Consider the following 53,759-nt stretch of genomic DNA (forward strand, 5'->3'; position numbering starts at 1 on the left):
ACAGTGGCCTGACCCGCCCCGACCCGGTCACCGTTCCCGACGACCATCACAGTCACCGCGCCCGCCGGCGCATCCCACCCCCGATCCGCACCCCCGGACAGGCCACGGACCTGCGCGTGGCAGACCCCGCACGCCCCGAAATGCCGCTCTGCCAAGCAGACCGGCTCTCATGACGAGATCGGAACCAACATGGATCACCGGAAATCACGCCGTGGATCCAGGCTGAGCACCTTGACGGACAGCCAACGCCTTCTCTGCGGGATGCTTCTCATTATTTCATCGCGGGACGCGAAACAGGCTATCTTAGGGTGGATCTTCCCGAACGTTTCCTTGAGCCTTGAGAGCCTGATTCCATTTGGAGGAAACAACATGGCAGTGACCTACGAGCAGGCACGCGAGATCGTCCGTAAGCATTTCGAGCCGGGATGGACCCATGGCACATTCTGCCTGGATGACCGCATGATCGTCGAAAACGACGAGTTCTATGTTTTCAACATTGGAGCACGCGAATTCATCCTGGACGGTGACGATTCGTACGCGATTTTGGGTGGGGTGTCCATCGTGTTCAAGGAAGACTGCAAGGTGGCATCGCGACCATCCTCTGTGATCGCCGTAGACCCCTCCATCCGGAGGAGGCCGAATCCGAACCCGACACTGAAACCGTGACCGCCGCGGAGGCGGGCGGTGGCGCGCATCTCGACCATGCGGCCGCGTCGCCCGTAGATGACGTACCTGACCTGAACAACGGCGGTCGAGCGGGACGGTGTGATCGCTGTGGAAGTCGGCCGGGTCATCGCATGCGCCGGATCCGCGCGTGTGTCTGGCCGCGGCACTGCGGCCTGGCACCGTGAACGAAGGTCCGCGAGCGAGGGGATATCGGCCAGGCGGGCTGGAGTGGTTCAAGGACGCTGGCGCCCTGGAGGGCGGCCGCCATGTACCCGGGCCAACGTGGGCGGAGCCATCGGTCAGGTGTCGCAGTCGCAGGCCAGGGGGCGCCGATACGCAGTTGGTCGTCAAGCTCGACTTTTCCCGGTTGGGCGCAGCATCCCCGGTCAGGGGAAAGGTTGCCACTGGTCGGCCGCACGCCGCCGGAACCGCCGCGGTGCATAAGATCCGACAATTGGGACATCTTCGTTTTCCTTGAATTGCGAGTTGTCAAACCGCTGCTCGTGCTGAATCAAGGGTCTCGATGAGACGAAGTCATGGTGTGACGGCCTCAGCGCGGACGAAGTCGTATGAACAGCGCCGCGTTCCTTGGGTGTGTACGTGCAAAGTTCGGACGTGCGCGATTTCATGGGGGCCGGTGTGGTCTTGGCGTCAGCCCCGCGCGTCAAGGCACACCCCGGCGAGCCGTCCGCACCCCACTGCCCTGATGGACGGTCCGCCTCCCCCGAGGAAAGGGACGCGGGCGTGGGCGTTGAAGATACCACCAAGACCGACACACGCACGGAGACGTCCGACAAGCCCACCTCGCAGGAGCGCCCCTCCGCCCCACCGCCCGACAACCCCGGCTCCCCCGGCCAGCCGTCCCGCCTGGAAAGCCTCCGCCGCGCCCGCGAGCAGCAAGAAGCCAGAGCGCAGCAGGCCCAGGAAAAGGACACCGGCAGCTCACCGCGCGAACAACGCGACGACGAAACCACCTCGGAACAGCCCGGCCGCGCCGCCGAGAATGCAGAGGCATCCGGTAGGCCCGGAGCCAAGGACAAGCAGCAGCGCCAGGACGAAGACCAGCGCGAGGACGACCCACGCATCCAAGACCAGGGCACCAGCGGCAGCCGCGAGACCGACACCGCTACACCCGGCGACCGCAACCGCGACCGGCCCCAAGCCCAACCCACCGAACCCCGAGCCGACACCCGCACCGACACCGCCGACAGGCCCGCCTCGCTTGAAGGACAGTGGACGCCGCCCCCTGACAGCCCCGGCTCCCCCGGCCAGCCATCCCGCCTGGAAAGCCTCGCCCGCGCACGCGAACAACAACAGGCCGCCGCCGCACAGTGGAATGGGCGCAGCGACACCGGCAGCCGTCCCACTGAGCAGCGCGTCAACGAGTCCGCCACACCGCAGCGCGAGAACGACGATGGGAAAGCGGAGCCGGCAGGCAACGCCGAAGGCGGCGGAGAGGGCCAGGACGCGGACGCACCGACAGACGATGCCAAGACCGAGGACGGACCCAAGCCCGACATCTCCGAGGCGCCACCCGTCCCTGACCACGCCCCCCAGCCGACGATTGAAACCACCGGCCAGCCCGCCGGCCCACAAGAAGCCCGTTCAGGCACAACGGGCGAGTTGGATCCCCAAAAGCGCACCACTGACCCACCGCGAACCGCTGAACAGGGCGCACAGATCACAGACGGGCTCGACAACGACGCTGCTCAACCCGGTCCCGAGCCAGCCGAGCAGCCCACCCCTCTCGCCGACGGCACCGACCAGGAGCGCGACGCAAGAGAACCTGGCCGCGGCGAGGAACGACGACCGGATCTGCATGATGAGCAGCCCGACACCCGCGACGGCGACATTCGAGACGGCGAACCAGGCAACCACCGGATCACCGACAACTTCCTGCCCTCACCGGAACCAACGGGAGAAGCCTACGGCGACAGCCCTGAAAGCACCGACCAGGCCACCGGCAGAACTGACGAAGAAACAGGGAGGGACGATGCCCGTGAGGGCGTAAGCGAGATCGCCTCTCAACGCGCTACCGGACGAGAACTCGCCGAAGCTGCCGAGAAGAAGATAAATATCGAAATCAACGAGACTTTGAATTTAGTAAACCCTAAATTCCAGCCAACCAAGTCCGCCTATTCCGAAAACTGTACCGGTGTCGTGCAGGCGAACGAGTTGCGGCGGCGAGGTTCCGAGGTGGAAGCCGGCCCATTGGAACGACCTCTACGAAAAGACGAAGGCGGTCCAGGAGGTCGACCTTTGCGCGATATCGAACAGGTCTGGGGTGGTAAGTTCACTCCTGGCACGAAGGACCAGATTGAGGATGCACTCAAAGAGCCAGGATCGCGCGGCATTGTGTACATTGCGTGGAACCACGGTGGCGCACATGTGTTCAACGCAGAGAACGTTGGGGGAAAAGTTCGTTTCGTCGACGGTCAACCGACACCTTCGGTGACCGATGCCGCTAACTATTTCACCTTGGGCCGGAACACGCACTATCTTAGGGTCGACAACCGTCCGACGCCGACCGACAGGGCGATTGAACGTTTCCTAGAGCCCTGATCAACCATATTTCCTTGGAGGAGACATGCCAGTAACTTACGAACAAGCCCGGGAGATCGTACGGCAGCACTTCGAGCCCGGATGGACAAATGGCACCTTCTGCCTGGACGATCGCATGATCGTAGAGAACGATGAGTTCTACGTTTTCAATATAGACGCTCGTGAATTCATCGTGGACGGCGATGTTTCATTCGCGACTGCGGGAGGGGTATCGATCGTCTTCAAGGAAGACGGCCGGGTAGAGTCCCGGCCGTCCGTCATGATTGCCACGGACCCGTCCATCCAGAGCAGGACTAATCCGAGCCCGACGCTGAAGTGACCTTGGCCTGTTCACATTTATGCCGACGCCCTGCCGTTCGAGGCCGCCGAGGTCCTTAAGGACGTCCACGCTCGGCCGCTCTGGTCGCTGCGTGATCAGCGAATGCCTAAATCCCCTGGCCGAGATTTACCTCACTTGACCGAGGAGGCACAACGGGCATGCACTTGACCTAGAACCGGGTCACCAATACTGACTTCTTGACACCGAGTCGCACTGCAACCCAGGCCCGGAGCAGCGTTACACCCTTGCGATAGTTCTCAACCTTCACCTCCGGCCCCACGATATCCCGATTTGCATGCTTGACCGAGTTGTAGGTGTCGGCAAAGTTTTGCACGAAGGTTGCGTGGTCGAAGTCGAGCGCGCCGGCAACCTCAAGAAGAAGATGATCGATGCGTTCCTTGACACTTTTCCTGTTTGCGTCTCTTTCTATCATTCCAGAGTCGATGAGCGCCTGATAGCCGATTGCTTCAATCGCTATTCCCAGCTGCGCAACATGGGCGTCGATTGTAGCCCCCTCAAGGTCCAGCAGTTGCACGAGAGGGTTGATGCCGCGACTGTACTTGTCGGCGAGATTCATCCAGCGCCCTGGCCCCCCGCATCGCCGTCGCGCACATCCCCGACCCGGCCCACCTGGCCGATTGATCTGAACCTCCCGGCTGCGGTGAGTTTGGCGCGGCGCCTCTCCTCGCGATCGGCCGTTGGCGCCTACCGGTCGTAACGACCAGCCTCCACCTCGGCGACGAAGGTGGTCCACGCCTCACGGGTGACAGCCAGGTGGCCTACCTCTGGGGCCTTGCTGTCCCTCACGCCAATGCCCGATCGAATGTCGGCGACCTCGACGCAGTTGCCGTTGCCGCCGCTCCGACTGCTCTTTCTCCACCTGGGCAACGCTGTGCCGTGCGCCATGCTCATCATGCTCCTTGCCTGGTTACAGAGCTTCCGCAGCCGCGGCGACCAGCGAGGCGGACGCCTTGGGGCTGAGCGCTCCGGCGCGAAGATGCGTACTTGCCACGTTATATCGGGCGACGTCCGCTTCCTCCTCCAGAAAAATATCCCCCGCGTGACTCTCGATGTACACGATGTCCGGACCGACCGCCTCACCGAAGTGCATGACGACAAAGGAACCGGTCATACCTGGATGGCCGCCCGCGTCGAAAGGGATCACTTGGAGATGCACGTTGGGAAGTTCAGTGATCTCCAGCAGGTGATTGAGCTGCTCTCGCATAACCTCACGTCCGCCCACGACACGACGGATCGCCGCCTCGTCCACGATCGCCCACAGCTTCAGCGGCTGCTCTTTGGTGAGCGCTGCCTGCCTCCGCATTCTCGTCTCGACACGGCTCTCGACGTCCTCTCGGGAGGACTCCGGAAGAGTGCTGGTGACCGCCGCTCGTGCGTAGCGTTCGGTTTGGAGGAGGCCAGGGATGAACAGGCACTCGTAGTTCAGCACCTCGCGGGCTTCGGACTCGAACTCGATGTAGGAGGCGTAGCGTTCTGGGAGGTCTGAGGCGATGGTGTGCAGCCAGCCGCGCGTCGCCGCCTGCTTGAGCAGGGTCCTCAGTTCGGAGCGCTTCGGCTCGGTCACCCGGTACGCGTCCAAGAGGCTCGTCAAGGTCCGTGCTTGGGGGCGGACGCGGGCGGTCTCGATCCGGTAGAGCGTGGCCACGTTGATGCCGGTCTGCTCGTTCACCTGCTCGCGGGTGAGTTCGGCGATCTTGCGTAGCTGGCGAAGCTCGGCCGCGAGGCGTCGAAGACGCACCGTCGGTGCCACTTCAACTCCCTTCCGTTGACGGCTTCGGGCGCAGCCGGTGCCCCTCAGCCACCCGGACGCGGCCCCGGGGCGGTGCTTGCACCACCGGCCCGGGGCCTTGACCCGACTGCAAAGGAGTCGGACCTATGTCGAACCTACCCAAGTGCTCGCCTCATGGTGGGCACCAGGAGTGGATGCCGGTGGCGCCGACGACGGCTCAGCGGCTGGAGTTGCTGGTCAGGCTGATGATGAGCCTGCGGAGCCTCAGGCGGGGGTCCGTGTTGTATCTGGACGGGCGGGCGGAGCCGGTTCTGGCGGTGCCGGTTCTGTCGCGGCGGCGGTCGTTGGCGGTGCTCGTCGTCCAGGACGGTGGCGGGTGGTCCTACCTGTGGGACGCCGTTCACCGGACACCGGCCGGGGCGGAGCGGGTCGCGGCCGAGCTGATCGCCGGGGTGGCGCGGTGATCGTCTGGGAAGCGGGACGCACCGAGCGCATGTGCTCGCCCGGTGTCCTCGACGTCCGGGAGGTTCGCGCGCGGGTCCGGAAGGCGCTGTGCGGATGCGCGGGCGGCTTCGACCTCGACGACGTGGACCTGATGGTCTGCGAGATCGCCACCAACGCCGTCCGGCACAGCGCCAGCGGCAGGCCCGGCGGCGGGGTGTGCGTCACCGTGCTGGTGGCGGCGGAACGACTCCGGGTGGAGATTCAGGACGACGGCGGCGCACGGGGCCGTCCGATGATCCCCGCGCAGGGCTCAGCCTGGGACGAATCCGGGCGCGGGCTCTTCCTAGTGCAGGAGTTGGCCGGACGCTGGGGCACCCTGTGCGGCGAGGACGGACGCCACACCGTGTGGTTCGAGGTCGTCCGATGACCGCTTTGCGTGCTCTGCGCGCTGCATGGGCGGCTCGACGGCATCGCGGGGCGGGCCGTCCAGCGGAGCATCCGGAGGCGGTGTTCCTCTTCGCCGCCGTCGGACCGGAGGCGCGCAGGGCGTTCGAGATGTTCCCCCGGCGAGGCGCGGGCGTGGCGGACGCTCGCGAAGATGGAGGCGGCGCGGTCGCGGGTCTGGCGGCGGCGCGGCCGGATATGGGACGCGGGCCTGTGCGCCGGGCGGGCCGAGGCGTACCGGGCGGCGGCCGTACAGCTCGAAGACGTGCTGATCGAGTCGCTCGGCCTGTGGGACGAGTACGAGCGCCAGGTCGGCTAGGGCGTCCGGAGTTCGTAGGTGCCGTTGTGGTGCTCGTAGAGGGCGTCTGTGGTGTTGCGGGCTTCGGCGCGTAGGGAGCGCTTAAGCACCTTGTTGGTGGGGGTGCGGGGCAACTCCTTCACTACGCGGATGTAGCGGGGCGTCCACTTGGTGCCCAGGTCTGGTTGGGCGGCCAGGAACGCGGTGAAGGACGCCGGGTCGAAGGCTTGGTCTGGGGCCAGGATCACGGCTGCCATTACCTGATCGCCTACGTGGTCGTCCGGGACGGCGTAGACCGCCACGTCCGAGAAGGGTTCGTAGCGGGCGAGGAGCCGTTCTACGGGGGCCGCGGCGATGTTCTCGCCGTCCACTCTCAGCCAGTCGTCGTCGCGGCCTGCGAAGTACCAGTAGCCGTCTGCGTCGCGGTAGGCGAGGTCGCCCGACCACGTCCAGCCGTTGCGGACGCGTTTCGCCGTGGCCTCGGGGTTGTTGTAGTAGCCCTCGAACTTGGCGGCGCCCATGGTGTCGACTATTTCGCCGATCGCTTCTTCCGCGTTGAGAAGTGCGCCGTGTTCGTCGAACTTGGCGGGTGGGCATTCGCGGAGGGTGGCCGGGTCGATGACCAGGGTGCCGGGTTCGGCGACGCCCAGGGAGCCCGGGGGTGTGCCCGGGACGCGGTTGAGGCGGATCTCGCCCTCGCTGGAGCCGTAGGAGTCGATGACGGTGCAGCCGAAACGGCGGGCGAACTCGTGGATGTCACGTTCGGCGGCCTCGTTGCCGAACGCGATGCGGAGCGGGTTGTCGGCGTCGTCCGGTTTCTCCGGGGTGGCCAGGATGTAGCTCAGCGGCTTGCCGACGTAGTTGAAGAACGTCACGCCGTGGCGGCGGACGTCCGGGAGGAAGCCGGAGGCGGAGAACCTGCCGCGCAGGACGATGCGGCCGCCCGTCGCGACGGCTGGGGCGATCCCGGCCATCAGGGCGTTCGAGTGGAACATCGGCATGACGACGTAGAACACGTCGTCGCAGGTCAGGGCGCGGCGGTCGCGTTGCTGGACGGCGATCCGGCCGAGCCTGCCCTGGGTGCAGATCACCGCCTTGGGGGCCGATGTCGTCCCCGAGGTGAAGACCAGAGAGAAGATCGTCCGGGGGCTGACCTGGGTAACGTCCGCCGGCCGGGTCGTTGCCAGGTGGTCGGTGTAGGCGGCGGTGTCGACCGTCAGCGCCGGGACGTCCACCAGGCCGTCGAGCTGCGATGCGCGGGACGCCTCGGTGACCAGGAGCGCGCAGTCGGTGTGGGTGATGTCGCGGGCCAGTTCGGCGCCGCGCCGGGTCGGGTTCAACTCGACGACCGGGACGCCGGTCAGCGCCGAGCCCAGCAGCCAGAACAGATGCTCGGGGCCGTTCTCCAGGAACAGGCCGACGTGGCCGTCCGCGGCGCGGGCCAGGGTCGCGCGGCGGCGGGCCTCGGTGACGACCTCGCGCCACGTCCAGGACGCGTCCTCGAAGTTCAGGGCCGTCCGGTCGTCGTCCGCGCGGGCCGCGACGAGTTCGGCGAACGTGACCTCGCGGGCGGGACGGTCGTCGTGCAGCGCGGGCATGGCACTCCCTAGGCGCGGTGGGGCCGGTTCATCCAGCCCTGGTCGAACCCGCAGGCCTCGGCGTGCTGGACGTACGCGCCGATCCACGCGGGATCGGCGGTGACGCCCGCCGCCACGGGGAGCAGGACGGCGTACTTCATGCAGAGCCCTTCTTGAGTGCGGCGGCGGCGCGTCCGGCGCGGCGGCCGAAGAACGTGCCGTCGCCGAGGGACGTCCCGCTGATGTAGCCCTCGCCGTGCATGCCGGCGGCGGCACGGCCGGCCGCGTACAGGCCGGGCACCGGGACACCCGAGTTGTTCAGGACCTCGCCGTCGGCGGTCGTGTGCAGCCCGCCGAGGGTGAACCCGCCCGCGCCGGTGCCCTTGCCGGTGCCGCCGGAGCCGAAGAACCCCGCGCCGGGGTCGATCGCCGCGAACGGGGACTTCAGCGGACGCAGCCACTTCGGGTCCTTGTGGAAGTAGGGGTCCTCGCCCTTCTCGGCGTGCCGGTTGTACGTCTCGACCGTGTTCTCCAGGGACCCGGCGGGCATGCCCAGCGACTCCTCCAGTTCGGCCAGCGTCTCGGTGGCGTACTTGGGGAGCACCCCCCACCGGTCGGCCTCGGGGACGGACTCGTACCCCTCCTCGTCGATGATCGTCCAGTAGGGGCCGGGCTGGTTCCGGATGGCGTGGACGCTGAAGTGGCCCGGGTAGACGTCCTCGTTGATGAAGCGGCGGCCCAGCCCGTCCACCAGCATCCCGCGGCACACCATCGCCGGCAGCGCGGTGAGCGCGATCTCGACCACGCCCATCCGGCGGGTGGCGGCGCCGATCGCGCTCGCCATCCGGATGCCGGAGCCGTCGTCGAGGCCGTCGCTGACCTTGTCGTGGCCGAGCAGCACCGGCGCGTGGTCGGCCAGCATCTCCTCGTTGTCGACGAACCCGCCGGTCGTGAGGACCACCGCCGTGCGGGCGCGGTAGGTGACCTGCCCGCCGTACTTGCGCGCCACCACGCCGGCGACGCGGCCGTCCTCGTCCAGGACGAGGTTCGCGGCGACGGTGTCGACGTGCGCGGCGGCTCCGGCCCCGGTCGCGGCGGCGGTCAGCTTGTCCATCAGGACCTTGCCGCCGAACCCGCTCGCCGCCGGACGGTGCCCGCGCGGGACGGGACGGGCCACGGTGTTGTACGGCCAGGAGTTCTCGCCCAGCCACATCAGCCCGTCCTCGGAGAACGGCATCCACACGGGCGCCGGGTAGAGGCTGGGGTTGAACGTGACGCCGCACTCGCGGAACCACTCGAAGTGCTCGACGCTTCCGTCGCAGTACAGCCGGAGCTTCCCGGTGTCGGCGTTGGGGCCGAGCGCCGCCTCCAGGTAGGCGTACATGTTGTCGGGGTCGTCGTCGAACCCGCACGCCTTCTGCACCTCGGTACCGCCGCCGAGGTACAGCTCACCGCCGGACTGCGCGGACGAGCCGCCGGGGCCGCTCGCCCGCTCCAGCACCAGGACGTCCGCCCCGGCGCGGGCGGCCTCGTACGCCGCCGCCGCGCCCGCGCAGCCGAAGCCGACGACGAGCACATCGCATTCGTGGTCGAACTCGCCGATGTCGCGCAGCGCGACCGGCTCCACCGGAGATCGCTGAGGCAAGGGATCACTTCCCGGGAGGGGTGAACGCGGCCAGCGGCTCGGAGCCCGACCAGTCGTGGCCCCAGTAGCTGTCCTTGGTGATCTCCTCGGCGGTGTAGTACGTCTCGTCGACGAGCAGGCCCTCGCAGCCGTACTCGACGTCCCAGCCGCCGGGCGCCCGGACGTAGAACGACACCATCTTGTCGTTGGTGTGCCGGCCGAGCGTCGAGGAGATCGAGAAGCCCTTCTCCTTGACGGTGTCCAGCGCGATGCCGACGGCGTCGAGGGAGTCGACCTCCAACATCAGGTGGACGAGGCCCGGGTCGCCGTCGTGCGGGGCCGGGCAGATCGCGAGACTGTGGTGGCGCTGGTTGACGCCCATGAACCGGATCCGCACCGCGCCGCCGCCGACCTTCATCGCGCCGCGCGGCAGGAACCCGAGGACCTCGTTGTAGAACGTGACGGTCTCGGCGAAGTTCGGGGTGGGCAGCACCACGTGCCCCATGCCCATCGCGCCGGTCACGAACTTCTGCGCGAACCCGGTGCGGACGGGGCTGTGGTCGAGCACCGGGCCGAAGAACACCTCGACGGGGGTGCCGCCGGGGTCGGTGAACGCGATGACCTCCTCGGCGTCGCGCTCCGCGGCCTCCTTGCGCGTCAGCGCCGCCACGGCCGTCCCGGACTTCTCGACGGCCTCGCGGACGGCGGCCAGCGCGAACTGGTCGCGGACCTCCCAGCCCACGGCCAGCACCCGGTCGGAGTCGCCGGGCAGCACCTGCAGCCGCGACCGGCGCTCGTCCATGCGCAGGTAGAGGCCGTCCGGGTCGGGGCCGCCGCCCTCGGCGAACCCGAGCCCGTCGAGGGCGAACTCGCGCCAGCGGTCGATGTGCCGGGTCTGGACCTTCAGATATCCCAGCCCTCGGATCTGCGTCACTGTCGTAGTCCCTTCGTATGCCGTCGAGCCGAGCTCGTCCTTCAGATCATGGAGCGCATCGGGCCCTGGGGGGGTTCGATGTCCAGGTCCGTCAGGGCGGAGACGTGGTAGACGGAGCCGGGGACGTGGATCGCGTGGGCCAGGCCGACGTGCGCGTCCCGCCAGAACCGCTGGATCGGGTTGTCGGTCCGCATCGCGTTCCCACCGGACCGGACGACGATCTCGTTCATCGCCTGCACCGCCCGCCAAGCGGCGCGGACCTGGGTGCGGCGGCCGGCGGCGCGCTCGGCGAACGTCGGGACCTGCCCGGCGGCGACCATGTCGTACATGCGGGAGCAGTTGTCCAGCAGCGCCGTGCGGGACGCCTTGATCTCCTCGGCCGCCTCGCTGATCGCGTACAGCACGTACGGGTCGTCCTTGATCTTCGTGCCGGTGATCTGGACGCGGTTGCGCTGGTAGGCCAGGTGGTGGTGCAGGGCGCCCTCGGCGATGCCGATCACCGCGGAGGTGATCCCGAGCGGGAACACGCAGGAGAACGGCATCAGGTAGGACGGGTTGGTCAGGCCGGCCTCGCGGGGCGCGGACCCGTCCACGACCTTCGAGTACTCCAGCGTCCGGTAGGCGGGGACGAACGCGTCCTTGACGATGATGTCCTTGCTGCCGGTGCCCTTCAGCCCGGCGACGTCCCAGGAGTCCTCGACGATCTGGTAGTCGGAGCGGGGCAGGATGAGGTGCAGCGACCGCGGCGGCAGCGCCATCTTGCCCTCCTCGTCGCCGAGCATCCCGCCGAGGAAGATCCAGTCGCAGTGGTCGGTGCCGGAGGAGAACTGCCAGCGGCCGTTGAAGACGTAGCCGCCGTCCACGGGGCGGGCGATGCCCATGGGCGCGTACGGGGACGCGATCCAGGTGTCGGGGTCCTCGCCCCAGATCTCCTCGCGGACCTTCGGGTCGGCGTAGGCCATCTCCCACGGGTGGACGCCGACGATGCCGGCGATCCAGCCGGTGGAGCCGTCGAGCGCGGCGATGCCCATCACCGTCTCGGCGAACTCCCGGGGGTGCACCTCCAGGCCGCCGTGCGCCTCCGGCTGCAGCAGCCGGATCACCCCGGCGTCGCGCAGTATCGTCGCGGCCTTGTCGTCGAGCCTGCCGAGGGCTTCGTTGGCGGGGCCGAGTTCGCGGATCTGGTCCGCCCGTTCCATGATCGTGTCAAGCACGCGGTTCGCCATCGCCTGTCTCCCGTGATGTCGTCAGCCGTCGTATGTGATCTTCAGCCGGTCGGTGACCGGCCTCGCCTGACAGGCGAGGATGAGTCCGTCGGCGAGATCCTGCTCGTCGAGGACCGTGTTGGCGTCCAGGGTGACCTCGCCCTCCAAGGCAATGCAGGCGCAGGCCGAGCAGTTGCCCTCCCGGCAGGAGAACGGGGCGTCGACGCCGGCGCGCAGCAGCGCGTCGAGAAGGCGTTCGGACTTCGGCCAGGGCACCGTCTGCGTCTCGCCGTCCATCTCGACCTCGATCTCGCCCGCCTCCCCGCCGTCGGCGATCTCCTCGGGCGCGTCGGGCTCCTCGAACGGGTCGCCGTCGAGTGAGAAGAAGCGCTCGACGTGGACCCGCATGCCGAGGCCGGTGAACGTGTCCGTGACGAGGTCCATGAAGACCTCCGGTCCGCACACGTACGCCTGCCGCCCGGCGTAGGGGGCGGCCAGGGACCGGAGGGCGGCGGGCGTCGGCAGGCCCTGCACCGACTCCAGCATGTGGACGACCGTGAGCCGGCCGGGGTGCCGTTCGGTGAGCTCCCGCAGCTCCTCCGCGAAGATCACCGATCGTTCGTCCCGGTTGGCGTACAGGAGGGTGACCGCCGCGTCCCCGCCCGCCAGGCACGACTTGAGGATCGACATGACCGGGGTGATGCCGCTGCCGCCGGCGACGAGCAGCAGGTCGTCGTCCAGCGAGGACGGCGTGAACGTGCCGGCGGGCCGCAGCACCTCCAGGACGTCGCCGGCCGTGACGTTGTCGCAGATCCAGTTGGACCCGAGACCGCCGCCGACCCGCTTGACCGTCACCTTCAGCCGGTCGTCGGTGACCGGCGAGCTGCACAGCGAGTAGCAGCGCGCCGCCCAGCCGTCCCCGGACGGGACCCGGACGGTGAGGAACTGCCCGGGCCGGTAGCCGAACCGGTCCCGGTCGCCGTCACCGGGTTCCAGGACGAGCGAGTGGGCGTCGGCCGTCTCGTGGACGACCTCCACCACCCGCACCTTGAGCCCCGTCATGACCGTCCCGCGGCCTTCCCGCCGGCGTTTCCGTCCGCGCTCGCGTCCGCGTCGGCGCTCGTTTCCGCGCTCGCGTCCGGGGCCGCCGCGGCGTGGCGGGCCGCGATGTAGCCGAACACCATGGACGGGCCGATCGTGGCGCCCGGCCCCGCGTACTCGTTGCCCATCACCGACGCCGACGAGTTGCCCGTCACGTACAGGCCCTCGATGACGGAGCCGTCCTCGCGCAGGACGCGGGCGTGCTCGTCGGACACGAGACCGCCCTTGGTGCCGAGGTCGCCGACCTCCAGCCGGAACGCGTAGTACGGCGCCGTGTCCAGCACGTCCATGTTCGGGTTCTTCAGGTTCGGGTCGCCGTAGTAGCGGTCGTAGGCGGAGTCGCCGCGGCCGAACTCGGGGTCCTTGCCGTCGCGGGCGTACCCGTTGAACGTCTCGACCGTCCCGGTGAGCGCGTCCGCCGGGACGCCGATCTTGCCGGCCAGTCCGGCGAGCGTGTCAGCCTTGAACACGATGCCCGCCTCGTAGAACCCCTTCGGGATCGGGGCGCCCGGCAGGATCTGCGCGAACGGATACCGGGCGCGGGCCTTGGCGTCCATCACGAACCACGCCGGGACGTGGCCGCCTTCGAGCTGGTCGTGGACGAAGTTGACGTACGGGGCCGCCTCGTTGGTGAACCGCGTCCCGTCCCCGGACACGATGACCTGCCGCGGGATGGCGCGCTCGGACACCAGCGGGATCGTCGCGCCGGCCGGGTGCCGGACGGCGGGCATCCACCAGGCGTCGTCCATCAGGTCGAGCGCCGCGCCGAGGCCCTCGCCGGCGCGGATGCCGTCGCCGGTGTTCTCGCGGGCGCCCATCGCGAAGTCCGCCTGCCCGCCCTCCGGCAGGTGCTTGTCGCGCATCTCCTGGTTGTGGTCGAAGCCGCCCGTCGCCAGGAGGACGCCCTTGCGGGCGCGGATCCGCATCGTCGTGCCGTCCCGCTGCGCGGCGACGATCCCGATGACGCGGCCGTCCTCGCCGGTGACGAGTTCGGTCATCGCGGTCTTCAGCCAGAGCGGGACTTCGGCGTCCTTCAGGGCCATCCGCAGCCGGGCGGCGAGCGCCCGCCCGCCCGTCGACATGTGGCGGCGGCGGATCACGTTGGACGACACGCGCCACGCCGCGACCAGCGACGCGCGCCGGCCGGTCCAGGTGCGCTTGGCCATCGCGAGGTCGTGGTAGTCCTTGGCCGTCACCCACAGGCCCAGCGGGCCCTTCATGTTGTTCGGCCGCTGGTACTTCTCGTCCTCGCCGAGCTTGCGGGTGTCGAACGGCTTGGCCTCGATGGACCGGCCGAGCGGACGGCCGCCCTCAAGTTCGGGGTGGTAGTCGGAGTAGCCCTTCGTCCAGAAGAACTTCATCCACTTGCTCTTGCCGATCAGCTCCATCGTGGCGGGGCCGTTGTCGACATAGGCGTCGAGGCGCTCCGCCGCGACGCGGCCCTGGGTGAGCAGGTCGAGGTAGCGGCGGATCGACTCGCGGCTGTCGTCATGGCCGCGCGCCTTGAGCGTCGGGTTGTTCGGGATCCAGATCCCGCCGCCGGACAGGCTGGTGGAACCGCCGAACTTCGAGCCCTTCTCGACGACGAGCGCGCTCATCCCCGCGTCGTGCGCGGCCAGCGCGGCGGTCATCCCGCCGCCGCCGCTGCCGACGATCACCAGGTCGTACTCGTGGTCCCACTCGGTGCCGCTCACGCGTCGTCCTTCCGGGTCAGGAACGCCAGCACGGCGCTCTCCCAGGCGGACTTCTGCTCGATCATCACCCAGTGCCCGCAGTTCGGGAAGATGTTCACCTGGACGTCGGGGATCGTGCGCATCGGCACGAGGACCATGTCGACGGGGCTGACCCGGTCGTCACGTCCCCAGGTGATGAGCGTCTCGGCCTTGAGCTTGTGCAGCATCGACCAGTACGGCGGCTCGTCAGACCGCGCCATCGCCTTCGCGCGGGCCGCCATCGCCTTCGACCCGTACATGCGGCGGGCGCTGGCGAGGGTGTCGGGGTCGGTGGCCTGCCGCCAGCGCTCCTCGATCATCTCCTCGGTGACCAGCCTCGGGTCGTAGACCATCGAGCGCAGCCACCGGATCAGGCCCTCGCGGGTCGGGTCGTCGGTGAACTCCATCAGCAGCTTGATGCCCTCGCCGGGCGACGGGCTGAAGATGCTCTGGCCGATCCCGCCGATGGTGACCAGGCGCCGGACGCGGTCCGGGTGCCTCAGGGCCGTCTGGGCGGCGATGATGCCGCCCATCGAGTTGCCGATCACGTCGACCCGGCCGAGGTCCAGCCCGTCCAGGAACCGGACGATCGCGCCGCCGGCCGCCATCATCGGGTGCTCGTCGGTCGGGTCGCTGACCCCGAATCCGGGGAACTCCAGGACCAGGCACCGGAAGTGCTCGGCGAACCGGGCGAGGTTGCCGCGGAAGTTCCGCCACCCGGTCACGCCGGGACCGGACCCGTGCAGCATCAGCAGGGGCGGCCCCTCGCCGGCCTCGTGATAGCGCAGGACGCCCTGGTCGGTGGCGAGTTCGCGCAGCGTCGACTCGTAGGTCAGCTCCGTGGGCATGATCTCCCAGTCCTTCGACGGTGGCTTGACGGGAACGTAATCCGCGCGGCGGCAAGGTCACCCGGTGGATCCCGATCAGCGGGACGCACGTCTCACCGCCCGCTCCGGGTGCCCGGTCGGGCGCCCGGTCGGGCGCCCGCTTCCACTCATCGGGATCGGCGCGCGCCGTCCCGTCCGGGCCATGCCTACGTTTCGGGCGGACCGGACCACTTGACCGGCGGTGGGTCCATGCCACTTAGTGGATTTTGTTCCTTGGACGTTTTGTTGAGTAAGACATTGATGACAGGGATTGTGTCCCGCACCGAGCCCCGAGGTGAACAGATGCCAGCCGAGCCAGCGCTCACCGCCGACACCGGACGCACGTCCGCCGACGCCGCCGCGCCCGACCCCGCGGACTTCCGCAAGGCGATGGCGGAGTTCGCCACGGGCGTCACCGTGGTCACCGCCCTCGACGGCGGCGAGCCGGTCGGCTTCGCGTGCCAGTCGTTCGCGTCGGTGTCGCTTGAGCCGCCGCTGATCCTGTTCTGCGCGGACAAACGGGGCCGGTCGTGGCCGCGGATCCGCGCGGCCGGCCGGTTCTGCGTGAACGTGCTCGGCGAGGAGCAGCGCGAGCTGTGCGAGCGCTTCGGGTCGAGCCGGGGCGCCAAGTTCGACGGCCTGGAGTGGGAGGCGTCCGAGTGGGGCACCCCGGCGCTGCCGGACGTCCTGCTGGCCGTCCACGCCGTCGTGCACGACATCCACGAGGCCGGCGACCACGAGATCGTGATCGGGCGGGTCCTCGCGGTCGACCGGCACGAGGCGCGCGACGGCGCCTGGCGGCGTCCGATGGTGTTCTTCCGCAGCCGGTTCGGCGTCGGCGAGCCCGACGCCCCGGTCGCCCCGGACCCGTGGGGCCTCGGCGACCGGTGGGGCTGGGGCTGATCCCATGCCGGGCGACCGGATCACATCCAGTCGCCGCGGCCGTCCACGGCGAGCAGCCGGTTCATCGTCTCCGGCGACCACGTCGTCTCCCGGCCCGCGCGGGCGGTGCCGCGCCGGGCACGTCCGCCGGTGCGCTCCCCGCGGGGGGACGAGCCGGGGAAGAGGATCTGCGACGTCTCGCGGGCGGCGGTGACCACCAGCGGCGCGACGTTCTCCAGCGGGGTGCGGATGTCACCGACGAGGGAGATCCCGGCGACCGGCCCCTCGGCGCCGCGGATCGCGACCGCCACGCAGGCGATGCCGGGGAACGACTCGCCGCGTTCGAACGCGAGGCCGCGGCGCTGCCGGACCCGGTGCAGCTCCTGGTGGAGGATGCCCAGCTCGCCGATGGTGCGGCTGGTGAACCGGCTGATGCCGGCGCCGAGCAGCGCGTCCACCTGCTCGGGCTCCAGCCACGCCAGCATCGCCTTGCCGAGCGCGGTGCAGTGCGCCGGGGCCCGTCCGCCGACCCGCGACGGGACGGACGCGGCGAGCCGCCCGCCGAGCTTGTCCAGGTAGAGGACCTCGGGGCCGTCCAGCACGGCCAGGTGCGCGACGAGCCCGGTGGTGACCTGCAGCTCGTGCAGCAGCGGCGCGGCGGCCTCGCGGATCTTGCCGTGCCCGCCGTCCTGCCCGCCGAGTCCGAGGGCGCGCCGGCCGAGCCCGTAGCCGAACGAGTGGTGCGCGAGCCAGCCCTGCCGGACGAGCTGGTCCAGGATGCGGTGCGCGGTGGACCGGGGCAGCCCGGTGCGGCGCGCGACGTCCTCCAGAGTCAGCCGGGCGGTCGGCCCGTTGAACGCGTCGAGGATCAGGGTCATCCGCTCGATCATCGACGGCGGCGAGTCGCCGCGGGCCGGAGCAGCCGCCTCCATCATCGCCTCGGTCATCGCGTCTCCCAGAACATGACTGAAATGAATTCTTGTTAAGAGAATCTAGCAACCGCTTGGTCAGATGGGAAGAGGGCAAGTTTTGCCAGGTCAGCACGGTCCAGCTCACCGGAACCGATGTCCTGGGCCTCCCGGGCAACGTGATAGAACGTTTTCCTGCCATAGAGGGGAGCAACGATGCGTGTCGGTCTGGTCACACCGGTGGTGGCGCAGCCGCCCGGCCATGCCGCCTGGGAGCCCGACGCGGGCATCGAGGACGTCGCCCGGGTCCCGCTGTGGATCGGCGGCCGGCGCCGCGCTGACCCGGCTGCGCGAGGCCGGCGCCACGATCGCGGGCGTCCGGCTGGCGTCCTCGTCGCCCGGCCACCACTGCGAGCAGCTCGCCGCGCTCCGCGACCTGGCGGGCGACTACGCGCTGACCTTCGAGGAGAAGCTGTGACCTCCGCCGAATCCCGCCTGGCCGCCATCGAGGAGCGCCTGCGCGCCCTGGAGGACGAGCGGGAGGTCACCCGCCTGATCCTGTCCTACGGGCCCCTGGTCGACAGCGGCTGCGCCGGCGACGTCGCCGCCCTCTGGGACGAGGACGGCGTCTACGACGTGGACGAGATCCCGATGACCGGCCGGGCCGAGATCGAGACCATGGTCCGCTCCGCGCACCACCAGCGCTGGATCACCGGCGGCTGCGCCCACTTCGCCGGCCCGCCCCACGTCACCGTCGACGGCGACGAGGCCACCGCCGCCGGCTACACCCTCATGATCGTCAACTCCCCGGACGGGTTCGTCCTGCGCCGCGCCACCGCCAACCGCTGGCGCCTGCGCCGCACGCCCGGCGGCTGGCGGGCCGTCAACCGGACGAGCCGCGTCCTGGACGGCCGCGAGGAGGCCCCCGACCTCCTCGCGGCCCACTTCCCGGACGCCGTCCGCCACCACTGACCACCCGGCGCGGAACCGCGCCGGGTGTCAGGTCAGCGGAAGCGGTCGATGTTGAGCAGGTCCCCGGCGCCGAGGCCGACGCCCCACAGGGAGCTGCTGCGGCCGATCTGCTCGAGGTCGTACATGTAGGGGTACCCGGGGGCGGGGGGACGCGGCACGCTGGTCCACGTGGCGCCGTCGTAGTGCCGGTAGTACGGGGACTGGCTGTCCTGCAGCCAGATGCCGCCCCGGCCGTCGGACGCGATGTCGCCGAGGAACCCGGCGTCGTCGGCGAACGTGCCCACCCGTTCGTACGGCGACGGCGTCTTGGTCGCGGTGAACGTGCTGCCGTCCCAGTGGACGAGTTGGGGCCCGGAGAACAGCGGGTCCATCGGAAGTGTGTAGAACCACACGTCGTCCGGGCCCACCGGGACGATCTGCAGAATCCAGTGGGGCCATTCACTCGGCAATGTCATGTGGTTCCACGACTCGCCGTCGTAGTGCCACAGGGCCGTCACGCCGTCCGACGAAGGCGTGCCGCCCACCCAGACGTCCTCCGGGGTGCGCGCGGCGATGGCGTCCAGCAGGGTGCCGCTGGGCACGGTCAACCCCTGGTCGGCCCACTCCCCGGCGCGATACCGGAACACCTTGGAGCCGTCGGCGCCGGATCCGGTGGACCAGGCGGAGCCCCAGCGGTCGATGGACACCGCCATGGGCGTGTCCGAGGGGTGGGGGACGGCCGTCCACGCGCGTCCGTTCCAGTGCAGGGACTTGGTCGTGGCGTCACCGCCGCCCTGCCCGACCGCCCACGCGTCGGCGAAGTGGCGGGCGTCGACGTCCACCAGTTCGGGTGCCGTTCCCTCGGGGACGGCCTGGGGCGTCCAGGCGCCGTCGTTCCAGCGCAGGACGAGCGGTTCACCGCCGGACGCCTGGCTGCCGACCGCCCAGGCGTTGCCGTGGCTCGGCGCGGTGACGCCGTACAGCGCGGGGCCCACCAGCCCGGTGACCGGGACGTGCCTCCATTCTCCGGGTGGCGCGTCGGCGAACGCGGGGACGGGACTCACCAGCACGGCGGCGACCGCAAGCGGTACGACACGCCGGACGAGCGTGGATTTCATGAGACGGACTCCTCCCAAGAGGAACGGGGTGACCGAACACTCCGCGCCAGTTTTGAGTGGCAAGGTCATTCTGTAAAGACGTCCGTCCCGTGTGGCCGGAAGCGGCTACGGGGTGATGGCCATGTTGGTGAGGACCCGGGTGGCGACGTCCTGGGCGCCGGCGGTGTCGACGGCGACGGCGTCGGGGGTGCAGCGGCCGGCGGTGAGGCGGACGTAGGTCTCCCAGCTCATGGCCAGCTCCGCGGTCGGCTTCCCGGGCTCGGCCCAGTGGCCGCGGCCGTCGTCGTCCACCCGGACGGCCACGTGGAAGTCGAGCGGGTCGGAGACCCTGAGCGCCACGGACCGGCCGGGCCCGGGCTTGGCCGTGCGGGCGACGATGCGGGGCAGCGCGGCGCTCATGAGGTCCCAGAAGCAGTGCGCGGCCGGCGCGTCGAGGTTCCCGGGGCGGCCGACCGCACGGCGGATGTCCTGTTCGTGGGTCCAGCAGTCCATCGCGCGGAACTTCATGAAGCGGGAGTAGGGGCCCTCCCTGCCGTCCGGGCACATGATGAGGCGGTCGGGGTCCATGCCGGGCAGTTCGGCCAGGCGGCGTTCGAGGGCGTCCGCCAGCTCGGCCGCCACCTGCGGGCCCGGGACGGCGCGGCGCACGTGGACGGCCTTCTCCAGCATCTGGCCGAAGTCGTTGCGGATGTGGTCGAACTCGGGGAGGTCGATGTCGGGCGAGGGGTCGCCCAGGAGGTCGAGCTCGACCCCGGCGAGATGGGCGAACTGGTCCTTGACCGTCCAGCCGGGACACTCGGTCGGCAGATGCCAGTCGGCCTCGCCGAGGGTTTCGGCGAGGCCGAGCGTGGAGCGGATCGTCTGTTCGTAGGCGGCGGTGGCGGCGCGCATCGGCTCGTTCATGGGAGGCCCCCTTCGTGGGCCTCAGAGCCTACGGTCCGTCAGGCGTTGAGGGCACTGTGGATGATGTTCGCGTAGGCGGCCTCACCGCGGGCGTTCGGGTGCAGGGGGGCGGCGAGGTTGACCGGGACGTAGCCCTCGATCCAGCGCTTGGACCCGGACTGGCACGCGTCGTGGCCCGCGCTGGGCGTGACGAGGTCGATGTAGGTGCCGCCGTGCGCGGTCGTCCGCTGCCGGATGACGCCGTTCATCGCGTTGACGGCGCCCTGGAGGAAGTTGGCGTCCGTGGGCAGGACGGGCTGGAGGGGCCAGCAGCCGTTCGGCTTGATGTAGAGGCCGTATCCGGTGACGACGATGTGGGCCTTGGGGGAACGGGCGCGGATGCCGTCCAGGACGGCCGACAGCCTCGGGCCGAGTTCGGCGGTGCGCTGGGCGACCTCGTCCTCGAACTCCCCCTTGCACGGGGTGGCCCACGGCTCGAGGTTGATGCAGTCCTCGGCGACGCCGACGAGGCCGACGTCGTTGCCGCCGATCGTGAGGGTGACCAGTGTCGTGGACGCGGTGAGCGCGTCGAGCTGGGGCGGGACCGTCCCGGTGTCGACGCCGCCCACACTGGTGCTCTGCGGCTCGGTCATGTGCTTGGTCTTCGCGGCGCTGCACGTGACGTCGCGGAGGTTCGCGCCGAGCTTGTCCGCCAGCTCGTGCGCGTAGTTGCCGGTGGACCGCCCGCATCCGATCGGGCCGGTGATGTCGGGGATGAGCGGCCCGGAGGCCATCGAGTCGCCGAGGGCGACGTACTCCACGGAGGCGGCCTGCGCCGGGGCCGCGGTGACACCCAGGGCCGCTCCCGCCAGAACGACCGCGCCGACCATGCCATTGAACAGACGCTTCATACCGAACTCCCGGCGTCATGGACGATGTCGCCGTGATCGTCCAGAATCTGCACAGACCGTTCAATTGGCCTGAAATCAGACTTTTTCGGGAGCCGTTGTGACGCGGGACAACACGGTTCAAAACGGCGGGCCGGCCCTGTGCGTCGCCGGCCGGCCCATCGCGCCCCGTCTGCGCGCGCGAGTCCCGCGGCTGACGCGCGGCGTCCTCGCGCGGCTGCTCGCCGAGCTGCCCGTCTACGCGGAGCTTCCGCAGGAGGAGATCGCCGGGGACATCGCCGGGATCGTCCAGCACAGCCTGCGGCAGTTCGCCGACGTGGTGGAGCGGCGCCGTCCCGCCCGTCCCGGGGAGTTCGGCCGGCAGCGCGATTCGGCGGCGCTGCGGGCCGAAGAGGGCGTCCCGCTGGACGCGATCCTCACCGCGTACAACATCGGCGCGGCCATGGCGTGGGACGAGCTGACCGCCGGCGCGGAGCCGTCCGACCTGGCGGCGGTCCAGGAGACGCTGGGGTACTTCCTCGACTTCCAGCGGCTGCTGATCTCGGCCGTCAGCTCCGCCTACCTGGAGGTCCGGCAGATCATCGACAGCCAGGAGCACGGCGGGCGGCACGCCCTGATGACCGCGCTCCTGGCCGGGGAGACCGTGGAGCACACGGGGCGGCGGCCGGCGCCGCGGTACGCCGTGCTGAGCCTGGCGTTCGGCGCGCACCCCGATGAGCGGGGCTCCGGCCAGCGCGCCAGGGTCGCCGCCCGCCGCAAGATCCGCCGGGTCCGCACCGTTCTGGACGACGTCGCCGACGAGCCCGCCCTCACCGCCCTGGACGCCACGGGCGGGACGGCCCTGCTGCCCTTCTCCGCCGGCTGGCACGTCCTGCGCGACATGGTCGCGAAGGCCGCCGAGGCCGCCGGCATCCGCATCACGGCGGCCGCGGAGATCACCGGCCCGGCGGGCGTTCGCGCCGCCGTGGCCCAGACCGCGGAGATCATGGATCTCGTCCGCCGCGCCGCCCGGCCGCCCGGCCTGTACCGGCTCGCCGACGTCCTGCTCGACTACCAGCTCAGCCGGCCGAGCGGCGCCCTCGCCGGGCTGGCGGGCCTGCTGGCGCCGCTCGACCGCAAACCCGAGCTGCTGCACACCCTGGAGCGCTACCTGGCGTTCGACCTGGACCGGCGGACGACGGGGGCGGCGCTGCACGTCCACCCGAACACGGTGGCCTACCGGGTCCGGCGCATCAGCGACCTGACCGGCCTGGACCCGGCGCGCCCCGGCGACCTGCAACTGCTGAACGCGGCCCTGGTGGCCCGCCGGTCACTCGGTTAGGGCCGGCGTGTGCCGTTCGCGCGCGCTTCACGCGAGCGTGATGGTTTGATGAACGACCGTGAGCTCCCCACCCATCTTCGTCGAGCCCGGTGCCCCCTCGCCCGGGGACGGCGGTCCCGTCATCGTCCTGGCGAGCGGGCGGCAGCGGGCCGCGGCCCGCCTGATCGACGTCGTGGCCGTGGCAATGGCGATGATGGCACCGCAGTCCCTGCTGATGGGCGGGATCATCGGGCTGGACGGCCATGAGATCCCGGCCGGGCTGATGATGGCCATGGCGCTGGCGGCCCTGCTCGTCATGATCTGGCTCTGTCTGTTCCTGAGGGTCTTCCGGCTGGTCCTGTGGGGCTGCACGGTCGGGCAGCGGATCGCCGGCCTCCGCGTGGTCAGGCTGGCCGACCTCCGGTTCCCCGGCTGGAAGGAGTCGTTCCGCCGCTGGCAGCCCACCTGGGGGTCCCACGTCTCCCCCGGTACCGGCCCGTGGAGCGACCTGCTCGCCTACCGCCGGGACGAGCGGACCCGCCGCTGCCTGCACGACCGGGCCGCCGGAACCGTGGTGATCCGCTTCGCCGGGGACGAGCCGGTGCGCCGGGCCCTTCTCGCCGCGACCCTCCCGGTCATGGGGCTGGCGATCGTGCCCGGCTTCCTCCTGATCGGCTGAGGTCCGCGGGGCCGGGTCGTCAGGTGCGGGGGCGGCAGTGGATCTGCAGGCCGGGGGTCGTGTTCCAGCCGATCAGCCTGAAGAGCCTGTCGATGTGCGACGACACCCCGTGCAGGACGAGCATGCGGTCCCGTGCGTCCAGGTCCCGGGCGGTGAGGGCGAGGGCGCGCAGGCCGGCGACGTCGATGAAGTCGACGCCGGCCAGGTCGGCGTGGACGTCGCCGGGCCCGCGGTCCTGGACGGTGTGGAGGACCCGCGTCACGTCGGGGGCGTTCGAGACGTCGATCTCCCCCGTCATCAGCAGCCGGGGCGCCGACGCCGCGGTGGCGACGCGCAGCAGCGCGGTGTCGTGTTCGACCATGTCGTAGCGGGGAGACGCCCGCTTCCCGGACTCGAGGCCGCCCTCACCGTCGGTGATCCGCCAGACCGTCATCCGCTCCTCGCCTCGGCCGGGGCGCCGCTACCGGTGGCGGCCCCGTATGTGCCAGGCTCTCATCTGTCGGCACCTTCTGAACCCCACCGGCCCGGAAAACCATCATCGGGAGCCAATTCATGGACGAAAAGGCGATCCTGGAACGGATCAACGAGTTCATCGAGGAGGAGCACGCGCTGCGGAGGGCCCACGAGCGCGCGGAGACCGGCGACGCCGACACGCGGCAGCGGCTGCGGCAGCTCGAAGTGGCGCTCGACCAGTGCTGGGACCTCCTCCGCCAGCGGCGGGCCCGGATCGATGCGGGACAGAACCCCGACGAGGCCCAGGTCCGTCCCGCCGCCGAGGTCGAGGGCTACCGGCAGTAGGCGGCCACCCGGCCGGCTCGGCCGAACCGGGCGTCCGGCCGCCGGTCAGAGGTCGGGGAGGAGCCTGGCCGGGGTGATGGGCAGTCCGCGGACGCGGATGCCGGTCGCGTGGTGGACGGCGTTGCCGACGGCCGCCGCGGCGCCGACGATGCCGATCTCGCCGATGCCCTTGGAGCCCATCGGGTTCAGGTGCGGGTCCGACTCCTCCACCCAAACGGCTTCGACGTCGCGGACGTCGGCGCAGACCGGGACGTGGTACTGGGCGAGGTCGCGGTTGAGGTGGTCCCCGAACTCCGCGTCCATGACGCTCTCCTCCAGCAGCGCCATCCCGATGCCCATCGTCATGCCGCCGATGAACTGGGAACGGGCCGTCGTCGGGTTGATGATCCGCCCGGCGGCGAACACGCCGAGCATGCGGCGGACGCGGACCTCGCCGGTGTCGGCGTCCACCTCCACCTCGGCGAACTGCGCGCCGAACGCGTGCCGGGCGTACTCCTCCCGGTCCTTGAGCTCCGCGGTGGTGTCGGCGGACGCTTCCAGGCCCTCCGGCGGCACGGCGCCGTTCACCGTGTGGGGGGACGACCCCCCACGCCCCCCGGGAACCGCTGTGTTCATCCTCTCGCGCAGCGCCTCGCATGCGCGGACCACGGCCGTCCCCCAGCTCGCGGTCCCGGACGAGCCGCCCGCGACGGTCGCCTTGGGGAACGAGCTGTCGCCGAGCTCGACGGTCACGTCGCCGAGGTCCGCCTTGAGCGTCTCGGCGGCGATCAGGGCGAGGGCGGTGCGGGCGCCCGTCCCGATGTCGGCGGCGGCGATCCGGACGGTGAACGTCCCGTCGGGCTCGGCGCGGGCCGTCGCCCTGTTCGGGGACATGTAGGCGGGGTAGGTGGACGCGGCGACGCCCATGCCGATGCGCTTGCGGCCCTCCCAGCGCGTGCCGGGCGAAGGGGCGCGTCCGGCCCAGCCGAACCGGTCGGCGCCCTCCCGGAGGCACGCGACGAGGTTGCGGGAGCTGAACGGCAGGCCGCTGTCCGGTTCGTGGTCGGTGTCGTTGCGGATGCGGAGCTCGATGGGATCGATGCCGGCGGCGACGGCGAGTTCGTCCATGGCGGATTCGAGCGCGTACATGCCCGGGGTCTCGCCCGGGGCGCGCATCCACGACGGTGTGGGGACGTCCAGGCGGACGAGGCGGTGGGACGTGCGCCGGTTCGGGGCCCGGTACATGACGCGGGTGGGCGTCGCGGTCTGCTCGGCGAACTCCTGGACGGTGGACGTCTGCTCGACCACGTCGTGGAGCACCGCGTTCAGCCGCCCGTCGACGTCCGCGCCGAGCTTGATGTGCTGGATCGTCGGCGTCCGGTAGCCGGTTGTCGCGAACATCTGCTGGCGGGGCACGGCGAACTTGACGGGACGTCCCACGGCGCGTGCGGCCATCGCCGCGAGGACGACGTTCGGCTTGGGGACCCCCTTGGAGCCGAACCCGCCGCCGACGTGCGGCGCCACGACCCGTACCCGCGTCCGGTCGAGGCCGAAGGTCCTGGCGATCGTGCTCTGGACGGTGGATGAGCCCTGGGTCGAGTCGTAGAGCGTGAGGGTTCCGTCCTCGCTCCAGTCGGCGAGGGTGGCGTGCGGCTCCATCGGATTGTTGTGTTCGGCGGGGGTCGTGTAGGTGACGTCCACGCGCACGGCCGAGCTGCGGAACGCCGCCTGCGGGTCGCCTTGCTCGGTGTCGGCGGGGAAGACGGGATTCACCTTGTCGGGCTTGTAGCGTCCGGGATGGTCGTCGCGCAGCCGCACATCCGGTGTCTCCGATGCGTAGTCCACCTGGACGAGGCGTGCCGCCTCCCGGGCGGTTTCGAGCGTCTCGGCCACCACGGCCGCGATGAACTGGCCTCGGTAGGAGACCGTCCGAGACTGGAACAGGGCCAGTTCGCCTTCCGGTTCGCCGTCGAGCCGGGGGGCGTCCTCGCAGGACAGGACGGTGAGCACACCGGGCAGCCTCAGCGCCGCCTCGGTGTCGACGGACCTGACCTCACCTCGTCCGATGCCCGCCTGGACGGCGGCCGCGTACGCGACGTCCTCGACGGGGTACTCGAAGGCGTAGAGCGCCTCCCCCGTGACCTTCTCGCGGCTCTCCAGCCGTTCGGTCATGACGCCCCCTCCCCCAGTTCCGTGAGCATCCGGACGATCAGGTTGCGCGCGAGCGGCACCTTGTAGGCGTTGTCGCGGAGCGGCTCGGCGGCCTCCAGTTCGGCCTCGGCGGCGCGCAGGAACGACTCCCGTGTCGCCGCCGCCCCCCGCAGGGCCTCTTCGGCGCGGCGGGCACGCCACGGCTTGTGCGCGACGCCGCCCAGCGCCAGCCGGACGTCCCGTACCTCGCCGCCGTCCACGTCCAGCGCCGCCGCTATCGACACCAGTGCGAACGCGAACGACGCGCGCTCCCTGACCTTGCGGTAGCGGGACGGCATGCCGATCGGCGGAACCTCGACCGCCGTGACAAGGTCGCCTGGTTCGAGGACGGTGTCGCGTTCTGGCTCGTTGCCGGGCAGGCGGTGGAACTCGTCCATGGGGATGGTCTTCTCGCCCGCGCGGCCCTGGACCCGGACGGATGCGTCCAGGGCCGTCAACGCCACCGCCATGTCGGACGGGTGGGTCGCCACGCACGCCTCCGAATGGCCGAGGATCGCCAGGTTGTGGTGCTCGCCCTCGCGTGCGGGGCATCCGCTGCCTGGACGCCGCTTGTTGCACGGCTTGGACGTGTCCTGGAAGTAGGAGCACCGTGTGCGTTGGAGGAGGTTGCCGCCGACGGTCGCCAGATTGCGGATCTGTCCGGACGCCCCTGACAGGACGGCCTGTGTCAGCACGGGATGCCCTTCACGCACCGTCCGGTCTGCGGCGAGGGCACTGTTGCTCACGGCCGCGCCGATACTGAGGCCGCCGTCCGGTTGCAGCTGGATCTGGTCATACGGAAGGTGCGCGACGTCGACGACCCTGGCCGGCTCTTCGACGCCGAGCCGCATCAGGTCGACGAGGTTGGTTCCGCCACCCAGGTAGAGGGTTTCGCCGTCGTGTCGCGCCAGGGCGTCTTCGGCGCTGGTGGCACGCTCATACGCGAAGGGCCTCATGCTTCCGCCGCCTCTCCGCGCCGTGCCCGCTCCTTCTCGGACGCCTCCCTCAGCGCGGCGACGATGCCGGTGTAGGCGCCGCACCGGCACAGGTTGCCGCTCATCCGTTCGCGTATCTCGTCGTCGTCCAGTACGGGGTCGGCGCCGAGGTCCTCGGTCACCGCGCTGGGCCAGCCTTGCCCGGCTTCGTCGAGCACACCCGTCGCAGAGCACAGCTGGCCGGGAGTGCAGTACCCGCACTGGAACGCGTCCTGCTCGATGAACGCCTCCTGGACTGGGCTGAGCCGTCCGTCCCGCGCGAGCCCTTCGACGGTGACGATCTCGGCTCCGTCGTGGGCGACGGCCAGCGCGAGGCATCCGTTGGCGCGGCGCCCGCCGATGAGGACGGTGCACGCGCCGCACTGCCCGTGGTCGCAGCCCTTCTTCGAGCCCGTCAGCCCGAGGTCCTCGCGCAGCACGTCCAGGAGGGACGCGCGGGTGTCGACGCTGAGCCGGTGCTCCGTCCCGTTCACGACCACGGCGATCTCGGCGTTCACCGGGGTGGCTTCGGTGTCCATGACCCGCCCCTACCCGGGATCTCAGGAGTGAGTCGGGCGCCGGGGGGCGCCGGTCAGAGGACCTCGACGGCCGCGTCCACGGCCGCGCGCACGTCGCCGCCCGGCGGGTACAGCAGCGACCGGCCCGCGACGAGGCCCCGCACGCCCCGCATGCGCATCGCCCGCCGCCAGCCGTCCAGCACCTCCCGCGAGTCGCCCGCGACGTCGCCGCCGAGCAGCAGCGCGGGCAGCGTCGTCGCCGCCATCACCCGCTCCATCTCCGGCACGACCGGGACCTTCAGCCACGTGTACGCCGACGTGACGCCCAGCCCGGACGCCACCGACACCGCCCGGATCATCGCCTCCGGCGTCAGGAGGTTCCGGACGCGGCCGTCGACCGGGTGCGAGACGAACGGCTCCACCAGCGCCATCAGCCGGTGCCGCGCGAGCCCCGACACCGCCCGCGCGCAGGACTCCAGCGTCCGGGCGGTCGCCGGGTCCGCGTCGTCGATCCGCAGCAGCATCTTGCCGCCGTCCAGCCGGGACGCGGCGATCGCGTCGGCGTCGTAGGCGGTGAACCGGTCGTCGATCTCGAACGCCGTCCCCGCCAGCCCGCCGCGGTTCATCGAGCCGATCGCGAGCCTGCCGTCCAGGACGCCGAGCAGCATCAGGTCTTCGAGGATGTCGGGGGTACCGAGCACGCCGTCCACTCCGGGACGCTCAAGCGCGACGCAGAGCCGGTCGAGCAGCTCGCCCCGGTCGGCCATCGCCACCGGGTCGCCGCCCACCGCGAGCGCGCCCCGCGCCGGATGGTCCGCCGCGATGATCATCAGTTTGCCGGACGCACCGGGCGGCGCGTCCCGGCGCGTCCGTCCCGCCGCCGCCTCCGCGACCGCCTCCGGCCGCTCGGCCCGCACGTCCGCCAGCTCGCTGATGCGCACGCCGCCGAGTCTGCTGATGATCACAGACGCGTGTCAATCAGCCGGCGTCGGAGTCGCCGGTGTCGGAGAGGATCTCCACGACCTGGCGTGCCGTGTCGGTGGGCAGCGGCGCCGGCAGCCCCTTCCACTTGCGGGACGCGGCCATCGCCGCCGCGCCGGCCCCGCTCCCGTACACGGCGGCGGCGACGAACGACGCGATCTCCGGCGGCAGCTTCTTCTCCAGCAGGAGCACGTTCATCCGGTAGGTGGCGGCCGTCGCGAGCATCCCGAAGGCGCCGGCGACGGCGCCCAGCCGCAGCGCCGGGATGCGCTGCCGCGCCTTGTCCAGCATCTCCTGTTGCGCCGCGTCGACCACCCGCCTTGCGAGCAGGAGGTTCTGCTCCAGCGGGCCGTCGACCTCCGCGGGTTCGCGCGACTCCGTCATGACCTCGCCTTACCCAAAGGAATACGAAGGAATCTTGACGAACCCGGAGCAGCCTCCCCCGGTCAGGCCGGTGACCGCTCCCCCTCCGGCGCGGGACGCGGGCCGGGGATCATGAGGGTGTGGCGCTCATCCCGGGTGAGCCGCCGGAACACGCGGCTCCTCGCCCGCTCGACGAGCGCCGCGCCGTCGGTCACGGGCTCCCAGATCCGTACGGTCTCGTCGTGGGAGGCGGTGGCCAGCTTCGTCCCGTCGGGTGACCAGGCGACGTCCCACACCTCGTCGGTGTGGACGGCCGCCACGCACAGTTCCCGTCCCGCCCGGGGATCCCAGAGCCGGACGGTCCGGTCGGCGGACGCGGTCGCGATCACCTCACCGTCGGGCGACCACGCGATCGACCACACCCAGCCGTCGTGCCCGGTCAGGACGGCGGTCTCGGTGCCCTGCGCGGCGTCCCAGACCTGCACTTCGCGATCCTTGGACAGCGCCGCGAGGTAGCCGCCCCGCCTCGTCCAGCTCACCGCCGGGCACCGGCCGCCGCGTCGGCCGCCCGTCGGTGAACCTGACGAACTTCAAGAGCGTCTGCAGGACGGGCGGCGGCTCCACGTCCTCCAGCTCCCGCATCAGCCGGTCGGCCCGCCGCGTCAGCGCGCCGTCGACCCCGCCCGTCCGGCGGTAGTCCTCCAGCGTGATGGTTCCGTTCCGCCCGACGTGCAGGTACAGCTCGTGCAGCAGATACGCGAGCAGCGGCAGCGCCGTCCCGTCCCCGGTCTCGTCGGCCATCTGCGCGACCAGCTCGGGAGGCTCGAACGTGATGCCCGCCCGCTCCGCCGGCTCGCGGATCACCGTCCGCAGCGCCGCCCGGTCGAGCGCCGTCACCGTGAACGGATGCCGGAACATGCCGGCGGACCCGCCGCTCAGGAACGCCGTCAGGAACTCCGCTCGGAACACGAAGACGACCCACAACTTCAGATCGTCGTGAAGCGCGTCGCGGAGCATCCCTAAGAAGGCGTCGCGCTGACCGTCCTCCGTCAGCGTCAGAAGCTCCTCGGCTTGATCGACCACGATCAGCACGGACCGGTTCCGCCGCCCCCGACGAAGCTCGTCCACCCGCCGCCGGAGCCGCCCGGGCTCCCGCCGCAGCTCCTCCGCGATCTCCTCGGCATCCGCGCCGAGCACGTCCGCCAGGCAGTACGCAAGACACCGGAACGGATCGTCCTCCGGAGTCATCGGCGGAACCACCACCCACCGCCGCTGCTGCACCAGCCTCGGCAGCAGCCCCGCGTACAGCAGGGACGACTTCCCCACACCCGAGGGCCCCGTCACCGGGATCGACCGCGGCTCGCTCCCCGGCCTCAGCCGCTCCACCAGCTCCTGGATCTCACCGTCACGCCCGAAGAAGACGCCGTCGTCGTCCTCCGTGAACGCGTCCAGCCCCGGGTACGGCGACCGGTCGCCCTTCCACCCCGGCCGCGCGAGGTTCCGCCGCTCCTGCCCCTTCTCCCAGGCCAGCACGAGCGGAATCAGCAGCATGCACACCACGATGACCGGAAGCGCCCACTCCTGAACGACATGCGTGGTCTGTGGCGAAGCCTGCAACGCAAGCCCCAGCAACGCCACCAGCAGGATCATCAGATACCCGGGAAAAACCGGCCCCTGCCGCCGCCGCATCAACCGTCCTCCACCCCGCAATGCGAACCGAGAGCTCACCCCATGCTACGTCCGCACCCCCCCCCAAATGATCACCACACCCGCGTCTGAGAAGGGCGGAGCTGTCAGCCGTCGGTGTCCTTGGGATGACGGGGCGACGCGTACACGATCCACACGGTGCGGTCATCACCGTCGATCAAGTAGCGGACGCGGCCGCCACTCGTGACCTCGTACTCCCACTGCTCCAGATCACGACCATTGTGCTTACGCGTGGCGAGTTCGCCGCGAAGCCGATGCTGCCGTCCGTGATTGGCGCAGGAACGCGGATCGGAGCGAAGTAAGTCAAGGCAGCGGCGCGTGTTGGCCAATGCCAGCCGGCACAGTTCCTCCCACCCCCGCGCCGCATCGCCGGTACCGAACCGTACGTCCCATTCGCCATCCGGAGGCGGAACCGTGACCCTGTCGCCTCGCTTGGGACTCACGGGTGGACCTCCACCGGGCCGAAGTCCCCGCTGGTAGGCCGCACGGCGTCTTCGTACTGCCGGGGGTCGGCCTTGATTCGCGCCGTGGCTCGCCATCCAGCGATCACCTCGTCGATGGACGAACCAAGGTCGAGTTCCGCCGCATCCGAGAGGGCCTCGACCAGCTCCACGGTGAACGCACGCACCTCCTCAGTGCTGAGGTGGCGTACCCACGGAAACACATCGGGCATGGCAAGCAGCAGGTCACGGGCGCCTGCATCGCGCTTCATCAGAGCGAGAAAGATCCGGGAGGCGGTCGCCAGCGTTTCATCCCGCTGCTCCTCCCGGTCGGCATCCGTCAGGTAGAAATCCGGCGCGTCCCGATGGGTGATACGCACCCGCCCGAGCCTAGAGGCTCGCTCAGCGACGGCTCGCGGATTACGAGACAGGTCAGAGAAGGTCACCGAATCTGAAGGGGGCGTCGCACTCATGCCACAAGGATATCAGAACGTATTCTGATGTCTGACCTCGCGCGCACTTGGGCTTGCCACCCACTCGGCGAGGGCGATACGGCCGCACCGCCCATGCTGCGTCCGGTAACGATCGCGGGGGGGATCTCGGCGCTCACCGTCTCGGGCGAAATGCTGGGCGGGGTCCGGACATGTGCTGTGCGTCCGGTCATTCCGCCGCCCCCGGGGCGTGCGACGAAAGGAGAGGGCTTGCCATCCCCTTTGGAGGACTCCCATCCGCCCGGCGACAGGCGGCGCCGGTTCGAGGAGATCTACACCGCCAACCGCGCCCGGATCCTCGGGTACGCGCTGCGCCGCACCGCCGACCCGCAAGACGCGGCCGACGTCCTGGCGGAGACGTTCCTGACGGCCTGGCGCCGGCTCGACGACGTCCCGCCGGGCGAGCAGGCGCGGCTGTGGCTGTACGGGGTGGCCCGCCGGGTGCTGGCCAACCACCACCGCGGCGAGCGCCGTAGGTCGGCGCTGGCCGCCGACCTCGGCTCCCGGCTCAGCGACGGCCTGGCCGTCCACGAACTGGCCGGCGGAGACCTGACCGACGTGGCCTCCGCGTTCCGGAGCCTGCCGGACGCCGACCGGGAGCTGCTGTCCCTGGTCGGCTGGGAGGGCCTGGACCACGGTGAGATCGCGACCGTCCTCGGCTGCTCCCGCAACGCGGTGCGCATCCGGCTGCACCGCGCCCGCCGCCGCTTCGCCCGCGCCCTGGAACGCACAAGCGCCACGTCCCCGTCAGGCACCCCGATCCCGCACGGAGAGCACGCATGAACCGCGACATCGACACCATGATCGCCGGGCTCGCCCCCATCACCGACCGGCGGGCCGGGGAACTGCTGACGGACGAGACGGCCGCCGACCTGGCCGACCGCATCACCGCCCACCCGGCCGAGCGGAACCGGCGGCGCCCGCTGCGCCTCATCATCGGCGTCCCCCTGGCAACGGCCGCCGCGGTCTGCGCGGGCGTGGCGCTCGCCGCGACCATCCCGGACGATGATGACCCCCGGCCGGGGAAGCCGACCCATGACATCACGCTGGCCGCGGCGGCGCTCACCGTCACGCCCAAGGGCGAGTACATCGAGGTCCGGGTCCGCGACCCGCTGGCCGACCCGGAGCGCTACCGCACCGAGTTCGCGGCTCTCGGACTGGACGTCAGCCTGAACCTGGTGCCGGCGTCCCCGTCCATCGTCGGCACGGTGGTGATGATGAGCACGAGCAAGGGCACCGGAGAACGCGACATCACGACCCTCACCGCCAAGGGCGAATGCGAGACCGGCGGCGGGGGCGACCAATGCCCGGTCGGCATCCGGGTCCGGACCGACTTCAAGGGCAAGGCCGAGATCGTCTTCGGCCGCGCGGCCCGACCGGGCGAGCAGTACGGCAGCAGCGCGCCGGTGACGGCACCCGGAGAGGCCATGCACGGCATGACCTTCCGGAACCACCGCGTGAGCGAAGTACTGGCAGCCCTGAAGAAGCGCGACGTAACGGTGCCCGAGTACCGCTCCATGACGGGAAACACGAGCAACGTCCTGCGTCCCGGCCAGGTCCCCCCGACGTGGTACGTCCATGACGGCGTCCCGTGGGCGAAGGACCAGGTCCTCCTCTTCGTAGGCCCCACCCCGTCCCGCTGACCCGCACAACGAACACGGCAACGCCCCTCGCGAATCCGGCGAGGGGCGTTGCCGTAGCCGTCAAAGGTCGTACGCGCCCCGCTTGATCTGCGACATCAGGGCGGACCACATGTCCCGCTCCAGGGCCAGGACGCCACCCTCCGGATCCTTGGAGTCACGCACCAGGTGGTGTGAATCGCGGACGCATGTCTCAACGCAACCGTTGGCGCCTTCGCTGTGGCTGCTCTTACGGAAGACAGTCCGGTCGAGAGGGAGGTTGGACACTTTGTCCCTCCATGTACTCATTGTCGCGCTAGTCGTTCGAGCATAGCCAGTGAGTCCTCGGGGCTCAGCGCCATGGCCGCCATCTGCTCGAACGCCAGCGAATACGTATGCACCTCCTTCTCGTCCTCGATGTACAGAGCGCTGGTCATATTCTCGACGTACACGACATTCGGCGTGAAGCGCTGGGGGAACCCCAAGACGGCGAAGCTGCCGACAACGCCAGGATGACCACCTGCGGCAACCGGCATGACCTGGAACATCACGTTAGGCAGGTCGGTCAACTCGATGATGCGGCGATACTGAGCCCGCATCACCTCCGGGCCACCGATGACACGCCTCAGCGCCGTCTCGTCCAAGATCGTCCAGAGTCGCGTCGGCTCCTCGCGTTCCACCCAGGCCTTCTGCCGCGCCATCCGAGCCGCGACGCGGCGCTCGACCTCCGACACGGGAGAGAACCGCATCAAGATCGATTTCGCCACGTGGTGTGTGTAGTCGCCGGTCTGCATCAGACCGTGCACAAGCCCCATCGTGTAGGAGTTGAGCCACTCGGCCTCGGCCTCCAGGCCCATGTACGTGGCGTAATCCGTGGGCAGGCTGTTCTCGTACGTGTCCCACCAGCCGCGTTGCCGCGTCGTCCGAGAGAAGCTGACGAGAGCCTCGGAGCGCGGTCCGCTCACACCATAGAGAGCGAGCATCTGCTGGACCTCGGCCGCTGTGACCCTGCGGAGCGCGTTCTCGATGCGCGACAGCTTGGTCTTGCTCCAACTGAGTTGCGCAGCGGCCTCTTCTAGATTCAGCGGCGTGTCGGCCTCTCGAAGTCTCCGCAACTCGCCGGCGAGGCGACGTTCACGGATGGTGGGCGGTCTGGCTGTCATGTGATCGAGCATGCCCACTCCGTAGTCACCCCTCAAGCGGTTTGGGCAAGTCTCCACAGAAGAATCTTGGGTTCTTTCCTTAAAACCGTTGCGGCACTGCTTTCGAGGGCGCACCATGTGACGCGATGCACACGAAGAGTGACCAAAGGGTCATGGCCGCAAGGAGCGGCCTCAAGGAGGTGATGCCCCGATGCTGATCGAGCGAGCTCCCAATCTGGCCGCGGGTGGGGCGTGTGCGTGGCGGTTGCCGGAGGACGAGAGCGGCCCGGCGACGGCGCGGAGGCTGTTGCGGCGGACGATGGCGCAACTCGACCTCGGCCGGGACGTGGTCGAGGACGGGGAACTCGCCGTGTCCGAGATCGCCACCAACGCGCTCCGCCACGGCAGGCCCGCGCCGAGCGACCGTCCACCGACGGTGCCCGAGCTGTGGATCTGGGCGCGAACCGTCCCCGCCCCGCAGCTCGTCGTCTCCGTCTTCGACTGCGCACGGACGTCGCTCCCCCGCGCGTCCACGGCCGGGCTGCTCGACGTGTGCGGGAAGGGGTTGCAACTCGTCCGCGAAGTCACGGCCGACTGGGGCAGCGCGCCGACACGGTCTCGCCTGGCCGATGGGTCCGTCCCAGGCAAGGTGGTCTGGTTCGCGCTCCCGCTGCCCCGGACCTGGCCCGGCCTGGGCTACAAGGTCCATCCCGGGACGGCCGCGCAATGCCTCCTGCTCAACGTCACCCGGCGCGGCTTCGAAGGGACCCGCAACACCGGCGAGGACGGCATATCCGTCGTCATACTCCCCGGCCTCAACGTCTGGGTCCACCCCGAGCACTTCTGCTGGCGCTCCGGCCCGCGCCGCTACCTCCGGCGCCCTCTCATCGACCTCCAGGAGACCACCGAACACATCGTCCACTACCTGGACAGCGTCTACACCTCGCCCCCTGTGAGCACGCTTGGGCCTCCGTCAGGGGGTCAAGGTGTCGCGGGTGGTCATTAGGGCGAAGCCCAGGAGGTTTTGGCCTCGCCAGGCGGTCACGTCTTCGGCGCGGGGGTCGTCGACGGTCAGGCCTATGCCCCAGATGCGGTCGAGGGGGCTTGCCTCTACGAGGACGCGGTTGCGGGTGCCGAGAAGGTAGTCGCGCAGGTCTGTGTTCTGGGCGAACTTCGCTTCGCTGCCTCTCGCGACTATGGCGACTCGGTGGTCTTGCCACGTTTGCTCGTCGAAGTTCCGGATGCTGCGGCCCAGGTCTTTCGCGCGGCCGGGGTGAGGGGCGGCGATGATGGCCGCGGCCGTTTCCTCGTCGCCGAAAAGGCGGGCCTTTTCGGCCATCATGAAGTGCTCGGCAGTGGCGTAGGTCACCCCTTCCACAATGAAAGGGGACGGCCACCATTGGCTGAGGTAGCCGGGGCCGGGGGTCTGATGTCCCCAGAAGAACAGGAACTTCAGGCGGGTGCCCTGGTTCTGGAGGCGGGTCAGCTCGGCTACGTCCATGGCAGGGAGAGTGCCACGGAGCGGAGGCGGGGGCGACTCGGTTTTGTGGCCTGGGCGGGCTTGCGGTCTAGACCATTTTGCGGAAACGGGCCGGTCATCGGGAACATCTGTTCCGATCGGCCCGAACAGGAGGACATCAGTAGCAATGAGCAACCCTCTGGCGAACCCTCGTCGCACCAAGATCGTCGCGTGGCCCGAGCGTCCTGTGGAATCGGACTCCGAGCGTCCCGCGGAGGCCGAGGCGAAAGAGGACGATCTCGCCGCGCGTTGAACGGTCATAGATGAGGGCCCGTCCGGATCTCCGGGCGGGTTCTTCGTCGTGTGGGGGCGGCGCGCCCGGCGGGTCCTGGACGGGGGGGACGGCGGGCGCGCCGCGGGTCATCGGGGTGGGGCCGTGCTGGCGCGCAGCACGACGTCGCCGGCGATGCGTTCGACACGGCTGCGGCGGGTGGCGGGTTCGCGGAGGGCGAGGCCCATCACGGTCTCGCCCATCGTGCGGAGCGGGAGCGCGACGGTGGTGAGGGGCGGGGTCAGGTCGCGGACGATCGGGATGTCGTCGAAGCCGGCGAGGGAGATGTCGCCGGGCACGGAGACGCCGTTGTCGCGGAACGCGGCGAGCGCACCGACCGCCATCACGTCGGTGACCGCGAACACGCAGGTCGGACGGGTTTCAGCGCGGAGCAGTCCGGTCGCGGCCGCGTAGCCGCCGTCGCGGGTGAAGGCGGCCTCGACGATGCGCTCGGCGGGGACGGCGACGCCCGCGTCCGCGAGGGCGCCGGTGAAGCCGGCGAGGCGGTCGGAGACGGTGGTGAGGGCGCGCGGGCCGGTCAGCACGCCGAAGTCGCGGTGGCCGAGGTCGAGCAGGGCGCGGGCGAGGTCGGCGGCGCCCTCGCGGTTCTGCGGCAGGACGGCGTCGACCTTGAGGCTGCGGTGCCGGGACAGGACGGCGACGCGGCCGCCGGTGCGCTGGTAGGGGTCGAGTTCGGCGGCCATCGAGCGCTCCCAGTCGCGGTCCTCGAAGCCGGAGCCGATGAGAAGGATCGCGCGGGCCCGCTGGGCGCGCAGCATCGCCACGTACTGGATCTCGCGGGCCGGGTCGCGGAACGTGCTGGCGAGCATCACGAGCATGCCGTGCTCGGCGGCGGTGTGCATCACGCCGTGGGCGACGGCGGCGAAGTAGGGGTCGCTGACGTCGTGGCAGATCACGCCGACGGACGTGCTGGACGCGCTGGCCAGCGCCTGCGCGTGCGCGTTCGGGGTGTAGCTGAGGCCGGCCGCGGACGCGAGCACCCGTTCGCGCAGGTCGGCCCGGACCTGCGCGGTCCCGTTGAGGACGCGGGACGCGGTGGCGAGCGAGACTCCGGCCTCCCGCGCGACGTCCTGCAACGTCACGTAGGCCCGGTCGGCGGCCCGATGTTCCTCCGCCGCTTCCGTCATCACCGCTCCCTCGACGCCGGCCTGCGCGGCGGGTCCTGCGGAGAGACCCTCTTGACCGCGCGTGCGACGCTTCCTACGGTACATCAGAAAGCGCTTTCTGAACGCGCTTTCCCGATCCCCGCTCCGGGCGCCGCCGGCGCAGCGGGCCGACCGGGAGATGCACGACAGGCTGGGAAGGAACGGGATGGCACGCAGGTCCATCGGGATCATCATGAACGGCGTCACCGGCCGGATGGGGTATCGCCAGCATCTCCTCCGCTCGATCCTCGCGATCAGGGAGCAGGGCGGGGTGCGCACGGAGGACGGCACCGTGCTGTGGCCCGAGCCCGTGCTCGTCGGGCGGAGCGAGGCCAAGCTGCGCGACCTCGCCGAGCGGCACGGCCTCACCGCCTGGACGACCGACCTGGCCGAGGCGCTGGCGCGTCCGGAGACCGAGGTCTACTTCGACGCGCAGGTCACCGGCGCGCGGGCCTCGGCGATCCGCGCGGCGGTCGCGGCGGGCAAGCACGTCTACACCGAGAAGCCGCTGGCCGAGGACCTGCAGGACGCGCTGGCCCTGGCGCGGCTCGCCGAGGAGGCGGGCGTGAAGCACGGCGTCGTCCAGGACAAGCTGTTCCTGCCGGGGCTGCTCAAGCTGAAACGCCTGGTGGACGGCGGTTTCTTCGGGCGGATCCTGTCGGTGCGCGGCGAGTTCGGGTACTGGGTGTTCGAGGGCGGCTGGCAGGAGGCGCAGCGTCCGAGCTGGAACTACCGGGCGGAGGACGGCGGCGGGATCATCCTCGACATGTTCTGCCACTGGCGGTACGTGCTGGACGGCGTGATCGCGCCGGTGCGGTCGGTCCAGGCGCTCGGGGCGACGCACATTCCCGAGCGGGTGGACGAGGACGGCAAGCCGTACGCCGCCACCGCAGACGACGCCGCGTACGGGATCTTCGAGCTGGAGGGCGGGATCGTCGCGCAGGTCAACTCGTCGTGGGCGACCCGGGTGTTCCGCGACGAGCTGGTGGAGTTCCAGGTGGACGGGACGGAGGGTTCCGCGGTCGCGGGGCTGCGGCGCTGCCGCGTCCAGCACCGGTCGATGACGCCGAAACCGGTGTGGAATCCCGATCTGCCCGCCACCGAGGATTTCCGGTCGCAGTGGCAGGAGATCCCCGACAACGGCGAGTTCGACAACGGGTTCAAGGCGCAGTGGGAGATGTTCCTGCGGCATGTGGCCGGCGACGAGGCGTTCCCGTGGGACTTCTACGCCGGGGCACGCGGCGTTCAGCTCGCCGAGCTGGGGCTGCGGGCGTGGCGCGAGGGCCGCCGCCTGGAGGTTCCGGAGCTGACCCGATGAAGATCGAACTTCCGGGCCTGGCCGCCCCGCACACCATGAACGAGCCGCGGACCTATCCGCCTCCGCCGGGGCCGAGCACGTCGCGGGTGGCCTACGCCGCCGCGCACGTCGTCCCGGATCCGGCCGGCGACTCGCTCGACTGGGACGCCACGCTGGCGTTCCGCCGCCACCTCTGGTCGTACGGGCTGGGCGTCGCGGAGGCGATGGACACGGCGCAGCGCGGCATGGGCCTGAACTGGGCGACGACCCGGAAGCTCATCGTGCGCAGCGGCCGGGAAGCGCTTTCGGACGGCGGCCGGATCGTCTGCGGCGCCGGCACCGACCAGCTGCCCCCGGGACCGGCCTCGCCGGCCTCGGTCGTCGCCGCCTACGAGGAGCAGCTCGCGGTGATCGACTCGGTCGGCGCCGTCCCCGTCCTGATGGCGAGCCGCCACCTGGCCGCCGCCGCACGCGGCCCGGACGACTACGCCTCCGTGTACGGGCGGCTGCTGTCCCAGGTCAGGCGCCCGGCCGTGCTGCACTGGCTGGGGCGGATGTTCGACCCGGCCCTCGACGGCTACTGGGGCTCACCCGACCTGGACGCCGCCGCCGACGCGCTCCTCGCCCTGATCACCGACCACGCGTCCCGGATCGACGGAGTCAAGATCTCGCTGCTGGACGCGGAACGCGAGGTCGACTTCCGCCGCCGCCTGCCGTCCGGCGTCCGGCTCTACACCGGCGACGACTTCCACTACCCGGAACTGATCAAGGGGGACGGCCGAGGGCACAGCGACGCGCTGCTCGGCGTCTTCGACCCCATCGCCCCCGCCGCCGCAGCCGCCCTGCAGGCGCTCGACGACGACGACACCGCGTCCTATGCGGAGATATTCGCGCCGACGGTGCCGCTCGCCCGTCATCTGTTCGAGGCCCCGACCCTCTACTACAAGACGGGTGTGGTCTTCCTGGCCTGGCTGACCGGCCATCAGCGGCACTTCCGCATGGTCGGCGGGCTGGAGAACGCACGGTCCGTCCCGCACATGGTCCGCCTCTTCCAGCTCGCCGACGCCGCCGGTCTCTACCCGGACCCCGACCTCGCCGCGACCCGGATGCGCGCGTGGCTGACCGTCCAGGGGGCCATCCGATGAGGTTCAGCCTCAACCAGTGGACGACCCGGCACTGGCCCATGCCCGACCTCGCCGCCGGCTGCGCATCGGCCGGAGTCACGGGTGTCGGCCTGTGGCGGGAGCCCGTCGCCGAGTACGGCCTGGCCCGCACGGCCAAGCTCGTCCAGGACCACGGCCTGACGGTCACGTCCCTCTGCCGGGGCGGCTTCTTCCAGGAGCAGGGCGCACTGGACGACAACCGCCGCGCCATCGAGGAGGCCGCCGCGCTGGGCGCACCCGTCCTGTGCCTGGTCAGCGGCGGGCTGCCGGACGGGACCCGCGACCTCGACGGCGCCCGCGCCCGCGTCGCCGACATCATCGCCGAACTCGCACCGTACGCCGGGGACCACGGCGTCCAGCTCGCGATCGAGCCGCTGCACCCGATGTACTGTTCCGACCGCTGCGTGGTCTCGACCCTGCGCCAGGCGCTGGACATCGCCGCACCGCACCCGTCCACCCAGGTCGGGGTCATGATCGACACCTACCACCTGTGGTGGGACCCGGACGCCTGGGACGGCATCGCCCGCGCGGGCGCGGAGGGCCGGCTGGCCCTCTTCCAGGTCGCCGACTGGGTGACCCCGCTCCCGGAGGGCGTCCTCACGGGCCGCGGCATGCTCGGCGACGGCTGCGTCGACCTGCGCCGCTTCCGCGAGGCCGTCGACGCCACCGGCTACACCGGCCCGATCGAAGTGGAGATCTTCAACGACGCCCTGTGGGCCATGCCCGGCCCGTCCGCCCTCGCCCTCACCCTCTCCCGCTACACCCACCACGTCCTATGACGCCCGTGCCGGGGCGGGGTGCTTCGCCTAGCCACATAGGCGGGTTGTGTAGAGGCCTTCGTCGGTGGCCGTCAGGAGGGTGCCGTCGGGGGTCAGGGCCAGGTCGTTGACGGGGGCCGGGACCTTGATGCGGTGGGACGGCTCCGAGGTCGCGGTGTCCCAGGCCAGGACGGTTCCGGGGTCGTCCCGCAGGGCGGCGGTGACGAGGAGGCGGCCGCCGGTCAGGGCCGCGGCGATCTGGTCGCACGGGGACGGTGCCGCCAGGTCGGCGAGCCGGTCGCCGTCGAGGCCGCGGACGTGCAGGGCCGAAGGGGCCGGCTGGACGAGGACCAGGCCGTCCGGGGACGGGGCCAGTACCGCGTGGGCCGGGAGGGTGGTGATCTCGTCGCCGCGTTCCACGTCCAGGACGGTGACGGCGGAGTCGCCGGGCAGGCCGACGAGGGGGCCGGTGGAGGGGGTGGCGTGCAGGATCCAGCGGTCGATGGCGGTCTGGTGGCCGAGCCAGAGGGGGAACTCGGTCAGGCGGTCGCCGGTGAGGGCGTCCCAGACGACGACTTCGGCGTCGTTGGCGGGGCCGAAGACGGCGACGACGGCGCCGCGGCCGGTGTGGACGGCGAGGCCGACGAGTTCGGGCTGGCCGTCCAGGGACAGTTCGTGGCCCGTTTCCAGGTGGTGGACGTGGACGCGGTCGCGGTGCGTCCAGGCGACGACGGGGGAACCGGCGGGGGCGCCGAAGGCCCATTCGGCGCGTTCGGCGGGAAAGTCGGGGACCGGCGGGCCGAGCGCGAGGCCCGTCGCCGGGTCCCATGCCTGGCCGGCGTTCGCGCCGAATCCGGCCTGGGAGGCGAAGGCCAGCGGCGGCCCCTCGGCGGTGGCGGCGACGCTGTCGAACGCTCCGTGCGCCAGCAGGTCCGCCAGCACGCTTTCCGGCATGCGAGGGAGCGTAAGGCACCCGGCGGGGATCCTCCACGGAGTCCCGGAAAGTCGGTCGAGGTGTGACACTTCTCTGCGCCGGGGTGCTGATATGGCCCCCGGGTCCCGCGACGGGTGTCCGGTGCGTCAAGGGACAGGTGGGTTTGGACTAGGTTCCTGGATCGTGGAGCCGATCGATCTGACACCCGTGGAGCGGCGGATCTGGCGGGCGTTCCCCACCGGGACGCCGGTCGACCTCCGGGACGGCACGGACGACCCCGAGCATGGCGACGCGTGGGGCGTCGGCCGGACGGTGCGGGCCCGGGTGCTGCGCAAGCTGCTGCTGAGCCCGCCGGTGGACGGCGAGGTCGCGGCGCTGCGGGTGGTGGGGGCGCGCATCACCGGGGTGCTGGACCTGCAGTACGCGACGATCGAGCATCCGGTCGGGCTGAGGGCGTGCCACTTCGAGGAGACGCCCGTCCTGTACGGGGCACGCGCCCGGCAGGTGAACCTGAGTGAGTCCCATCTGCCGGGGCTCGACGCTGCGACGCTGCGCGTGGACGGGGTGCTGCGCCTCACCGACTGCCGTGTGCCGGGGCAGGTGCGGCTCGGCGGGGCGCGGTTGTCCGGTGCCTTCTTCATGGAGCGGGCGCGGCTCGGGAGGGAGGGCGTGCAGGACAAGGAGGTCCTGCACCTCAACCATTCCGTTCTCGAGGACGACATCTGGGCTCCCGGGCTGGCGGCGCGCGGGGAGGTCCGGATGAGCGGCGCGTCGGTGGCCGGCACGGTGAACCTGGAGGGCGCCGTTCTGCGCAACCCGGGCGGGAGGGTCTTCGACGGCGAGAACCTGACGGTCGGCTCGGACGTGAACGCGACGCGGGCGCGGTTCGAGGGGGAGGTCAGCGTGCGCGGCGCGACGATCCCGGGACTGCTCGTCTTCACGGAGGCGCGGCTGTCCGCGCCCGGCGGGTGCGCGTTGCGGGCGACGAGTTCCTCGATCGGGGAGGTGTGGTTCCGGGAGGGGCGGGTCGACGGTGCGGTGAACCTGCTCCGCGGCCGTTTCGGTCTTCTGCACGTCCCGCCGGGCGCGTTCGGCGGCGAGGTGTGGCTGGACGGCCTGACGTACGGCCTGCTCACCCCGCGGCTCCCCCCGAAGGTCCGCATCGCGATGCTGGAGCGCGACGCGGAAGGCTACGTCCCGCACGCGTACGAGCAGCTCGCCGCCGCCTACCTGCAGGCCGGGGACGACCGCGCCGCGCGGAACGTGCAGCTCGCCAAGCAGCGCCGGCACCGCTCGACGCGTCCGTGGTACGCCCGGCTGTGGGGCTACCTGCAGGACGTGACGGTCGGGTACGGCTTCCGGCCCAAGCGGGCGGCGGGCTGGCTGGCCGGGCTGCTGGCCGTCGGCACGACGGTGTTCGGGGTGCGTCATCCGGCGCCGCTGAAGGCGGATGAGCATCCCCCGTTCAACGCGCTGTTCTACACGCTCGACCTGATGCTGCCCATCATCGACTTCGGGCAGGAGAAGGCGTTCAAGCCGACCGGCGGCCACCAGTGGCTCGCCTACACGCTGATCATCACTGGGTGGGTGCTCGCGACGACGATCGCGGCCGGGATCACCCGGACGCTCCGCCGCCAGTGACGGTCAGGCGGCGGCGACGTCGCGGAGGCGGGCGGCCATGTCCTCCGGCCGGACGTCGTTGATCCACGCCGCCATGCCCGACTCCGAGCCCGCCAGATACTTGATCTTGCCGGGGGCGCGGCGGACGGAGAACAGCTCCAGGTGGAGGCGGACGAGGTCGCGGCCGTCGCCGACGGGCGCCTGGTGCCAGCCGGCGACGTACGGGAGCGGGTCGTCGTCGAGGGCGTCGCAGCGGCGCAGCAGGTCGCGGTGGAGGACGGCCAGTTCGTCGCGTTCGGCGGAGTCCAGGGCGGCGAGGTCGGGGACGTGCCGGTGCGGCATGAGGTGCACCTCGACGGGCCAGCGTGCGGCGGCGGGGACGTAGGCCGTCCAGTGCTCGCCGGAGAGGACGACGCGGCCGCCCGCCGCCTCGGCCTTCAGCACGTCGCCGAACAGGTCGCCGTGGGCGGCGGCCTGGGCGAGCATCCGTTCGGTACGGGGCGTGACGAACGGGTAGGCGTAGATCTGCCCGTGCGGGTGGTGCAGGGTCACGCCGATCTCGACACCGCGGTTCTCGAACACGAACACCTGCCGGACGCCGGGGAGCGCGGACAGTTCGGCGGTGCGGTCCGCCCACGCGTCGATGACGGTGCGGACGCGGGAGACGGGCAGCAGCGGCATCGACGCGGAGTGGTCGTCGGTGAAGCACACGACCTCGCAGCGTCCGTCCCCGCGCGCCCGCTCGACACCGTCGATCATGGGCGGGACGGGCGGTGTGCGGGCGTCGAAGGACGGGAAGCGGTTCTCGAACACCACGACGTCGTAGGACGGGTCGGGGATCTCCGAGGCGGGGCCGCCCGGGCACAGCGGGCACTGGTCGGCGGGCGGCAGGAACGTCCGGGTGTTGCGGTGCGCGGTGATGGTCACGCGGTCGCCGGTCAGCGGGTCGCGGCGCACTTCGCAGACGGGCTCGACCGGCGGGAGCCCGCGCGGGTCGGGGACGGGCGTCCGGCCCGGCGCCTCGTCGTAGTAGACGATCTCGCGGCCGTCCGACAGCCGCGCGCGTGTCCTGTGCATCTCGGCGGAAGCCTACAGCGCCGGCACGTCCGCCCGGCTCTGCTGCTCGTGCACGGCCAGGAGGTGCTTCACCAGCGTGGTCAGGACCTCCTTGCCGGACGCGCGGTCGCGGACGTCGCAGAGGACGACGGGCGCACCGCTGCCGACGTCGAGCGCCTCCCGGATCTCCTCGGCCGTGTAGTCGTAGCCGTCGTCGAAGCAGTTGACGCCGATGACGAACGGCAGGCCGCGGTTCTCGAAGTAGTCGACGGCGGGGAAGCAGTCGGCGAGGCGGCGCGTGTCGGCGAGGACGACGGCGCCGAGCGCGCCGAACGACAGCTCGTCCCACATGAACCAGAACCGGTCCTGGCCGGGCGTGCCGAACAGGTACAGGACGAGCCCGTCGCGGATCGTGATGCGGCCGAAGTCCATCGCGACGGTCGTGGTGGTCTTCTGCTCGACGCCGGCGGTGTCGTCGACGCCGACGCCCCGGTCGGTGAGCAGTTCCTCGGTCTGCAGGGGCCGGATCTCGCTGACGGCGCTGACCAGCGTCGTCTTGCCGACCCCGAATCCCCCGGCGACGAGGATCTTCACCGCGACGGGGGCGGCCGGGACCGGTACCGCGTCCTCGGCGGACCCCGGTTCTTCAGAGGGCTTGGAGACCATCGAGCACTTCCCTCAGCAAATGTTCCTTGGAGAGCGTGCCGCTCTCCGGTTGGGGACGGGTGGCGGTGATGAGCCGGTGGTGCAGCAGATCGCCGAGAAGCACGCGGACGACGACCAGCGGGAGCCGCAGCCGCGCGGCGATCTCCGCCACCGGCTGCGGCCGCAGGCACATCTCCAGGATGTCGAGGTGCTCGGGGCCGATGCCGGGCGAGCCCGACCTGGGCTGCGCCAGGGTCGACACCATCGTGATCATGTCGAACGGCTCGCCGGTCGCCGACCTGGCCCGGCCGCGGGTCAGCGCGTACGAGCGGACGATCGGCCCGGCCTCGTCATCGAGCCACTGGCTGCCAGGACCCGTCATGGCCCGTCACATGTCCTCGTCGTTGTCGAGGGCCTCGGCGCGGCCGCGCCGCACGCCCTGCTGGATGGACGACATCATCGCCCGGAGTTCCTCGGGTGTCCGGGTGGCGCGCGGCTCCGCGGCGGGCTGCGGCGCGGCGGGCGCGTCGCGCAACTGGGACGCCATGTTCTCCTGCCGGACGCGCTTGGGCAGCGCCGGCCGCGGAGCGGCACCGGATCCGGCGGAGCGCCGTCGCACCTCCCGGGGCGAGCGCGGCACTCTCGGCTCGGGGGCGGCTTGGGCGGACGGCACGGATTGCGCGGATTGCGCGGGTTCCGCGAATCGGTCGGGCTGGACGGGCGGCGCGGCCTTGAGGGCGTGCCGCCCGCCGACGACCGTGCCGACGGGGACGAGCGCGTCCTCGGCACGGCGCGTCGCGAGCGCCGGCGCGGGCTGCCCCGGGTCGCCGTCGTCGGGGGCGACGAGGTCTTCGGGCAGCAGCACGATCGCGGTCATCCCGCCGTACGGGGACGTCCGCAGCGTGACCTTGATGCCGTGCCGGCGGGCGAGCCGGGCGACGACGAACAGGCCGAGCTGCGTGCTGTCGGACAGGTCGAACTCGGCGGCGGTGGCGAGCCGCTCGTTGGCGGCGGCGAGGTTCAGCTCGTCCATGCTGAGGCCGCGGTCCTCGATCTCCAGGGTGAAGCCGTGCGAGACGGCCTGCCCGTGCACCTGGACGGTGGTGTGCGGCGGCGAGAAGGCGGTGGCGTTCTCGATCAGCTCGGCGAGCAGGTGGATGACGTCGGCGACGGCGGGCCCGACGATCGCGGCGCGCGCCATCGGCGTGACGTTGACCCGGGTGTAGTCCTCGACCTCGGACGCGGCGGCGCGGGCGACGTCCACGATCGCGACCGGGCTGCGCCAGCCGCGTCCCGGCGCCTGCCCGGACAGGATGATCAGGCCCTCGGCGTGCCGGCGCATGCGGGTGGCGAGGTGGTCGACGCGGAACAGGTCTTCGAGGTCGTCGGGCGTCTCGATGCGGCGTTCCATCGAGTCCAGCAGCTTGAGCTGGCGGTGCAGCAGCGTCTGGCTGCGCCGGGCGAGGTTGACGAACACGTCGCTGACGTTGCGGCGGAGCACGGCCTCCTCGACCGCGCCCTGGATCGCGGTCCGCCTCGCGGCGTTGAACGCGTCGCCGACCTGGGCGATCTCCCGGGTGCCGAACGACAGCGGCGGCGCCTCGGCGGCCACGTCGACCTCTTCGCCGCGGCGCAGCCGCCGGATCACTCCGGGCAGCCGGACGTCGGCCAGGTCGATCGCCTCGCGGCGCAGCCGCGCCAGCTCCCGGATGACCGAGCGCGCGACCCACACCGCGATGACCAGCGAGGCGGCGACGGCGAGCAGCCCCAGCACGCCGGCGACGACGACGCGGGTGATGATGCCGTCGGCGATCGGCTCGGCGCGCTTCTCGGCGCCCGCCGACACCGCCAGCTCCAGGCCGCGCAGCCGGGTCAGGTTGGATCCGACGGTCGTCTTCCACAGCACACCGGAGCCGGTCGCGGACTTGGACAGCCGGCCGGACTCGACGAAGCGGTCCTCCAGCGTCCGGAGCCGGCCGTACTCGGGCATCCCGACGACGCGCTGGTAGTAGGTCTGGTCCGCGGAGCGCAGCTCGGACGCCGCGAACTCGTAGAGGGCGCGCTGCGTCCCGACGAGCTGGATGAAACGGGCGTGCTCGTCGGGCGTCATCCGCCCGGCGGCGAGGACGCCGGCGAGGAGCGCGTCCTCCTGCGCGAGGGCCTCGCGGGCGCGGGCCAGCGCCGCTTCGTTGCGGGCGTCCTTGGCGACCTGCGAGTTGTCCAGCGTGGCGAGCGAGCCCTGCAGGGATCCGACGTCGGTGAGCAGGGCGGTGTAGTCGGTGAACGCGCGTCCCCGGCCGGTCTTGCCGGTGTCGATGGCGCGGCGCCGGTCGTCGAGGCCGTCCAGCTCGGTGAGGATCCGGTCGGCGAGCCCGCGGGCGCCGGCGGGCGCGGCGGCGCGGGCGCCCTCGTCGCCCGCCAGCCGGCGGAACAGGTCGGCCTGCCTGTCGGTGACCAGCCGGCCGGACTCCATCGCGGCCCGGTCGCCCTCCGCGGCGCTGCCGAGGTAGACCAGGGTCAGCCGCCGCTCGGCCTGCAGCGCGCTGCCCAGCGCGCCGGACGGGTACCCGTAGTGGTCCTGGACGGTCTTGACGTGCCGGAGGTTGAGGCCCTCCCCGAGGGCGATGCTCGCGGCGAAGGCCCACAGCCCGCCGAGCGAGACCACCGACACGGTGACCATGAGAACGACCTTGAAGCGGATGGAGCGCAACCGCCCGGCCTTGGGAGCGCGCCGGTCATCGGCGGCCGGTTCCGCGGGGCGGCCTCGTTTTGGCACTGCGACTGAACCTTCACTCGTATGGACGACGGGGGCGGCGGGGACGGGGGACGGGGGTGCGCGCGGAGCCGGAGGGGCCGCACGGGACGGAGAAGAGCCTAGATCGGTACGCCGCCATGTGTCGACAGTTTCCGAATCATCACAGTTTGTACGCACGGACGGTCCGAAATACCCCTACGATGCCTCACCGTGATGGCTCGTACTCCACCCGCGACAGAAAAGCTCCCCCGACGGTCCCGCACCGGGTGGTCGCGTGGCGCGCTCGCCGTGGGCGCGTTGTCCACGGTCGCCGCGCTGACCGCCGCGTGCAGCGACGGCCCCGCGGAACGCGCCGCGCCGCCCGACATCCCGATGCTGCAGCAGGTCGGCCCTCCCGAAGGCCGGCTCGACCTCGTCGCCTGGACGGGGTACGCCGAGGACGGCTCCAGCGACAAGACCGTCGACTGGGTCACCCCGTTCACGAAGGCGACCGGCTGCAAGGTCCACACGAAGGTGGCCGACACGTCCGACTCGATGGTCGCGCTCATGAAGACCGGGCGGTACGACGGCGTCTCCGCGTCCGGCGACGCGAGCCTGCGCCTCATCTACGGCGGGCTGGTCGCGCCGGTCAACACGGGGCTGCTCACCAACTACGGCGACATCGCCCCTTACCTGAAGAACCAGCCGTACAATTCCGTCGGCGGCCAGATGTACGGCGTCCCGCACGGCTACGGCGCGAACATGCTCATGTACCGCACCGACAAGATCCCGCAGCGCCCCACGTCCTGGAGCGTGGTGTGGGAGAAGGACTCCCCGGCCGCCGGGCACGTCGTCGCCTACGACTCCCCCATCTACATCGCCGACGCCGCGCTCTACCTCAAGGCGCACCGCCCCGACCTGGGGATCACCGACGTGTACGAACTGGACGAGAAGCAGTTCGAGGCCGCGGTCGACCTGCTGAAGCAGCAGCGCCCGATGGTCAACCAGTACTGGGCGAACTACCTGGACGAACTCCAGTCGTTCAAGAGCGGCTACAACTACGCCGGGACCGCATGGCAGGTCACCGCGAACCTCGCGCTCGCCGAGAAGACGCCGGTCGCGACGACCCTCCCGTCGGAGGGCGCGACCGGATGGTCCGACACCTGGATGATCTCGTCGAAGGCCAAGCATCCCACCTGCATGTACAAGTGGATGAACTGGATCACGGAGCCGAAGGTGCAGGCCGAGGTCGCGCAGTGGTTCGGTGAGGCGCCCGCCAACCCCGAGGCGTGCAAGTACACCGCGAAGGGCTTCTGCTCGACCTACCACGTGGGCGACCCCGAGTTCTACAAGCGCCTCGCGTTCTGGAAGACCCCGGTGAAGGACTGCGGGGACGACCGCGGCAACACGTGCGTCGAGTACTCCCGCTGGGCCCAGGCCTGGACGCAGATCAAGGGCTGACCACGGCAGGGCGGCACGGGAACAGATCAGGCGTTTCGCCGAGGAGGTCGTACCGGCCGTCCGCGCGCAGGTCGCCCAGGAACGCGGCGTCTGACGGAGACCGGCCGCCGGGGCAGGGCGTCCGCGCGGCGGGACCCGCGTCACGGCCAGCGGTACGCGGCACCCCTGGCAGGGACGTGGTGGGGCAGGTAGCACTTGGTCGTGACGTGCTCGTCCTTGCAGTCGAGGCAGAGGTAGGTCCGGTGGCCGCGCAGGCCGCGGCCCCGCTCGTCGCAGGGCGGGCACACGCACGGCGACCAGCCGACCAGGACCCGCCCCCCGTCCAGCCGATGCCCGGCCGGGCACAGGAACGGCACGTGTTCGCGGGTGCTGCCCGCCCGGTTCGCCTGCACGGCACGAACACTACTCGAACAAATGATCGATCACGAGGGCGGCTTCATCGTTCCGCCCTCGCGCTTGGACGCAGTACGCGCCGGTCTCGGGGCGCTGACCGCGCGGGGACCGTTCTCGGCGACGTCCTGGGTCGGCGGGATCCAGGGGCACGGCAGCGGTACAGGCCGCGTCAGTGATCCCGGTGGGCGATGAGGCGGGCGAGGGTCCGGAGTTCGGCGGCGGCGGCGGGAACCAGGCCGGCGGCGTCGAGGGCGGCGACGGCCTGGGTGAGGAGGGCGGCGGCCTGGGTGGCGGCCCAGGTGCGGCCGCCGGCGGCGTCGACGAGGGCGGCGGCACGGGAGAGGTCGTCGCCGGTGAGTGCGTCGTCGCGGAGGTACAGCGCGGCGAGTTCGTCGCCGGCGGGGGTGGCCGAGGTGAGGGCGGCGACCACGGGCAGCGACTTCTTGCGGCTGTGCAGGTCGGAGTGGACGGGTTTGCCGGTGACCTCCGGGTCGCCCCAGATGCCGAGCAGGTCGTCCACGAGTTGGAACGCGAGGCCGAGCCGTTCACCGAAGGCGCGCAGGCGGACACTCTGATCGGTGGTGCCGCCGCCGTAGGCCGCGCCCAGCGCGCAGGCCGCGCCGAGCAGCGCACCGGTTTTGCGGCCCGCCATGGCCAGGCATTCGTCGAGCGTCACGTCGGAGCGTCCCTCGAAGGCGAGGTCGGCGCTCTGGCCCGCGATCAGGTCGAGGACGGACCGGCTGAGGCTCCGGACGGCGGGGGCGACGACCGGGGACGGCTCGCCGGCGAGCGCCTCGAAGGCGGCGGCGAGCAGTGCGTCCCCCGCCAGGACCGCGGCGTTGGCGCCGAAGACGCTCCAGGCGGTCGGCCGGTGCCTGCGGGTGAGGTCGCCGTCCATCACGTCGTCGTGCAGGAGCGAGAAGTTGTGCGCCAGCTCGACCGCGACGGCCGCGGGCAGCGCGGCGGCGGCCGTACCGCCGACCGCCTCCGCCGCCAGCAGCGTCAGCGCGGGACGGATCGTCTTGCCGCCCCCGTCCGCGGCGGGCCGGCCCCGCTCGTCGCGCCAGCCGAAGTGGTAGGCGGCGATGCCGCGTGCCGCCTCCGGCAGGGTCTCGACCGCGTCGCGCAGGGCCGGCTGGAGCAGGCGGCGGCTCCAGCCGAGCACCTCGGCCGCCGGGCGGATCCGGGCGGGGGCTGGGCGCGTGGAGGCTGGGTGGGTGGGGGCTGGTGGACGGTGGTCGCAGCGGAGCACCGCCGGGTCGTCTCCCCAGACGGGCATGTCGTCCCCTCTCCTTCGGCCGGGCGGCACCGAACGGCGAGGCTACAGACGGTGATCTATTGATCGCAAGGAGCCATGACCCTTCGCGCGCTACCTCGCCCCGGAACCCGCCGGTTCCGGGGCGAGCTTCTCCCCGGCCTCCTCGATCGGCACCCTGGCCGTTTCCGGGATCTTGAGGATCGGGTACAGCGCCACCATCGCGGCGAACATGATGTAGAACGCGGGAATGTAGTTGGACCCCGTGAAGTCGATCATCGAGCCGATCAGCACGGCCGCCGTCCCGCCGAACAGCGACGTGGAGATGTTGTAGCCGATCGCGAACGCGCCGTATCGCACCCTGGTCGGGAACATCGCCGGGAACGTCGCCGCGATCACCGCGAGGATCAGCACCAGCAGACCGCCGATGATGGTGTAGCCGGCCGCCACGCCGAGCGGGTCGCCGGTCTGCATGAGCGCGAACGCCGGCCACGCCAGCACGATGTAGCCGACCGCCGCGGTGATCAGCAGCGGTTTGCGGCCGATCCGGTCCGACAGCGCGCCCAGCGGGACGATCACCGTGATCATCGCCGCCTCGACCCCGATGGTGATGAACTGCGCCGTGTTGTCGTTCATCTCCAGGTAGTCGACGAGGTAGGACGGCATGAACGTCAGCAGCGTGTAGTCCGCCACGTTCAGCAGGAACACGATCCCGATCAGCATCAGGATGACGCGCCAGTAGTGCGTCAGCGTGTCCTTCAGCGGCGACTGGGACTTCTGGCCCGCCTCCTCCATGCGCTGGAAGGTGGGGGTGTCCTCGATGCGCGTCCGGACGTAGAGGCCGACGACGCCGAGCGGGAGCGCGATCAGGAACGGGATCCGCCAGCCCCAGCCGTACATCGCCTCCTCGCTGAGCAGCAGGTCCATGCCGAAGACGAGCCCCGCCCCCAGGATGTAGCCGACCAGCGTGCCGAGTTCCAGGAAGCTGCCGAAAAACCCGCGCCGGTGCGTCGGCGCGTACTCGGCGATCATCGTGGCGGCGCCGCCGTACTCGCCGCCCGTCGAAAAACCCTGGACCAGCCGGACGCCGAGCAGCAGCAGCGGCGCCGCGATCCCGATCGTGTCGTATCCGGGCAGCACCCCGATCAGGAACGTGGAACCCGACATCAGCAGGATCGTGGCGGCCAGCACCCGCTTGCGGCCCAGCTTGTCGCCCATAGGGCCGAAGAACAGCCCACCGAACGGACGGGCGATGAACGCCGCCGCGATCAGCGCGAACGAGCGCAGTGTCGCACCGGACTCGCCGCCCGGGAAGAACACGTTGCCGACGATCGCCGTCATCACCCCGGCGCTGAACACGCCGAAGTCGAACCACTCGATGCAGTTCCCGATCGCGGACGCGACGACGGCCTTGCGGACGGCCTCGGGATCGGACTCGTCCTTCGTCATGTTCACACCGGCGCCGTCCCGGACCGGCCCATCTCCGGAGTGTGCGTTCGTCGGCGTCCCCACGGGCTCCACCTGCCCGAAGATCGGTAAAGCTAACTCCGGTCACGGGCTCCCGATCACTCAGGGGAACGGCGCGGTCACGCCCTCCGGGAGTTCCTCGCCGTGTCCTCGGCGTCCTCGGCGACCTCGGCGAAGAGATCGTCCGGCAGCTCGGTGAGGACGATGGTGCGCTGGGGATCGTCGTCGCGCCGGTCGACGGCGCCGTCGTCCGCCTCGCCGGCTTCGCCGGGGTCGCCGAACTCGTCGGGCAGTTCGTCGGTGCTCTGCGGATCACCGCCCAGGAGCTCGTCGAGGGTTGCGGTGCTCTGCGTGTTCCCGTCCCCGGCCCCGTCCCCGTCGAGCAGGTCGTCCTCGGGGATCGCCACGAGCGCCTGCGTCTCCTGCGCCTCCCGGGCGATCACGCCGCTGGCGAGGACGGTGTTGCGGTGCCGCAGCGCACCGTTCTCACGCAGCAGGTTGTCCATCTCGGCGCGGGCCCGGGCCACGCGGCGGCTCGACCGCACGTGCACGACGAGACCACCTGCGGCGAGCCCCAGGATGAAGCAGGCGGCCGGGACGCCCACCGACGACGGTACGAGGGTCGCCAGCAGCGCGACCACGACCAGCGCGACGACCACACCGAGCGCGGGATAGTGCTGCTCCATCCAGTCCAGGACGGTGTTGACGCGCTTCGGGATCCGCACTCGTCTTTCCTCCACTCAGCTCAGGACGGGGACAACGACCGGGCCGTGGCACGGTGTTCCATCGGCTCGACGGGCGGTTCCTCGTGGGACGCCACCGGGCTCCACGGCCGGGACGGTAGGGGCTCGCGCCGCTCGCGCGCCGCCCCGCCTTCCGGGATCACTGACCAGCGGAAGGCCACTGAAACACTAACAGCAGGTGACATCCGCCTCACGAACGGCACCCATCCGGAACGGGTCCCCCGCGCCGCCGGGATGCGAGTAACGGCGGCGCCGAATATCGTCCATGGATATGAGCGAACACTTTGACGTCGTGGTCCTGGGCGCGGGCCCGGGTGGATATGTCGCCGCGATCCGGTCGGCACAGCTCGGGCTGAAGACGGCGATCATCGAGGAGCGGTACTGGGGCGGGGTCTGCCTCAACGTCGGCTGCATCCCCTCGAAGGCGCTGCTGCGCAACGCCGAACTGGCGCACATCTTCACCCGGGAGCAGCAGACCTTCGGCATCAACGTCGAGGGGCGGGTCTCGTTCGACTACGGCGTCGCCCACCAGCGCAGCCGCCAGGTGTCGGACAAGCTCGTCAAGGGCGTCCAGTTCCTGATGAAGAAGAACAAGATCACGTCCTATGACGGCCGGGGCACGTTCACCGACCCGAACACCCTGCGGGTCGACCGGGCGGACGGCTCCAGCGAGACCGTCACCTTCGGCAGCTGCATCATCGCGGCCGGCGCGCACACCAAGCTGCTGCCGGGCACGGAGCTGTCCGAACGCGTCGTCACCTACGAGGAGCAGATCCTCAGCTCCGAGCTGCCCGAGAGCATCGTCATCGCGGGCGCGGGCGCCATCGGCGTCGAGTTCGCCTACATCCTGCACAACTACGGGGTGAAGGTCACGATCGTCGAGTTCCTCGACCGGATGGTCCCGAACGAGGACGCGGACGTGTCCAAGGAGCTGGCGAAGCGGTA

At 70.8% G+C, this 53,759-nt stretch carries 60 protein-coding genes (1 of these 60 running past the window's edge); 22 read left to right on the top strand and 38 right to left on the bottom strand.

All coding sequences use genetic code 11. The features are described from left to right. Positions 1 to 369 precede the first annotated feature (369 nt). The 3 genes from ACGFIS_RS34625 (at position 370) to ACGFIS_RS34635 (ending at position 3,547) form a co-directional block, all read left to right on the top strand. Positions 370 to 666, top strand: coding sequence for a hypothetical protein (locus ACGFIS_RS34625; RefSeq protein ID WP_392908829.1), 297 nt, complete (start codon positions 370 to 372; stop codon positions 664 to 666). A gap of 744 nt (positions 667 to 1,410) precedes the next feature. Then, positions 1,411 to 3,228: a toxin glutamine deamidase domain-containing protein gene (locus ACGFIS_RS34630; protein ID WP_392908827.1), complete on the top strand. Its 1,818-nt coding sequence runs from the start codon at positions 1,411 to 1,413 to the stop codon at positions 3,226 to 3,228. Between the two features lie 25 nt (positions 3,229 to 3,253). Further along, on the top strand, positions 3,254 to 3,547 hold the full coding sequence (locus ACGFIS_RS34635; RefSeq protein ID WP_392908825.1) for a hypothetical protein: 294 nt from the start codon (positions 3,254 to 3,256) through the stop codon (positions 3,545 to 3,547). Between the two features lie 169 nt (positions 3,548 to 3,716). Here ACGFIS_RS34635 and ACGFIS_RS34640 read toward each other — a convergent pair whose 3' ends face one another. The 3 genes from ACGFIS_RS34640 to ACGFIS_RS34650 form a co-directional block, all read right to left on the bottom strand. Continuing rightward, positions 3,717 to 4,124 (bottom strand): HEPN domain-containing protein, encoded by a 408-nt coding sequence (locus ACGFIS_RS34640; protein ID WP_392908823.1) that lies wholly within the window; start codon positions 4,122 to 4,124, stop codon positions 3,717 to 3,719. Positions 4,125 to 4,252: 128 nt separating this feature from the next. Then, complete coding sequence (locus tag ACGFIS_RS34645) at positions 4,253 to 4,462, bottom strand: DUF397 domain-containing protein (protein ID WP_392973761.1); 210 nt, start codon at positions 4,460 to 4,462, stop codon at positions 4,253 to 4,255. A gap of 13 nt (positions 4,463 to 4,475) precedes the next feature. Continuing rightward, positions 4,476 to 5,318 carry a helix-turn-helix domain-containing protein gene (locus ACGFIS_RS34650; RefSeq protein WP_392908818.1) on the bottom strand — a complete coding sequence of 281 codons (843 nt, stop codon included), beginning with the start codon at positions 5,316 to 5,318 and terminating at the stop codon, positions 4,476 to 4,478. 125 nt (positions 5,319 to 5,443) lie between these two features. On the opposite strand from ACGFIS_RS34650, the gene ACGFIS_RS34655 reads away from it, so the two are divergent. From ACGFIS_RS34655 to ACGFIS_RS34665, 3 genes are all read left to right on the top strand, one after another. After that, positions 5,444 to 5,761 carry a hypothetical protein gene (locus ACGFIS_RS34655; RefSeq protein ID WP_392908816.1) on the top strand — a complete coding sequence of 106 codons (318 nt, stop codon included), beginning with the start codon at positions 5,444 to 5,446 and terminating at the stop codon, positions 5,759 to 5,761. Continuing rightward, a complete protein-coding gene (locus ACGFIS_RS34660) occupies positions 5,758 to 6,168 on the top strand; it encodes an ATP-binding protein (protein WP_392908814.1) in 411 nt (136 codons plus the stop codon). Before ACGFIS_RS34655 ends, ACGFIS_RS34660 begins: the two co-directional genes overlap by 4 nt. Positions 6,169 to 6,339: 171 nt before the next feature. Further along, entirely contained in the window at positions 6,340 to 6,504 is a 165-nt protein-coding gene (locus tag ACGFIS_RS34665; protein ID WP_392908812.1) for a hypothetical protein, read from the top strand. Here ACGFIS_RS34665 and ACGFIS_RS34670 read toward each other — a convergent pair. The 8 genes from ACGFIS_RS34670 to ACGFIS_RS34705 are packed head-to-tail and all read right to left on the bottom strand — an operon-like array spanning position 6,501 to position 15,484. Next, entirely contained in the window at positions 6,501 to 8,081 is a 1,581-nt protein-coding gene (locus ACGFIS_RS34670) for an AMP-binding protein (RefSeq protein ID WP_392908810.1), read from the bottom strand. The two genes, ACGFIS_RS34665 and ACGFIS_RS34670, sit on opposite strands and share 4 nt — an antisense overlap. 8 nt (positions 8,082 to 8,089) lie before the next feature. Continuing rightward, positions 8,090 to 8,221, bottom strand: a complete 132-nt coding sequence (locus tag ACGFIS_RS34675; protein ID WP_392908808.1) for a hypothetical protein — start codon at positions 8,219 to 8,221, stop codon at positions 8,090 to 8,092. Further along, positions 8,218 to 9,687 carry an FAD-dependent oxidoreductase gene (locus tag ACGFIS_RS34680; RefSeq protein WP_392973762.1) on the bottom strand — a complete coding sequence of 490 codons (1,470 nt, stop codon included), beginning with the start codon at positions 9,685 to 9,687 and terminating at the stop codon, positions 8,218 to 8,220. Before ACGFIS_RS34680 ends, ACGFIS_RS34675 begins: the two co-directional genes overlap by 4 nt. A gap of 22 nt (positions 9,688 to 9,709) precedes the next feature. Continuing rightward, on the bottom strand, positions 9,710 to 10,618 hold the full coding sequence (locus ACGFIS_RS34685) for a VOC family protein (protein WP_392973763.1): 909 nt from the start codon (positions 10,616 to 10,618) through the stop codon (positions 9,710 to 9,712). A gap of 41 nt (positions 10,619 to 10,659) precedes the next feature. Then, positions 10,660 to 11,844, bottom strand: a complete 1,185-nt coding sequence (locus ACGFIS_RS34690) for an acyl-CoA dehydrogenase family protein (RefSeq protein WP_392908801.1) — start codon at positions 11,842 to 11,844, stop codon at positions 10,660 to 10,662. A gap of 21 nt (positions 11,845 to 11,865) precedes the next feature. Continuing rightward, on the bottom strand, positions 11,866 to 12,885 hold the full coding sequence (locus ACGFIS_RS34695; RefSeq protein WP_392908799.1) for a 2Fe-2S iron-sulfur cluster-binding protein: 1,020 nt from the start codon (positions 12,883 to 12,885) through the stop codon (positions 11,866 to 11,868). After that, positions 12,882 to 14,618, bottom strand: coding sequence for an FAD-binding protein (locus tag ACGFIS_RS34700; RefSeq protein WP_392908797.1), 1,737 nt, complete (start codon positions 14,616 to 14,618; stop codon positions 12,882 to 12,884). Before ACGFIS_RS34700 ends, ACGFIS_RS34695 begins: the two co-directional genes overlap by 4 nt. Beyond that, positions 14,615 to 15,484 carry an alpha/beta fold hydrolase gene (locus ACGFIS_RS34705; RefSeq protein WP_392908795.1) on the bottom strand — a complete coding sequence of 290 codons (870 nt, stop codon included), beginning with the start codon at positions 15,482 to 15,484 and terminating at the stop codon, positions 14,615 to 14,617. Before ACGFIS_RS34705 ends, ACGFIS_RS34700 begins: the two co-directional genes overlap by 4 nt. Before the next feature lie 321 nt (positions 15,485 to 15,805). Between ACGFIS_RS34705 and ACGFIS_RS34710 the strand changes: the two genes are divergently transcribed. Then, positions 15,806 to 16,405: a flavin reductase family protein gene (locus tag ACGFIS_RS34710; protein WP_392908793.1), complete on the top strand. Its 600-nt coding sequence runs from the start codon at positions 15,806 to 15,808 to the stop codon at positions 16,403 to 16,405. Positions 16,406 to 16,425: 20 nt separating this feature from the next. On the opposite strand, the gene ACGFIS_RS34715 is transcribed toward ACGFIS_RS34710, so the two are convergent. Next, complete coding sequence (locus ACGFIS_RS34715; protein ID WP_392908791.1) at positions 16,426 to 17,331, bottom strand: IclR family transcriptional regulator; 906 nt, start codon at positions 17,329 to 17,331, stop codon at positions 16,426 to 16,428. A 223-nt stretch (positions 17,332 to 17,554) separates the two neighbouring features. On the opposite strand from ACGFIS_RS34715, the gene ACGFIS_RS34720 reads away from it, so the two are divergent. Both ACGFIS_RS34720 and ACGFIS_RS34725 read left to right on the top strand, forming a co-directional pair. After that, a complete protein-coding gene (locus tag ACGFIS_RS34720) occupies positions 17,555 to 17,770 on the top strand; it encodes a hypothetical protein (RefSeq protein WP_392908789.1) in 216 nt (71 codons plus the stop codon). Next, on the top strand, positions 17,767 to 18,264 hold the full coding sequence (locus tag ACGFIS_RS34725; RefSeq protein WP_392908787.1) for a nuclear transport factor 2 family protein: 498 nt from the start codon (positions 17,767 to 17,769) through the stop codon (positions 18,262 to 18,264). Before ACGFIS_RS34720 ends, ACGFIS_RS34725 begins: the two co-directional genes overlap by 4 nt. 32 nt (positions 18,265 to 18,296) lie before the next feature. Here ACGFIS_RS34725 and ACGFIS_RS34730 read toward each other — a convergent pair whose 3' ends face one another. The 3 genes from ACGFIS_RS34730 to ACGFIS_RS34740 form a co-directional block, all read right to left on the bottom strand. Next, positions 18,297 to 19,361, bottom strand: a complete 1,065-nt coding sequence (locus tag ACGFIS_RS34730; RefSeq protein ID WP_392973764.1) for a hypothetical protein — start codon at positions 19,359 to 19,361, stop codon at positions 18,297 to 18,299. Between the two features lie 105 nt (positions 19,362 to 19,466). Next, complete coding sequence (locus tag ACGFIS_RS34735; RefSeq protein ID WP_392908783.1) at positions 19,467 to 20,264, bottom strand: maleylpyruvate isomerase family mycothiol-dependent enzyme; 798 nt, start codon at positions 20,262 to 20,264, stop codon at positions 19,467 to 19,469. A 38-nt stretch (positions 20,265 to 20,302) separates the two neighbouring features. After that, a complete protein-coding gene (locus ACGFIS_RS34740; RefSeq protein ID WP_392908781.1) occupies positions 20,303 to 21,154 on the bottom strand; it encodes an SGNH/GDSL hydrolase family protein in 852 nt (283 codons plus the stop codon). Between the two features lie 97 nt (positions 21,155 to 21,251). Here ACGFIS_RS34740 and ACGFIS_RS34745 point away from each other — a divergent pair, with 97 nt between their 5' ends. Both ACGFIS_RS34745 and ACGFIS_RS34750 read left to right on the top strand, forming a co-directional pair. After that, positions 21,252 to 22,472 carry a PucR family transcriptional regulator gene (locus ACGFIS_RS34745; RefSeq protein ID WP_392908779.1) on the top strand — a complete coding sequence of 407 codons (1,221 nt, stop codon included), beginning with the start codon at positions 21,252 to 21,254 and terminating at the stop codon, positions 22,470 to 22,472. A gap of 58 nt (positions 22,473 to 22,530) precedes the next feature. After that, a complete protein-coding gene (locus tag ACGFIS_RS34750; RefSeq protein ID WP_392908777.1) occupies positions 22,531 to 23,130 on the top strand; it encodes an RDD family protein in 600 nt (199 codons plus the stop codon). Between the two features lie 19 nt (positions 23,131 to 23,149). Here the strand turns inward: ACGFIS_RS34750 and ACGFIS_RS34755 are convergent, their stop codons facing one another. After that, complete coding sequence (locus tag ACGFIS_RS34755) at positions 23,150 to 23,563, bottom strand: STAS domain-containing protein (protein ID WP_392908774.1); 414 nt, start codon at positions 23,561 to 23,563, stop codon at positions 23,150 to 23,152. Positions 23,564 to 23,682: 119 nt separating this feature from the next. Between ACGFIS_RS34755 and ACGFIS_RS34760 the strand changes: the two genes are divergently transcribed. Continuing rightward, the gene (locus tag ACGFIS_RS34760) at positions 23,683 to 23,928 is read left to right on the top strand and encodes a DUF2630 family protein (protein WP_392908772.1); all 246 of its coding nucleotides are present in this window, start codon (positions 23,683 to 23,685) and stop codon (positions 23,926 to 23,928) included. A 45-nt stretch (positions 23,929 to 23,973) separates the two neighbouring features. Here the strand turns inward: ACGFIS_RS34760 and ACGFIS_RS34765 are convergent, their stop codons facing one another. The 9 genes from ACGFIS_RS34765 to ACGFIS_RS34805 form a co-directional block, all read right to left on the bottom strand. Beyond that, positions 23,974 to 26,079, bottom strand: a complete 2,106-nt coding sequence (locus ACGFIS_RS34765) for a xanthine dehydrogenase family protein molybdopterin-binding subunit (RefSeq protein ID WP_392973765.1) — start codon at positions 26,077 to 26,079, stop codon at positions 23,974 to 23,976. Next, positions 26,076 to 27,053, bottom strand: coding sequence for an FAD binding domain-containing protein (locus ACGFIS_RS34770; protein ID WP_392908768.1), 978 nt, complete (start codon positions 27,051 to 27,053; stop codon positions 26,076 to 26,078). The genes ACGFIS_RS34765 and ACGFIS_RS34770 overlap by 4 nt, the downstream gene beginning before the upstream one ends. Beyond that, the gene (locus ACGFIS_RS34775) at positions 27,050 to 27,610 is read right to left on the bottom strand and encodes a 2Fe-2S iron-sulfur cluster-binding protein (RefSeq protein WP_392908766.1); all 561 of its coding nucleotides are present in this window, start codon (positions 27,608 to 27,610) and stop codon (positions 27,050 to 27,052) included. The genes ACGFIS_RS34770 and ACGFIS_RS34775 overlap by 4 nt, the downstream gene beginning before the upstream one ends. A gap of 53 nt (positions 27,611 to 27,663) precedes the next feature. After that, positions 27,664 to 28,554, bottom strand: coding sequence for an aldolase (locus tag ACGFIS_RS34780; protein ID WP_392973766.1), 891 nt, complete (start codon positions 28,552 to 28,554; stop codon positions 27,664 to 27,666). 13 nt (positions 28,555 to 28,567) lie between these two features. Beyond that, complete coding sequence (locus ACGFIS_RS34785) at positions 28,568 to 28,954, bottom strand: phage holin family protein (RefSeq protein ID WP_392908762.1); 387 nt, start codon at positions 28,952 to 28,954, stop codon at positions 28,568 to 28,570. Positions 28,955 to 29,016: 62 nt separating this feature from the next. Continuing rightward, positions 29,017 to 29,418 (bottom strand): WD40 repeat domain-containing protein, encoded by a 402-nt coding sequence (locus ACGFIS_RS34790; protein ID WP_392973767.1) that lies wholly within the window; start codon positions 29,416 to 29,418, stop codon positions 29,017 to 29,019. Then, positions 29,324 to 30,622, bottom strand: coding sequence for an AAA family ATPase (locus ACGFIS_RS34795; protein WP_392973768.1), 1,299 nt, complete (start codon positions 30,620 to 30,622; stop codon positions 29,324 to 29,326). The genes ACGFIS_RS34790 and ACGFIS_RS34795 overlap by 95 nt, the downstream gene beginning before the upstream one ends. Positions 30,623 to 30,726: 104 nt before the next feature. Then, entirely contained in the window at positions 30,727 to 31,083 is a 357-nt protein-coding gene (locus ACGFIS_RS34800) for a hypothetical protein (protein ID WP_392973769.1), read from the bottom strand. Beyond that, positions 31,080 to 31,460: a hypothetical protein gene (locus ACGFIS_RS34805; protein ID WP_392908756.1), complete on the bottom strand. Its 381-nt coding sequence runs from the start codon at positions 31,458 to 31,460 to the stop codon at positions 31,080 to 31,082. Before ACGFIS_RS34805 ends, ACGFIS_RS34800 begins: the two co-directional genes overlap by 4 nt. A 321-nt stretch (positions 31,461 to 31,781) precedes the next feature. Between ACGFIS_RS34805 and ACGFIS_RS34810 the strand changes: the two genes are divergently transcribed. After that, positions 31,782 to 32,354 (top strand): RNA polymerase sigma factor, encoded by a 573-nt coding sequence (locus ACGFIS_RS34810; RefSeq protein ID WP_392908754.1) that lies wholly within the window; start codon positions 31,782 to 31,784, stop codon positions 32,352 to 32,354. Then, positions 32,351 to 33,214, top strand: coding sequence for a hypothetical protein (locus tag ACGFIS_RS34815; protein ID WP_392973770.1), 864 nt, complete (start codon positions 32,351 to 32,353; stop codon positions 33,212 to 33,214). The genes ACGFIS_RS34810 and ACGFIS_RS34815 overlap by 4 nt, the downstream gene beginning before the upstream one ends. A gap of 60 nt (positions 33,215 to 33,274) precedes the next feature. Here ACGFIS_RS34815 and ACGFIS_RS34820 read toward each other — a convergent pair whose 3' ends face one another. Together ACGFIS_RS34820 and ACGFIS_RS34825 are read right to left on the bottom strand one after the other, a co-directional pair. Further along, positions 33,275 to 33,499 (bottom strand): DUF397 domain-containing protein, encoded by a 225-nt coding sequence (locus ACGFIS_RS34820; RefSeq protein ID WP_392908750.1) that lies wholly within the window; start codon positions 33,497 to 33,499, stop codon positions 33,275 to 33,277. Then, a complete protein-coding gene (locus tag ACGFIS_RS34825) occupies positions 33,496 to 34,365 on the bottom strand; it encodes a helix-turn-helix domain-containing protein (RefSeq protein WP_392908748.1) in 870 nt (289 codons plus the stop codon). The genes ACGFIS_RS34820 and ACGFIS_RS34825 overlap by 4 nt, the downstream gene beginning before the upstream one ends. Positions 34,366 to 34,543: 178 nt before the next feature. Here ACGFIS_RS34825 and ACGFIS_RS34830 point away from each other — a divergent pair, with 178 nt between their 5' ends. Then, on the top strand, positions 34,544 to 35,338 hold the full coding sequence (locus tag ACGFIS_RS34830; RefSeq protein ID WP_392908746.1) for an ATP-binding protein: 795 nt from the start codon (positions 34,544 to 34,546) through the stop codon (positions 35,336 to 35,338). On the opposite strand, the gene ACGFIS_RS34835 is transcribed toward ACGFIS_RS34830, so the two are convergent. Beyond that, positions 35,306 to 35,833 carry an NADAR family protein gene (locus tag ACGFIS_RS34835; RefSeq protein WP_392908744.1) on the bottom strand — a complete coding sequence of 176 codons (528 nt, stop codon included), beginning with the start codon at positions 35,831 to 35,833 and terminating at the stop codon, positions 35,306 to 35,308. The two genes, ACGFIS_RS34830 and ACGFIS_RS34835, sit on opposite strands and share 33 nt — an antisense overlap. A gap of 145 nt (positions 35,834 to 35,978) precedes the next feature. Here ACGFIS_RS34835 and ACGFIS_RS34840 point away from each other — a divergent pair, with 145 nt between their 5' ends. Continuing rightward, on the top strand, positions 35,979 to 36,104 hold the full coding sequence (locus ACGFIS_RS34840; RefSeq protein ID WP_392908742.1) for a hypothetical protein: 126 nt from the start codon (positions 35,979 to 35,981) through the stop codon (positions 36,102 to 36,104). A 107-nt stretch (positions 36,105 to 36,211) separates the two neighbouring features. On the opposite strand, the gene ACGFIS_RS34845 is transcribed toward ACGFIS_RS34840, so the two are convergent. Continuing rightward, positions 36,212 to 37,270: a LacI family DNA-binding transcriptional regulator gene (locus ACGFIS_RS34845; protein WP_392908740.1), complete on the bottom strand. Its 1,059-nt coding sequence runs from the start codon at positions 37,268 to 37,270 to the stop codon at positions 36,212 to 36,214. A 184-nt stretch (positions 37,271 to 37,454) separates the two neighbouring features. Here ACGFIS_RS34845 and ACGFIS_RS34850 point away from each other — a divergent pair, with 184 nt between their 5' ends. The 3 genes from ACGFIS_RS34850 to ACGFIS_RS34860 are packed head-to-tail and all read left to right on the top strand — an operon-like array spanning position 37,455 to position 40,527. Continuing rightward, positions 37,455 to 38,606 (top strand): Gfo/Idh/MocA family protein, encoded by a 1,152-nt coding sequence (locus ACGFIS_RS34850; protein WP_392908738.1) that lies wholly within the window; start codon positions 37,455 to 37,457, stop codon positions 38,604 to 38,606. Continuing rightward, the gene (locus ACGFIS_RS34855) at positions 38,603 to 39,730 is read left to right on the top strand and encodes a dihydrodipicolinate synthase family protein (protein ID WP_392908736.1); all 1,128 of its coding nucleotides are present in this window, start codon (positions 38,603 to 38,605) and stop codon (positions 39,728 to 39,730) included. The genes ACGFIS_RS34850 and ACGFIS_RS34855 overlap by 4 nt, the downstream gene beginning before the upstream one ends. Beyond that, on the top strand, positions 39,727 to 40,527 hold the full coding sequence (locus ACGFIS_RS34860; protein WP_392973771.1) for a sugar phosphate isomerase/epimerase family protein: 801 nt from the start codon (positions 39,727 to 39,729) through the stop codon (positions 40,525 to 40,527). Before ACGFIS_RS34855 ends, ACGFIS_RS34860 begins: the two co-directional genes overlap by 4 nt. Positions 40,528 to 40,554: 27 nt before the next feature. On the opposite strand, the gene ACGFIS_RS34865 is transcribed toward ACGFIS_RS34860, so the two are convergent. After that, on the bottom strand, positions 40,555 to 41,460 hold the full coding sequence (locus tag ACGFIS_RS34865) for a WD40 repeat domain-containing protein (protein WP_392908732.1): 906 nt from the start codon (positions 41,458 to 41,460) through the stop codon (positions 40,555 to 40,557). 163 nt (positions 41,461 to 41,623) lie between these two features. On the opposite strand from ACGFIS_RS34865, the gene ACGFIS_RS34870 reads away from it, so the two are divergent. Then, a complete protein-coding gene (locus tag ACGFIS_RS34870) occupies positions 41,624 to 43,081 on the top strand; it encodes a hypothetical protein (RefSeq protein WP_392908730.1) in 1,458 nt (485 codons plus the stop codon). A gap of 3 nt (positions 43,082 to 43,084) precedes the next feature. Here the strand turns inward: ACGFIS_RS34870 and galT are convergent, their stop codons facing one another. From galT to ACGFIS_RS34890, 4 genes are read right to left on the bottom strand one after another with little or no spacing between them, the layout of a single operon-like run. Next, positions 43,085 to 44,137: a galactose-1-phosphate uridylyltransferase gene (gene galT / locus ACGFIS_RS34875; RefSeq protein WP_392908728.1), complete on the bottom strand. Its 1,053-nt coding sequence runs from the start codon at positions 44,135 to 44,137 to the stop codon at positions 43,085 to 43,087. Positions 44,138 to 44,149: 12 nt separating this feature from the next. Then, complete coding sequence (locus ACGFIS_RS34880; protein WP_392973772.1) at positions 44,150 to 44,782, bottom strand: ATP/GTP-binding protein; 633 nt, start codon at positions 44,780 to 44,782, stop codon at positions 44,150 to 44,152. Then, the gene (locus ACGFIS_RS34885) at positions 44,763 to 45,143 is read right to left on the bottom strand and encodes a DUF742 domain-containing protein (RefSeq protein ID WP_392908724.1); all 381 of its coding nucleotides are present in this window, start codon (positions 45,141 to 45,143) and stop codon (positions 44,763 to 44,765) included. Before ACGFIS_RS34885 ends, ACGFIS_RS34880 begins: the two co-directional genes overlap by 20 nt. Positions 45,144 to 45,149: 6 nt before the next feature. Then, positions 45,150 to 47,537: a nitrate- and nitrite sensing domain-containing protein gene (locus ACGFIS_RS34890; protein WP_392908722.1), complete on the bottom strand. Its 2,388-nt coding sequence runs from the start codon at positions 47,535 to 47,537 to the stop codon at positions 45,150 to 45,152. 267 nt (positions 47,538 to 47,804) lie between these two features. Here ACGFIS_RS34890 and ACGFIS_RS34895 point away from each other — a divergent pair, with 267 nt between their 5' ends. After that, positions 47,805 to 48,956 (top strand): ABC transporter substrate-binding protein, encoded by a 1,152-nt coding sequence (locus ACGFIS_RS34895; RefSeq protein WP_392908720.1) that lies wholly within the window; start codon positions 47,805 to 47,807, stop codon positions 48,954 to 48,956. 140 nt (positions 48,957 to 49,096) lie between these two features. Here the strand turns inward: ACGFIS_RS34895 and ACGFIS_RS34900 are convergent, their stop codons facing one another. The 4 genes from ACGFIS_RS34900 to ACGFIS_RS34915 form a co-directional block, all read right to left on the bottom strand. Then, complete coding sequence (locus ACGFIS_RS34900; RefSeq protein WP_392908717.1) at positions 49,097 to 49,348, bottom strand: hypothetical protein; 252 nt, start codon at positions 49,346 to 49,348, stop codon at positions 49,097 to 49,099. Positions 49,349 to 49,518: 170 nt separating this feature from the next. Beyond that, positions 49,519 to 50,628 (bottom strand): family 2 encapsulin nanocompartment cargo protein polyprenyl transferase, encoded by a 1,110-nt coding sequence (locus ACGFIS_RS34905; protein ID WP_392973773.1) that lies wholly within the window; start codon positions 50,626 to 50,628, stop codon positions 49,519 to 49,521. Positions 50,629 to 50,718: 90 nt separating this feature from the next. After that, positions 50,719 to 52,053, bottom strand: a complete 1,335-nt coding sequence (locus ACGFIS_RS34910; RefSeq protein ID WP_392908712.1) for an MFS transporter — start codon at positions 52,051 to 52,053, stop codon at positions 50,719 to 50,721. A 137-nt stretch (positions 52,054 to 52,190) separates the two neighbouring features. Next, positions 52,191 to 52,796 carry a hypothetical protein gene (locus ACGFIS_RS34915; RefSeq protein ID WP_392908710.1) on the bottom strand — a complete coding sequence of 202 codons (606 nt, stop codon included), beginning with the start codon at positions 52,794 to 52,796 and terminating at the stop codon, positions 52,191 to 52,193. 289 nt (positions 52,797 to 53,085) lie between these two features. Here ACGFIS_RS34915 and lpdA point away from each other — a divergent pair, with 289 nt between their 5' ends. Continuing rightward, positions 53,086 to 53,759, top strand: the beginning of a protein-coding gene (gene lpdA / locus ACGFIS_RS34920; protein ID WP_392908708.1) for a dihydrolipoyl dehydrogenase. Its footprint extends 730 nt past the window's final position; only the first 674 of its 1,404 coding nucleotides appear in the window; it begins with the start codon at positions 53,086 to 53,088; the stop codon falls past the right edge of the window.

The organism is Spirillospora sp. NPDC048824 (genome assembly GCF_043198455.1).
Taxonomy (GTDB): domain Bacteria; phylum Actinomycetota; class Actinomycetes; order Streptosporangiales; family Streptosporangiaceae; genus Spirillospora.

Bases quoted from the DNA above. Each gene is read 5' to 3' on its own strand.
- ACGFIS_RS34625 (WP_392908829.1), top strand. From the start codon at position 370: ATGGCAGTGACCTACGAGCAGGCACGCGAGATCGTCCGTAAGCATTTC.
- ACGFIS_RS34635 (WP_392908825.1), top strand. From the start codon at position 3,254: ATGCCAGTAACTTACGAACAAGCCCGGGAGATCGTACGGCAGCACTTC.
- ACGFIS_RS34640 (WP_392908823.1), bottom strand. From the start codon at position 4,124: ATGAATCTCGCCGACAAGTACAGTCGCGGCATCAACCCTCTCGTGCAA.
- ACGFIS_RS34645 (WP_392973761.1), bottom strand. From the start codon at position 4,462: ATGATGAGCATGGCGCACGGCACAGCGTTGCCCAGGTGGAGAAAGAGC.
- ACGFIS_RS34655 (WP_392908816.1), top strand. From the start codon at position 5,444: ATGTCGAACCTACCCAAGTGCTCGCCTCATGGTGGGCACCAGGAGTGG.
- ACGFIS_RS34665 (WP_392908812.1), top strand. From the start codon at position 6,340: ATGGAGGCGGCGCGGTCGCGGGTCTGGCGGCGGCGCGGCCGGATATGG.
- ACGFIS_RS34670 (WP_392908810.1), bottom strand. From the start codon at position 8,081: ATGCCCGCGCTGCACGACGACCGTCCCGCCCGCGAGGTCACGTTCGCC.
- ACGFIS_RS34675 (WP_392908808.1), bottom strand. From the start codon at position 8,221: ATGAAGTACGCCGTCCTGCTCCCCGTGGCGGCGGGCGTCACCGCCGAT.
- ACGFIS_RS34690 (WP_392908801.1), bottom strand. From the start codon at position 11,844: ATGGCGAACCGCGTGCTTGACACGATCATGGAACGGGCGGACCAGATC.
- ACGFIS_RS34695 (WP_392908799.1), bottom strand. From the start codon at position 12,885: ATGACGGGGCTCAAGGTGCGGGTGGTGGAGGTCGTCCACGAGACGGCC.
- ACGFIS_RS34705 (WP_392908795.1), bottom strand. From the start codon at position 15,484: ATGCCCACGGAGCTGACCTACGAGTCGACGCTGCGCGAACTCGCCACC.
- ACGFIS_RS34710 (WP_392908793.1), top strand. From the start codon at position 15,806: ATGCCAGCCGAGCCAGCGCTCACCGCCGACACCGGACGCACGTCCGCC.
- ACGFIS_RS34715 (WP_392908791.1), bottom strand. From the start codon at position 17,331: ATGACCGAGGCGATGATGGAGGCGGCTGCTCCGGCCCGCGGCGACTCG.
- ACGFIS_RS34720 (WP_392908789.1), top strand. From the start codon at position 17,555: ATGCCGCCTGGGAGCCCGACGCGGGCATCGAGGACGTCGCCCGGGTCC.
- ACGFIS_RS34730 (WP_392973764.1), bottom strand. From the start codon at position 19,361: ATGAAATCCACGCTCGTCCGGCGTGTCGTACCGCTTGCGGTCGCCGCC.
- ACGFIS_RS34735 (WP_392908783.1), bottom strand. From the start codon at position 20,264: ATGAACGAGCCGATGCGCGCCGCCACCGCCGCCTACGAACAGACGATC.
- ACGFIS_RS34740 (WP_392908781.1), bottom strand. From the start codon at position 21,154: ATGAAGCGTCTGTTCAATGGCATGGTCGGCGCGGTCGTTCTGGCGGGA.
- ACGFIS_RS34755 (WP_392908774.1), bottom strand. From the start codon at position 23,563: ATGACGGTCTGGCGGATCACCGACGGTGAGGGCGGCCTCGAGTCCGGG.
- ACGFIS_RS34760 (WP_392908772.1), top strand. From the start codon at position 23,683: ATGGACGAAAAGGCGATCCTGGAACGGATCAACGAGTTCATCGAGGAG.
- ACGFIS_RS34765 (WP_392973765.1), bottom strand. From the start codon at position 26,079: ATGACCGAACGGCTGGAGAGCCGCGAGAAGGTCACGGGGGAGGCGCTC.
- ACGFIS_RS34770 (WP_392908768.1), bottom strand. From the start codon at position 27,053: ATGAGGCCCTTCGCGTATGAGCGTGCCACCAGCGCCGAAGACGCCCTG.
- ACGFIS_RS34775 (WP_392908766.1), bottom strand. From the start codon at position 27,610: ATGGACACCGAAGCCACCCCGGTGAACGCCGAGATCGCCGTGGTCGTG.
- ACGFIS_RS34785 (WP_392908762.1), bottom strand. From the start codon at position 28,954: ATGACGGAGTCGCGCGAACCCGCGGAGGTCGACGGCCCGCTGGAGCAG.
- ACGFIS_RS34795 (WP_392973768.1), bottom strand. From the start codon at position 30,622: ATGCGGCGGCGGCAGGGGCCGGTTTTTCCCGGGTATCTGATGATCCTG.
- ACGFIS_RS34815 (WP_392973770.1), top strand. From the start codon at position 32,351: ATGAACCGCGACATCGACACCATGATCGCCGGGCTCGCCCCCATCACC.
- ACGFIS_RS34820 (WP_392908750.1), bottom strand. From the start codon at position 33,499: ATGAGTACATGGAGGGACAAAGTGTCCAACCTCCCTCTCGACCGGACT.
- ACGFIS_RS34825 (WP_392908748.1), bottom strand. From the start codon at position 34,365: ATGCTCGATCACATGACAGCCAGACCGCCCACCATCCGTGAACGTCGC.
- ACGFIS_RS34830 (WP_392908746.1), top strand. From the start codon at position 34,544: ATGCTGATCGAGCGAGCTCCCAATCTGGCCGCGGGTGGGGCGTGTGCG.
- ACGFIS_RS34835 (WP_392908744.1), bottom strand. From the start codon at position 35,833: ATGGACGTAGCCGAGCTGACCCGCCTCCAGAACCAGGGCACCCGCCTG.
- ACGFIS_RS34840 (WP_392908742.1), top strand. From the start codon at position 35,979: ATGAGCAACCCTCTGGCGAACCCTCGTCGCACCAAGATCGTCGCGTGG.
- ACGFIS_RS34845 (WP_392908740.1), bottom strand. From the start codon at position 37,270: ATGACGGAAGCGGCGGAGGAACATCGGGCCGCCGACCGGGCCTACGTG.
- ACGFIS_RS34850 (WP_392908738.1), top strand. From the start codon at position 37,455: ATGGCACGCAGGTCCATCGGGATCATCATGAACGGCGTCACCGGCCGG.
- ACGFIS_RS34855 (WP_392908736.1), top strand. From the start codon at position 38,603: ATGAAGATCGAACTTCCGGGCCTGGCCGCCCCGCACACCATGAACGAG.
- ACGFIS_RS34860 (WP_392973771.1), top strand. From the start codon at position 39,727: ATGAGGTTCAGCCTCAACCAGTGGACGACCCGGCACTGGCCCATGCCC.
- ACGFIS_RS34865 (WP_392908732.1), bottom strand. From the start codon at position 41,460: ATGCCGGAAAGCGTGCTGGCGGACCTGCTGGCGCACGGAGCGTTCGAC.
- galT (WP_392908728.1), bottom strand. From the start codon at position 44,137: ATGCACAGGACACGCGCGCGGCTGTCGGACGGCCGCGAGATCGTCTAC.
- ACGFIS_RS34880 (WP_392973772.1), bottom strand. From the start codon at position 44,782: ATGGTCTCCAAGCCCTCTGAAGAACCGGGGTCCGCCGAGGACGCGGTA.
- ACGFIS_RS34885 (WP_392908724.1), bottom strand. From the start codon at position 45,143: ATGACGGGTCCTGGCAGCCAGTGGCTCGATGACGAGGCCGGGCCGATC.
- ACGFIS_RS34905 (WP_392973773.1), bottom strand. From the start codon at position 50,628: ATGCCCGTCTGGGGAGACGACCCGGCGGTGCTCCGCTGCGACCACCGT.
- ACGFIS_RS34910 (WP_392908712.1), bottom strand. From the start codon at position 52,053: ATGACGAAGGACGAGTCCGATCCCGAGGCCGTCCGCAAGGCCGTCGTC.